The 57538-nt window shown below is 72.6% G+C and carries 50 protein-coding genes and 2 pseudogenes (1 of these 52 only partly in view); 31 read left to right on the forward strand and 21 right to left on the reverse strand.

Annotated elements, in window-relative coordinates; translation table 11 throughout:
* The 4 genes in view from HT134_RS20985 to HT134_RS21000 are tightly spaced (each overlapping or abutting the next) and all read left to right on the forward strand, a layout consistent with a single transcriptional unit that may run on beyond the window.
* Positions 1–230, forward strand: the 3' portion of a protein-coding gene (locus HT134_RS20985; protein ID WP_175602100.1) for a DUF742 domain-containing protein. The gene continues 121 nt to the left of window position 1, outside the view; only the last 230 of its 351 coding nucleotides appear in the window; the start codon falls outside the window, past its left edge; it ends in the stop codon at positions 228–230.
* Positions 211–789, forward strand: coding sequence for a GTP-binding protein (locus HT134_RS20990; protein ID WP_312888282.1), 579 nt, complete (start codon positions 211–213; stop codon positions 787–789). Before HT134_RS20985 ends, HT134_RS20990 begins: the two co-directional genes overlap by 20 nt.
* Positions 786–2111: a cytochrome P450 family protein gene (locus tag HT134_RS20995; protein ID WP_217708122.1), complete on the forward strand. Its 1326-nt coding sequence runs from the start codon at positions 786–788 to the stop codon at positions 2109–2111. The genes HT134_RS20990 and HT134_RS20995 overlap by 4 nt, the downstream gene beginning before the upstream one ends.
* The gene (locus HT134_RS21000; RefSeq protein WP_175602101.1) at positions 2015–3256 is read left to right on the forward strand and encodes a cytochrome P450 family protein; all 1242 of its coding nucleotides are present in this window, start codon (positions 2015–2017) and stop codon (positions 3254–3256) included. Before HT134_RS20995 ends, HT134_RS21000 begins: the two co-directional genes overlap by 97 nt.
* 11 nt (positions 3257–3267) lie before the next feature.
* Here HT134_RS21000 and HT134_RS21005 read toward each other — a convergent pair whose 3' ends face one another.
* The 6 genes and pseudogenes from HT134_RS21005 to HT134_RS48295 all read right to left on the reverse strand — a co-directional run.
* Positions 3268–3735 carry a hemerythrin domain-containing protein gene (locus tag HT134_RS21005; RefSeq protein WP_175602102.1) on the reverse strand — a complete coding sequence of 156 codons (468 nt, stop codon included), beginning with the start codon at positions 3733–3735 and terminating at the stop codon, positions 3268–3270.
* A gap of 21 nt (positions 3736–3756) precedes the next feature.
* Positions 3757–4335, reverse strand: a complete 579-nt coding sequence (locus HT134_RS21010) for a PadR family transcriptional regulator (RefSeq protein ID WP_175602103.1) — start codon at positions 4333–4335, stop codon at positions 3757–3759.
* 314 nt (positions 4336–4649) lie between these two features.
* A complete protein-coding gene (locus HT134_RS21015; protein WP_175602104.1) occupies positions 4650–5744 on the reverse strand; it encodes a Vgb family protein in 1095 nt (364 codons plus the stop codon).
* Positions 5735–6532 carry an ATP-binding cassette domain-containing protein gene (locus tag HT134_RS48285; protein ID WP_446685761.1) on the reverse strand — a complete coding sequence of 266 codons (798 nt, stop codon included), beginning with the start codon at positions 6530–6532 and terminating at the stop codon, positions 5735–5737. Before HT134_RS48285 ends, HT134_RS21015 begins: the two co-directional genes overlap by 10 nt.
* A 297-nt stretch (positions 6533–6829) precedes the next feature.
* Positions 6830–6934: pseudogene (locus tag HT134_RS48290) on the reverse strand (ATP-binding cassette domain-containing protein); the annotation flags it as partial.
* A 141-nt stretch (positions 6935–7075) separates the two neighbouring features.
* Positions 7076–7465 (reverse strand): annotated as a pseudogene (locus tag HT134_RS48295) (ATP-binding cassette domain-containing protein); the annotation flags it as partial.
* Positions 7466–7604: 139 nt separating this feature from the next.
* Between HT134_RS48295 and HT134_RS21025 the strand changes: the two are divergent.
* Positions 7605–8186, forward strand: a complete 582-nt coding sequence (locus HT134_RS21025) for a TetR/AcrR family transcriptional regulator (protein WP_312888283.1) — start codon at positions 7605–7607, stop codon at positions 8184–8186.
* A 55-nt stretch (positions 8187–8241) separates the two neighbouring features.
* On the opposite strand, the gene HT134_RS21030 is transcribed toward HT134_RS21025, so the two are convergent.
* Complete coding sequence (locus HT134_RS21030) at positions 8242–9948, reverse strand: serine/threonine-protein kinase (RefSeq protein WP_312888284.1); 1707 nt, start codon at positions 9946–9948, stop codon at positions 8242–8244.
* A gap of 210 nt (positions 9949–10158) precedes the next feature.
* On the opposite strand from HT134_RS21030, the gene HT134_RS21035 reads away from it, so the two are divergent.
* Both HT134_RS21035 and HT134_RS21040 read left to right on the forward strand, forming a co-directional pair.
* A complete protein-coding gene (locus HT134_RS21035) occupies positions 10159–10425 on the forward strand; it encodes a DUF6504 family protein (RefSeq protein WP_175602106.1) in 267 nt (88 codons plus the stop codon).
* A complete protein-coding gene (locus tag HT134_RS21040) occupies positions 10425–14228 on the forward strand; it encodes a DNA polymerase III subunit alpha (protein WP_175602250.1) in 3804 nt (1267 codons plus the stop codon). Before HT134_RS21035 ends, HT134_RS21040 begins: the two co-directional genes overlap by 1 nt.
* A gap of 9 nt (positions 14229–14237) precedes the next feature.
* Here HT134_RS21040 and HT134_RS21045 read toward each other — a convergent pair whose 3' ends face one another.
* Together HT134_RS21045 and HT134_RS21050 are read right to left on the reverse strand one after the other, a co-directional pair.
* A complete protein-coding gene (locus HT134_RS21045; RefSeq protein WP_175602107.1) occupies positions 14238–14948 on the reverse strand; it encodes a DUF4328 domain-containing protein in 711 nt (236 codons plus the stop codon).
* A gap of 46 nt (positions 14949–14994) precedes the next feature.
* Complete coding sequence (locus HT134_RS21050) at positions 14995–15642, reverse strand: response regulator (protein WP_175602108.1); 648 nt, start codon at positions 15640–15642, stop codon at positions 14995–14997.
* Positions 15643–15733: 91 nt separating this feature from the next.
* Between HT134_RS21050 and HT134_RS21055 the strand changes: the two genes are divergently transcribed.
* The gene (locus HT134_RS21055; protein WP_175602109.1) at positions 15734–16411 is read left to right on the forward strand and encodes an ABC transporter ATP-binding protein; all 678 of its coding nucleotides are present in this window, start codon (positions 15734–15736) and stop codon (positions 16409–16411) included.
* On the forward strand, positions 16408–18405 hold the full coding sequence (locus HT134_RS21060) for an FtsX-like permease family protein (RefSeq protein ID WP_175602110.1): 1998 nt from the start codon (positions 16408–16410) through the stop codon (positions 18403–18405). The genes HT134_RS21055 and HT134_RS21060 overlap by 4 nt, the downstream gene beginning before the upstream one ends.
* 18 nt (positions 18406–18423) lie before the next feature.
* On the opposite strand, the gene HT134_RS21065 is transcribed toward HT134_RS21060, so the two are convergent.
* On the reverse strand, positions 18424–19425 hold the full coding sequence (locus HT134_RS21065; protein WP_175602111.1) for an LLM class F420-dependent oxidoreductase: 1002 nt from the start codon (positions 19423–19425) through the stop codon (positions 18424–18426).
* Between the two features lie 91 nt (positions 19426–19516).
* Between HT134_RS21065 and HT134_RS21070 the strand changes: the two genes are divergently transcribed.
* Complete coding sequence (locus HT134_RS21070) at positions 19517–20953, forward strand: sulfatase family protein (protein WP_217708126.1); 1437 nt, start codon at positions 19517–19519, stop codon at positions 20951–20953.
* 16 nt (positions 20954–20969) lie between these two features.
* Here HT134_RS21070 and HT134_RS21075 read toward each other — a convergent pair whose 3' ends face one another.
* Positions 20970–21671: a FadR/GntR family transcriptional regulator gene (locus HT134_RS21075; RefSeq protein ID WP_175602113.1), complete on the reverse strand. Its 702-nt coding sequence runs from the start codon at positions 21669–21671 to the stop codon at positions 20970–20972.
* 89 nt (positions 21672–21760) lie between these two features.
* On the opposite strand from HT134_RS21075, the gene HT134_RS21080 reads away from it, so the two are divergent.
* From HT134_RS21080 to HT134_RS21090, 3 genes are read left to right on the forward strand one after another with little or no spacing between them, the layout of a single operon-like run.
* Positions 21761–22498, forward strand: a complete 738-nt coding sequence (locus HT134_RS21080) for a (Fe-S)-binding protein (RefSeq protein WP_175602114.1) — start codon at positions 21761–21763, stop codon at positions 22496–22498.
* Positions 22495–23880 (forward strand): lactate utilization protein B, encoded by a 1386-nt coding sequence (locus HT134_RS21085; RefSeq protein ID WP_175602115.1) that lies wholly within the window; start codon positions 22495–22497, stop codon positions 23878–23880. The genes HT134_RS21080 and HT134_RS21085 overlap by 4 nt, the downstream gene beginning before the upstream one ends.
* Complete coding sequence (locus tag HT134_RS21090) at positions 23877–24467, forward strand: LutC/YkgG family protein (RefSeq protein WP_175602116.1); 591 nt, start codon at positions 23877–23879, stop codon at positions 24465–24467. Before HT134_RS21085 ends, HT134_RS21090 begins: the two co-directional genes overlap by 4 nt.
* Before the next feature lie 48 nt (positions 24468–24515).
* On the opposite strand, the gene HT134_RS21095 is transcribed toward HT134_RS21090, so the two are convergent.
* Positions 24516–25532, reverse strand: a complete 1017-nt coding sequence (locus HT134_RS21095) for a baeRF2 domain-containing protein (RefSeq protein WP_175602117.1) — start codon at positions 25530–25532, stop codon at positions 24516–24518.
* 3 nt (positions 25533–25535) lie between these two features.
* Positions 25536–25943 (reverse strand): DUF2795 domain-containing protein, encoded by a 408-nt coding sequence (locus HT134_RS21100; RefSeq protein ID WP_175602118.1) that lies wholly within the window; start codon positions 25941–25943, stop codon positions 25536–25538.
* A gap of 87 nt (positions 25944–26030) precedes the next feature.
* Here HT134_RS21100 and HT134_RS21105 point away from each other — a divergent pair, with 87 nt between their 5' ends.
* From HT134_RS21105 to cobA, 5 genes are all read left to right on the forward strand, one after another.
* Positions 26031–27128 carry a GNAT family N-acetyltransferase gene (locus HT134_RS21105; protein ID WP_175602119.1) on the forward strand — a complete coding sequence of 366 codons (1098 nt, stop codon included), beginning with the start codon at positions 26031–26033 and terminating at the stop codon, positions 27126–27128.
* 57 nt (positions 27129–27185) lie between these two features.
* Positions 27186–28361, forward strand: a complete 1176-nt coding sequence (locus HT134_RS21110) for a bifunctional cobalt-precorrin-7 (C(5))-methyltransferase/cobalt-precorrin-6B (C(15))-methyltransferase (RefSeq protein WP_175602120.1) — start codon at positions 27186–27188, stop codon at positions 28359–28361.
* 66 nt (positions 28362–28427) lie between these two features.
* Positions 28428–29270, forward strand: a complete 843-nt coding sequence (locus HT134_RS21115; RefSeq protein WP_175602121.1) for a sirohydrochlorin chelatase — start codon at positions 28428–28430, stop codon at positions 29268–29270.
* Positions 29271–29306: 36 nt separating this feature from the next.
* On the forward strand, positions 29307–30377 hold the full coding sequence (gene cobT, locus HT134_RS21120) for a nicotinate-nucleotide--dimethylbenzimidazole phosphoribosyltransferase (protein ID WP_175602122.1): 1071 nt from the start codon (positions 29307–29309) through the stop codon (positions 30375–30377).
* 134 nt (positions 30378–30511) lie between these two features.
* Positions 30512–31744 carry a uroporphyrinogen-III C-methyltransferase gene (gene cobA, locus HT134_RS21125; protein ID WP_175602123.1) on the forward strand — a complete coding sequence of 411 codons (1233 nt, stop codon included), beginning with the start codon at positions 30512–30514 and terminating at the stop codon, positions 31742–31744.
* On the opposite strand, the gene HT134_RS48330 is transcribed toward cobA, so the two are convergent.
* Positions 31695–32279 carry a hypothetical protein gene (locus tag HT134_RS48330; protein ID WP_512698716.1) on the reverse strand — a complete coding sequence of 195 codons (585 nt, stop codon included), beginning with the start codon at positions 32277–32279 and terminating at the stop codon, positions 31695–31697. The genes cobA and HT134_RS48330 overlap by 50 nt on opposite strands.
* 175 nt (positions 32280–32454) lie before the next feature.
* On the opposite strand from HT134_RS48330, the gene HT134_RS21135 reads away from it, so the two are divergent.
* The 4 genes from HT134_RS21135 (at position 32455) to HT134_RS44765 (ending at position 40184) form a co-directional block, all read left to right on the forward strand.
* On the forward strand, positions 32455–33900 hold the full coding sequence (locus tag HT134_RS21135; protein WP_512698717.1) for an AAA family ATPase: 1446 nt from the start codon (positions 32455–32457) through the stop codon (positions 33898–33900).
* Positions 33901–34097: 197 nt separating this feature from the next.
* Entirely contained in the window at positions 34098–35711 is a 1614-nt protein-coding gene (locus HT134_RS21140; RefSeq protein ID WP_246364724.1) for a GTP-binding protein, read from the forward strand.
* A 238-nt stretch (positions 35712–35949) separates the two neighbouring features.
* Positions 35950–36762 carry a single-stranded DNA-binding protein gene (locus HT134_RS21145; RefSeq protein ID WP_175602125.1) on the forward strand — a complete coding sequence of 271 codons (813 nt, stop codon included), beginning with the start codon at positions 35950–35952 and terminating at the stop codon, positions 36760–36762.
* A 632-nt stretch (positions 36763–37394) separates the two neighbouring features.
* The gene (locus HT134_RS44765) at positions 37395–40184 is read left to right on the forward strand and encodes a diguanylate cyclase (protein ID WP_312888285.1); all 2790 of its coding nucleotides are present in this window, start codon (positions 37395–37397) and stop codon (positions 40182–40184) included.
* A 263-nt stretch (positions 40185–40447) separates the two neighbouring features.
* On the opposite strand, the gene HT134_RS21155 is transcribed toward HT134_RS44765, so the two are convergent.
* Positions 40448–41125 (reverse strand): ABC transporter ATP-binding protein, encoded by a 678-nt coding sequence (locus HT134_RS21155; protein ID WP_175602126.1) that lies wholly within the window; start codon positions 41123–41125, stop codon positions 40448–40450.
* Positions 41126–41393: 268 nt separating this feature from the next.
* Complete coding sequence (locus HT134_RS21160) at positions 41394–42455, reverse strand: ABC transporter permease (protein WP_175602252.1); 1062 nt, start codon at positions 42453–42455, stop codon at positions 41394–41396.
* A 163-nt stretch (positions 42456–42618) separates the two neighbouring features.
* Between HT134_RS21160 and HT134_RS21165 the strand changes: the two genes are divergently transcribed.
* Complete coding sequence (locus HT134_RS21165; protein WP_175602127.1) at positions 42619–43821, forward strand: sensor histidine kinase; 1203 nt, start codon at positions 42619–42621, stop codon at positions 43819–43821.
* Positions 43818–44441, forward strand: coding sequence for a response regulator transcription factor (locus HT134_RS21170; RefSeq protein WP_175602128.1), 624 nt, complete (start codon positions 43818–43820; stop codon positions 44439–44441). The genes HT134_RS21165 and HT134_RS21170 overlap by 4 nt, the downstream gene beginning before the upstream one ends.
* Before the next feature lie 221 nt (positions 44442–44662).
* Here the strand turns inward: HT134_RS21170 and HT134_RS21175 are convergent, their stop codons facing one another.
* Positions 44663–45562, reverse strand: coding sequence for an NAD(P)H-binding protein (locus HT134_RS21175; RefSeq protein ID WP_175602129.1), 900 nt, complete (start codon positions 45560–45562; stop codon positions 44663–44665).
* 82 nt (positions 45563–45644) lie between these two features.
* Between HT134_RS21175 and HT134_RS21180 the strand changes: the two genes are divergently transcribed.
* The 4 genes from HT134_RS21180 (at position 45645) to HT134_RS21195 (ending at position 49777) form a co-directional block, all read left to right on the forward strand.
* Positions 45645–46052 (forward strand): winged helix-turn-helix transcriptional regulator, encoded by a 408-nt coding sequence (locus HT134_RS21180; protein WP_175602130.1) that lies wholly within the window; start codon positions 45645–45647, stop codon positions 46050–46052.
* A gap of 111 nt (positions 46053–46163) precedes the next feature.
* On the forward strand, positions 46164–47828 hold the full coding sequence (gene ettA / locus HT134_RS21185; protein WP_175602131.1) for an energy-dependent translational throttle protein EttA: 1665 nt from the start codon (positions 46164–46166) through the stop codon (positions 47826–47828).
* Between the two features lie 348 nt (positions 47829–48176).
* Positions 48177–48560, forward strand: coding sequence for an acyl-CoA thioesterase (locus HT134_RS21190; RefSeq protein ID WP_246364905.1), 384 nt, complete (start codon positions 48177–48179; stop codon positions 48558–48560).
* 50 nt (positions 48561–48610) lie between these two features.
* A complete protein-coding gene (locus tag HT134_RS21195) occupies positions 48611–49777 on the forward strand; it encodes an MFS transporter (protein WP_175602133.1) in 1167 nt (388 codons plus the stop codon).
* On the opposite strand, the gene HT134_RS21200 is transcribed toward HT134_RS21195, so the two are convergent.
* The 4 genes from HT134_RS21200 to HT134_RS21215 form a co-directional block, all read right to left on the reverse strand.
* On the reverse strand, positions 49770–51359 hold the full coding sequence (locus tag HT134_RS21200; protein ID WP_175602134.1) for a glycoside hydrolase family 13 protein: 1590 nt from the start codon (positions 51357–51359) through the stop codon (positions 49770–49772). The genes HT134_RS21195 and HT134_RS21200 overlap by 8 nt on opposite strands.
* A gap of 16 nt (positions 51360–51375) precedes the next feature.
* Positions 51376–51756, reverse strand: a complete 381-nt coding sequence (locus HT134_RS21205; protein WP_175593370.1) for a globin — start codon at positions 51754–51756, stop codon at positions 51376–51378.
* A 9-nt stretch (positions 51757–51765) separates the two neighbouring features.
* On the reverse strand, positions 51766–52716 hold the full coding sequence (locus HT134_RS21210; RefSeq protein WP_312888286.1) for a mechanosensitive ion channel family protein: 951 nt from the start codon (positions 52714–52716) through the stop codon (positions 51766–51768).
* Between the two features lie 451 nt (positions 52717–53167).
* Positions 53168–53452, reverse strand: coding sequence for a hypothetical protein (locus tag HT134_RS21215; RefSeq protein WP_175602135.1), 285 nt, complete (start codon positions 53450–53452; stop codon positions 53168–53170).
* Positions 53453–53724: 272 nt separating this feature from the next.
* Between HT134_RS21215 and HT134_RS21220 the strand changes: the two genes are divergently transcribed.
* The 3 genes from HT134_RS21220 (at position 53725) to HT134_RS21230 (ending at position 57345) form a co-directional block, all read left to right on the forward strand.
* Positions 53725–55287 carry an NsdA family TPR-like regulatory protein gene (locus tag HT134_RS21220; protein WP_175602136.1) on the forward strand — a complete coding sequence of 521 codons (1563 nt, stop codon included), beginning with the start codon at positions 53725–53727 and terminating at the stop codon, positions 55285–55287.
* Positions 55284–55772 (forward strand): GNAT family N-acetyltransferase, encoded by a 489-nt coding sequence (locus HT134_RS21225; protein WP_175602137.1) that lies wholly within the window; start codon positions 55284–55286, stop codon positions 55770–55772. Before HT134_RS21220 ends, HT134_RS21225 begins: the two co-directional genes overlap by 4 nt.
* A 274-nt stretch (positions 55773–56046) precedes the next feature.
* On the forward strand, positions 56047–57345 hold the full coding sequence (locus HT134_RS21230; protein WP_175602138.1) for a DMT family transporter: 1299 nt from the start codon (positions 56047–56049) through the stop codon (positions 57343–57345).
* Positions 57346–57538 lie beyond the last annotated feature (193 nt).

Consider the following 57538-nt stretch of genomic DNA (forward strand, 5'->3'; position numbering starts at 1 on the left):
TCGCCGACGGGCTGGACCCGCCCGCCTCCCACCTGCTGACCCTGCTGGCGGACGGGCCGCTGTCGGTGTACGAGTGCGCCGCGCACCTCGGCCTGCCGTACTGCGTGGTGCGGCTGCTGGTCGCCGGGCTGGCGGCCGGCGGAACCCTCCTCACCCGCGACCCGCCTCCCGCGGACCTGCCCGACCTGGAGATCTTGGAGTTGGTGATCAGTGGCCTTCGCGCGCTCTGACGGCCGCATCAGCGCCGACCACGTACCGGTCAAGCTGGTCATCGCCGGCCCGTTCGGCGTGGGCAAGACGACCATCGTCAACGCCCTGTCCGAGATCGAGCCGCTCAACACCGAGGAGGTGCTGACGCAGGCCGGCACGCTGGTCGACGACCTCACCGGCGTGAACGAGAAGACCACCACCACGACCGCGATCGACTTCGGCCGCCTCACGCTGCCCGGCGTGGTGCTCTACCTGTTCGGGGCGCCCGGCCAGACCCGGTTCCAGGTGCTGTGGGACGAGCTGGTCCGCGGCGCCCTCGGCGTGCTGGTGCTGGCCGACACGCGCCGCATCGACGACAGCTTCGCCGTCCTCGACCTGGTGGAGAACGCCGGGATCCGGTACGCGGTGGCCGTCAACCACTTCCCCGACTCGCCCCAGTACCCGTCCGACGCCCTGCGCAAGGCGCTGGACCTGGACCCGCGCACGCCGTTGCTGGTGTGCGACGCACGCGACCCCGTGTCCGCCCGCGCGTCCCTGATCGCGCTGGTCGAGCACATCAGAGAACTGGTTCTGTCATGACGACGCGCTACATCCCCGACGCCGGCCGCCTGTACGGGCCCGACTTCGCCCGCGACCCGCAGGCCGTCTACGCGGAGCTGCGCCGGCGCTACGGCCCGGTCGCGCCCGTCGAGATCGCGCCCGGCATCGGGGCGCACCTCGTGCTCGGCTACCAGGCGGCCGTGGACGTGCTCACCAACGCGGGCGGGGCGTGGAGCAAGGACTCCCGCGACTGGATGGCCACCCTGCCCGAGACGCCCGAGGCGGCCGGCGCGGTCGGCATGCTCGGCTACCGGCCCAACGCGCTGTACTCCGACGGCGCCGAGCACGCCCGCTACCGCAAGGCGATCATCGACTGCTTCGGCATGGTCCAGCCGCACAAGCTGCGCCAGCTCGTGATCGAGGTGGCCGACTCGCTCATCGCCCGCTTCGCCGGGCGGGGCGAGGCCGACCTGGCCGGCGACTTCGCCCGGCCCATCCCGCTGAAGATCTTCAACCGGCTCTTCGGCCGTCCCGACTCCGACAGCGACGCCCTGATCAGCGCCCTGTCGGACCTGATGGAGGCCGACGGCGAGGCGGGCGCGCGCGGGCTGGACGCCTTCAGCCGCTACCTCGGCGAGCTGGTCGCGGCCAAGTACGCCGAGCGGGGCGACGACCTCACCTCCTGGCTGATCGACCATCCCGCCGGGCTGAGCCAGGAGGAGCTCATCTGGCAGCTCGTCCTGGTGGTGGCCGCCAGCTACGAGCCCACGGCCAGCCTCATCTCCAACGCCATCTCCCGCATGGTCAGCGACGACCGCTACTACTCCTCGCTCACCAACGGGGCCCTCAGCACGTACGACGCCCTGCTGGAGGCGCTGCGCGCCGAGCCGGCCATGGCCAACTACGGCCCCTACTTCGTGCGGCATCCCGTGCACTTCCACGGCACCTGGATCCGCCCGGCCGAGCTGGTCCTCGTCTCCTACGCCGGGGCCAACACCGAGCCGACGAACGTGCCCGAGGAGCTGCGCTCCGACGGCGGCGCCTACCTCGGGTTCGGCGCGGGCCCGCACCGCTGCCCCGCGAGCGACCCGGCCATGCTCATCGCGATGACCGCGATCGAACGCCTGACCTCTCACCTGTGCGACCTGGAGCTGACCGTGCCCCGCGAGGAGCTGTCCTGGCGGCCCGGCCCGTTCCACCGGTCGCTGGCGCACCTTCCGGTGCGCTTCACACCCATCCGTCCTGACCAGCCTGGAGAATCCCCTTGGGCAGCGCAGCCCCCGTCGTCCTCGATCCCTTCGGCCGAGACCTTCCCGGCGAGGTCCGCAGGTTACGTGACCTCGGCCCCCTGGTCCTCGTAGAGCTCCCCGGAGGCATCCCCGCCTGGGCCGTCACCCGCCACGACCTGCTCAAGGACCTGATCCTCAACCCCCTGGTCAGCAAGGACAAGCGGCACTGGCGGCTGCTGCCCCGGGCCGCCGCCGAACCCGCCTGGACCTGGATCATGACCTGGATCGGCGTGTCCAACATGCTGAGCGCCTACGGCGAGGAGCACCGGCGGCTGCGCAAGCTCATCGCCCCCAGCTTCACCGCGCGCCGCACCAAGGCGATGCAGCCGATCGTCGAGGGGATCGTCGCCGAACTCCTGGACGCCATGGCCGCCCTGCCGCCGGGCCAGGCCGTGGACCTGCGCGCCGCGTACGCCCACCCGCTGCCGATGCGGGTGATCTGCGAGCTGTTCGGCGTCCCCGCGCACATGCGGGAGGAGATGGCCTCCATGATGGAGGCCATCATGGACACCACCGCCACCCCGGAGCAGGCGGCGGCCACGGCGGTCCGGATCGGCACGGTGCTGCCCGCCCTGGTGGCCTACAAGCGCGAGCACCCCGGTGACGACCTCACCACCGAACTGATCAACGTCCGCGACAACAGCGCCGCCGGCGTCGGCGGCGGCGCGTCGCTGAGCGACGACGAGCTGCGGGACACCTTGCTGCTGCTCATCGCCGCCGGGCACGAGACCACGGTCAACCTGATCGGCAACGCGGTGCACGCCCTGCTCACCCACCCCGACCAGCTCCGGCGGACGCTGGCGGGGGAGATCGGCTGGGAGGCGGTGATCGAGGAGACCCTGCGCTGGGCCCCGTCCATCGCCAACCTGCCGCTGCGCTTCGCCATCGAGGCCATCGACGTGGCCGGCGCGCGGATCGAGGCGGGCGACGCGATCATCACCACCTACCTCGCCGCCGGGCACGACCCCGACCAGCACGGACCGGACGCCGCCCGCTTCGACGCCACCCAGCGCCGGGACGAGCACCTCGCGTTCGGGATCGGCGTGCACCGCTGCATCGGCGCCCCGCTGGCCCGCCAGGAGGCGCTGGCGGCGCTGCCCGCGCTGTTCGCCCGCTTCCCCGACCTGCGTCTGGCGGTGGAGGAGGACCGGCTCGCGCACGTGCCGTCCTTCATCGCCCACGGCTGGAACGAGCTCCCCGTCCACCTGCACCGCTGACCCTTCGCCGGTCAGGCGTCGCCGAACATCTGCTGTTTGCCGCTCTCCGGAGCGTCGAGCGCGTGAAGCGCCCGGGTCAGCGAGCCTTCCTCGTAGGCGAAATGGGCCTTCATCACGGCCTTGATGTTGTTGATCTGCAGGAAGAGCTCCTGCGGTGATGTCTCCGGGGAGTCCAGGCTCCGCTGGAAGTCGGCGAGAAGCCGTGCCAGGACCTGGTGCTCGCGAGTCAGACGCGTGATCGCGGGCTCCAGGTCCGGCATCCGCTCCAGCAGGGCCGGGAAGAGGACGGCGTCCTCGCTGCGGTGATGGCTTCCGAGAGCGGAGCAGAAGGTGTAGCAGAAGTCGCGCAGCTCGGGCTTGAGGGCCTGGGCGCGGTTGCCGGAGCGGATCGCCCTGCGGGCGTCCTCCAGCGCCCTCTCCAGGCGGTGATGGACGTTCTGCAGTTCGAGGTGCCAGGCGAAGACGCGGTTGCGCAGCATGACGGGCCCTTCCTTTCGGCTTCATGTCGTCGGATCATGCGAGCCCCGGCGGGACCTCTCCTCGGCGACCAGCTCGGGGAGACGCGACGCCAGCTCGCGATGCCAGGTGACCTCCGCGCGCAGGCGGGCGACGCGGTGCCGCATCGCGAGGGACTCCGCCAGGGTCAGATGGCGGGCGATCGACCGCGCGTGCGCCTCGTAGTCGGTGAGCATCGCCTCCAGCGACGCGATCCGGGCCTCGATGACGGGAGGCAGGTCGTCGAGATGGTCGGGGTCGAGCCGGGTGAGGACGAGGTCGAACGGGTCAGGCTTCAGGACGATCTCGCGCAACCCGCTCAGCCGGAGCGACGACAGCGTCCGCGAACCGGCGTCGGTGATCCGCCACACCTGGCGCTGCGGATAGGAGCCGACCCGCTCCGTCCGGACCTCCCCGATCAGCCCTTCCGCGGCGAGCCGCTTGATGGCGCCGTAGAGCCCGCCGATGGTGATGTCGGTCCAGAGGTCGAGATGCTCCTCCTCGGCGAGGAGCCGTAGCTGGTGGCCGTGCATCGGGCCGCGCTCGGACAACGCGCCGAGGATGAAGACACGTATCGACGACACGAGACTAGTCTTGCGAGAGTACCGCTCACGATCAAGAGCGCCAGCGTGATCAGTCCGGCTCCAGGACCGGCCTGGCTCCAGGACCGGCCTGGCTTCAGGACCGGCCTGGCTTCAGGACCGGCCTGGCTCCAGGACCGGCCCGGCTTCAGGATCGGCCCGGCCTCCCACCCCGTGATGCCGTCTCGTCGCACCGCCGTCCCGGCCACCGCGTCGCCGCCATCCGCACCCGAGCCGACGCCGCCCGCCCGATCACGCCGCACCAGAGGCTGGTCACGGGCCGGACGGCGTCGGCTGTCGCGCCGCGCCCGGAGGTGTCAGGAGATCTCGACCCGGGCGAGGGCGCCCGCTTCGAGAGCGACCCAGATGGCGCCGTCGGGCCCGACCGTCAGGCCGTGCGGCTCGGCGCGGGCGGTACCGGCGTCCGGCCCGGCCCCCGCCTGCCCCGCCTGCCCGCCCGTTCCCTCCGAGGACGTGGTGGAGGACCCGGAGGGGGCGGACGACTCCGAGGAACTGGAGGACTCCAAGGACGCGGAGGACACCGACGACGCGGAGGCGTCCGAGGATGTGGAGGACTCGGAAGAGTGGGAGGGGGCGGAGGACGAGGACACGGAAGAGTCGGAGGACGCGGAGGACGGTGACGGGGACGGGGACGGCAGGTCGTGCTCGTCCACCTTGCCCTCCAGCGTGATGCGGCCGAGGCGGTCGGCGGCCCACTCGGTGAACCACAGTGCCCCGTCCGGCCCCGAGACGATGGCGTGCGGACGGCAGGCGCGGTCGGGCAGCGGGAACTCCGTGACCTCGCCCGCCACGGTGATGCGCCCGATCTGCCCGGCGCCGATCTCCACGAACCACAGCGCCCCGTCGGGCCCCGCCGTGATGCCCACGGGCGCGGCCCCGGGCGTGGGCAGCCGGTGGATCGTCATCTCCCCGTCGAGCGCGACCCGGCCGATGGCGTCGCCCTGGTTGAGGGTGAACCACATGGCGTCGTCCGGCCCGGCGGTGAGGGCCGAGGGCATGCCGCCCTTCAGCGGCACCTCGAAGTCGGTCACCGTGCCGTCACCGGCGATCCGCCCGACGCGGTCGGCCTGCAACTGGGTGAACCACATGGCTCCGTCCGGCCCGGCCGCGATGCCGTACGGCGCGCCGACCGCGAAGGACGTCACCTCGCCCGTCTCCGTGATGCGGCTGACCCGGCCGCCCTGGAACTCGGTGAACCACATCGCCCCGTCGGCGCCCGGTGTGATCACGGTCGGTCCGCCGTCGGCCGGGTCGAGCCGGTGGACGACCGGTTCCTCGCCGGGCACGAGCCTGCCGACCATCCCCTGATGGACCAGCGTGAACCACAGCGCCCCGTCCGGGCCGGTCGCGACGCCGTAGGGGGCGCCCTGCGGGATCATGGTCAGTGACATACGCGTCCTCCTGAGACTTCCAGCCGCGTCCCCCGGAATCGCCGCCGGAGGGCGCGGTCGTGCGTGACCACCACGAGGGTGCCCGTGAAGTGGTCGAGTGCCTGCTCCAGCGCCTCGGCGAGGTCCGGGGACAGGTGGTTGGTCGGCTCGTCCAGCAGCAGCACGTCGTGCTCCTCGGCGAGCAGCCGGGCCAGCGCCAGTCTGCGCCGCTGGCCCACGGACAGCTCGCCCACCCTGAGGTCGAGCGCCCCGGCCCGGAACAGGCCGGTGGCGAGCAGCGCGGCCCGCCGCTCGTCGGGATGGCCGTGGCCGTACGCCTCCAGCACCGGCAGGGACGGGTCGAAGCACGTCTCCTGGGCGAGGTGGCCCACCCGGCCACGGGCCCGCTCGGCGACGGCCCGCAGCAGCGTGGACTTGCCCGCGCCGTTGTGCCCGTGCACGAGCAGGCGGTCGCCGGACCGGATGACCAGCGACTCCACGCACAGCCGGTCGGCGACGCGGACGTCACGCAACTCGGCCACCACCGCACGGGTACGCGCGTGGGCGGCGGACGGGGGACGGGGGTTGTGCGGGTCGGCGGCGTCCGGGGGAGTGGTCTCCGAACTCGTCGCGGCCTCGGGGGAGGAGGCGGTGAAGGCACCGTGGAAGCGGAGCGGGTCGGGGGGCCGGGGGACCGGGTCGGCCTCCAGACGGCGCAGGCGTTCCTGGGCGTTGCGGACACGGCTGGCGATCGAGCTCTGGACGCGGCCGGCGTTGCGGTCGTAGGCCATCTTGTTGTTGTCGCGCATGGCGCGGCCGACGGCCACGCGGTGGGCGGTCGTCGCGGCGTGCTCGCGCACCTGACGGACCTCCTCGCGCCAGGCGGTGTACGCCTGCTCCCAGCGGGCCCGGGCCGCCGCCTTGGCGGTCAGGAAGCCGGTGTAGCCCCCGCCGAAGCGGGTGACGTCGCCGCCCTCCACCTCGATCACGGCGGTGACCACCCGGTCGAGGAAGATCCGGTCGTGCGACACGACCACGACCGTGCCCGGGTAGCCGGTCAGCCGCTCCTCCAGCCAGCCGAGCGCGGACTCGTCGAGATGGTTGGTCGGCTCGTCCAGCAGCAGCGTCGCCGGGGCGGCGGCCAGCACGCACGCCAGGCCGAGCCGCGCCTGCTCGCCGCCCGACAGGCTCCCCAGGGTGCGGTCACGACCGCCAGGAGTGGCGGAACGTCCCTCCCCGCCGCGCGTCGTGGGCTCCTCCCCGCAGGGTCCTGAAGGCTCGTCCTGGCCGGGTGTCGCGGTCGCCGGCACGAGAGTCGCTGAGCGTGGAGAAGGGGCGGAGCTCGTGGCGAGGTGGGGCAGGCCGAGGGCGTGCAGGGACCTGTCGACCCGGGCGTCGGCCTCGTAGCCGCCCCGCGTCTCGAACGCCGTGAGCAGCTCGCCGTACTCCTCCAGCAGGGTGTCCTGCCCGGTGGCGGGGTCGGCGGCGAGGGCGGCCTCGATCTCGCGCAGGCGGCGCTCCATCGCTCGGAGCCCGGCCAGCGCGGCGTCGATCGCCTGCTGGACCGTGAGGTGCGGCGGCAGGCCGAGCGTCTGGCCGAGGTGGCCGATCTCGCCCGTCGCGACGACCTCGCCGGAGTCGGGCCGCTCGGCGCCGGCCAGGAGCCGGAGCAGCGTGGACTTGCCCGAGCCGTTCTCGCCCACGATGCCCAGGCGCTCGCCCGGCCGGACGGACAGGGACACGCCGGACAGAACCCTGCGGTGGCCGTAGGACTTGGTGATGTCTCGAAGCAGGATGGTCAGGATGGAGCTCCAATCGCAACGGGTGTAGCTTTAGTGTGGCAGGTGTGAGGATCTAACGCAACTGGAGTTGTCTTTGGAAGTGACCAAGCGACCCGGCGGACGCAGCGCACGGGTCCGTGACGCGGTGCGGCAGGCCACGCTCGCGGAGCTGGCCGAGCACGGGTTCCGCGGCCTGACCGTGGAGAACGTGGCGGAGCGGTCGGGCGTCCACAAGACGACCGTCTACCGGCGATGGGGCAACGTCGAAGGGCTCATCGCCGACGCGCTGGAGCTGGCCGCCCACGAGCCGTGGCCGGTCCCCGACACGGGCACGGTCGAGGGCGACCTGCGCGGGGTCGTGGAGCTGGTGCGCAGCGGGTTCGAGGACCCGGAGCTGGGGCCCGTCTCGTCGGCGTTCGTGGCGGCGGCCATGCAGAGCCCGGAGGCCGCCCGGGCGCTGCACGCGTTCTTCGAGGCGCGTCACGACCAGTCGGCCCAGGTCGTACGGCGGGGCGTGGAGCGTGGGGAGCTGCCCGTCACGGTCGACGCCCGCGAGGTGGTGCGGGTCGCGGTCGCGCCCGTCTACTACCGGCTGTTCGTCGCCCACGAGCCGGTGAGCCGGGAGGACGCCGGTCGGGCCGCCGACGCCGCCCTCGCCGCCGCCCGCGCCGGAGTCCTGTAGGCGGCCCTTCCACGGGACGCCGCGCCCGAGCCCGGTGACGGAGTCGCGGGCGGGTTCAGGTCTGCTTCGGGCCGCGCAGTTCGAAGTCGTCGAACGACATCCTCAGCACCGAGTCGTCCCCCTTGGGGGTGCGGGCGAACAGCCCCACGTACCCGTTGCCGAGCCCGCTCGGGTCGTCCACCTGCTGGACCTGCTCGCCGTTCACCCACATCGTGAGCCGGACGCCGGTCCCGTGCTGCTCGCACGACGCCTCGATGCGGACCCGGCCCGGCTCGCCGTCGACCTTGACCGGCTGCGCCAGCGTGCCGCCCGAGCCGTCCAGGACGCGCCGGATGCGGGCCTGGCCCTTGGTGTCCAGGCCGAACTCGTACGACGTCGAGTCGTCGGCCGAACGGCAGTACACCCCGTACTCGCCGCCGCCCACGACCTGCCGGACCTGCGCGGTGACGCCGACCACCACGCTCATGGGCATCATCGGCGTCGGCGTGCTCGACGGCAGGGGCGGGCCCGTGGGCGAGGCGATGAGGTACGACGTGGGCGCCTTGATGCGGCGCTCCTCGTAGGTGTCCTCCACGTCGATCCCGAACGTGCCGTCGCTCCGGTAGCCGTAGGACGCGGTGTCGTCGGGGTCGTAGGTGCCGCCCCAGCCGCCGGAGGTCTGGGTGAAGTCCTCCTGGAGCAGCACCGGGCCCTCGGGCGGGCTGCCGGGCGTGAGCAGCACCCAGCCGCCGATCCCCGCGCCGGCGAGGACGACCGTGGCGGCGGCGATCCCGGCCACCAGCCGGCCCCTCGCCGGCCTGCGTCCCCCCGGCGAAGAACCGCCGCCCCCGAAGGAGGTCCCGGGAGCGCCGTACGAGGCTCCGGAGCCGGCATGCGAAAGGCCGCCGGGCACTCCCGGATGGGTGAACGGCGTCGTCCCCGGCTGCTGCCAGCTCAGCTGCACCGTCCGGGCCGTCTGCTCCGGCGCCGCCGAGCGGCCCACCAGGTGGTCGAGGAGCTGCTGGGCCGTCGGCCGGGCCGCCGGGTCCTTGCGCAGGGCCGCGGCCACCAGCTCGCGCAGCCCGGGATCCACCTGGCTCAGGTCGGGCTCGGTGTTGAGCACCTGGTAGACGATCGCCGGCAGCGTCTCGCCGCCGAACGGGGCCCGGCCGCTGGCCGCGTACGCCACCAGGCAGCCCCACGAGAACACGTCGCACGCGGCGGACACCGGGTCGCCCCGCAGCACCTCGGGCGCCATGTAGCGCGGCGTGCCGACGATCTCGCCGGTGCCCGTGACCCCGCCGAGCGTGTCGAGAGCCCGCGCGATGCCGAAGTCGATCACCCGGGGGCCGACGGGCGACAGCAGCACGTTGGACGGCTTGAGGTCGCGGTGGACCACCCCGGCCCCGTGGATGGCGGTGAGCGCGGTGGCCACGCTCACGGCCAGCGCGTCGAGGCTGGACCCGCGCAGCGGCCCCGACTGCTCGACGGCCTGCTCCAGGTTGGGCCCGGGCACGTACTCGGTGACGACGTAGAGGAGCTGGCCGTCGAGGTCGGCCTCCAGCACCGCGGCGGTGCAGAACCTGCGCACCCGCCTGGCGGCGTCCGCCTCCCGGCGGAAACGCATGCGGAACTGGTCGTGCTGGCTGAACTCCGGGTTGATCACCTTGATGGCGACGCGCTGCCCCGCGGTGTCCTCGGCGAGGTGCACCGTGCCCATCCCGCCCCTGCCCAGCACGCTCAGCAACCTGTAGCGCCCGATGTGGGAGGTTTCACCGCTCACGGCGGGTTAGCTTACCGATATCGGCCTCGTCCGGGCGGGCCGACACGGGCTCCCCGCGACATGGGCTCCCCGGCCGGCTCACCCGCACCGGCCGGGCAGGCGTGAGCGACTTGCGCTCGACGCCGCAAAGAACATATGTTCGATATGTAAGAACACCCGCCTTCCCCCGGGTGGCTGGACACAGTCGACGAAGCCGCGGGGAGAGGCGTCTTGAGCAGACTCTATGGCGATCCGATCGAGGTCTGGACGCGCGACGGCGAGCCCAGCCAGTTCGTCTGGCGCGACCGGCTCTACCTCGTGCGCCGCGTCCTCGACCACTGGGTGGTGGCGCGGGAGTGGTGGAAGATCCGGGAGGGCGATCCCGGTGAGCGTCAGTTCTGGCGGGTCGAGGCCAGTCCGGGGCGCGAGGCCGGCTCGTACGAGCTGAGGTTCGACACCGCCAGCGGCGGATGGCTGCTCATGAGGGCGTGGGACTGATGGCCGCGCCGTTCCCGCACCTCAACGTGGCCTCCGCCTACTCGATGCGGTACGGCACCGCGTTCCCGCGCGAGCTGGCGCGGCGGGCGGCCGACGACGGCATGGACATCCTCGCGCTGACCGACCGCGACGGTCTGTATGGCGCGGTCAAGCACGCGCAGGCGTGCGCGGACGCGGGGATCGGGCCCGTCTTCGGCGTCAGCCTCGCCCTCGCCGAGCCCGACGGCACACTCGACGGCCTCGGGTACGGCAGTTCGCTCGACGGCGCCCTCGGCGGTGCCCTCGGCGGTGCCCTCGACGGCGCTCCCGGCGGTGCTCCCGGCGGCGCGTTCGACGGCCTCGGACATCCCGGGGCCCCGGGCGAGAGCCGCAAACGGCACCGCCCCCGCACGGGGGCCGACGCCGAGGACCGGATCACCGTGCTGGCCCGTTCGAACGGCTGGTCGCGCCTCGCCCGGCTGGTCACCGAAGCCCACTACGCGGGCGAGCGCGGCGAGCCGCGCGTGACCCGCGAGATGGTGGCCGCGTGGGCCGGCCCGGGCGACACCCCCGACGACGCTCTCGTGGTGCTGCTCGGCCCACGGTCCGACGTGGGCCGGGCGATGGCCGCGCGCCACGACGACCGGGCCCGGGCGCTGCTCGCCCTGTGGCGCTCCATGGTGCCCGGGGTGGTGGTCGAGCTGGTCGACCAGTACGGCTTCCGCGACGCGATCACGGCCGTCCACATGCTGGCTCTGGCCGAGTCCGCCGGGGTGCCCGCCGTGCTCACCAACGCCGTCAGGTACCTCGACCCGGACGACCACCAGGTGGGCGACGTGCTCGACGCGGCCCGCCAGCTCGTCCCCCTGCACCCGCGCCATCTGGAACGCACCACCTCCCACGCCTACCTCAAGGGCTCCAAGGACATGGCCCGGGTGGCCGCCAAGATCTGCGGCTCCGACGCGCGCCGGGCCGCCGACCTGCTGCGCGCCACCCGCAGGGTCGCGGAACAGTGCGTGATGGACCCGGGCGAGCTGCTCGCGCTGCGCGGCGACCCGCCCGCCCTGCACCTGCCCGAGATCGGCGCCGACCCGGTGCCGCTGCTGCGCCGGCGGGTGGAGGACGGGATGGCCGGGCGCGGCCTGGCCCGTTCGCGCGAGGCGCGGGAGCGGCTGCGGGACGAGATGGACATCATCGAGCGCAAGCGCCTGTCCGGCTACTTCATCGCCGTGTCCGACATCACGAGCATGATCCGGCGCATGGGCGTCCGGTGCGCCATCCGCGGCTCCGGCGCGGGCAGCCTGGTCAACTACCTCATCGGCATCGGCGAGGTGAACCCCCTGGACCACGGCCTGCTCATGGAGCGCTTCCTGTCGGAGGGCCGCGTCGGGCTGCCCGACATCGACGTCGACGTGGAGTCCGCCCGCCGGCTCGACTGCTACCAGGCCATCTTCGACAGGTACGGCGAGGCGCGCGTGGCCTGCGTGTCCATGATGGAGACCTACCGGGCCCGCAGCGCGATCCGCGACGTGGCGGGCGCGATGGGCCTGCCCCCGTACGAGATCGACGCGATCGCCAAGGCGTTCCCGCACATCCGGGCCAAGCAGATCACCGCGTCGCTGAGCGACCTGCCCGAGCTGCGCGACAGCAGGCTGGCGGAGGCGGGGCTGGACCGGGTGTTCAGGCTGGCCGAGAAGCTCGACGGGCTGCCCCGGCACATCGCGCTCCACCCGTGCGGGGTGCTCATCGGCAACGCCGGGCTGCGCGACCGCACACCGGTGGAGCGCAGCCTGCTGGGCTTCCCGATGTCGCAGTTCGACAAGGAGGACGTGGAGGAGGCGGGGCTGCTCAAGCTGGACGTGCTGGGCGTGCGCATGCAGTCGGCGATGGCGTACGCGCTGGGCGAGATCGAGCGCGTCGACGGCGTCAGGGTCCGGCTGGACGAGCAGAGCGCCCCCGAGGAGGCCCAGGAGGACGCGGGGGACGCACAGGTGCGGTACGTGCCGCACGACGACCAGGACACCTACGACATGATCTGCGCCGCCCGCACCCTGGGCTGCTTCCAGATCGAGTCGCCCGGCCAGCGCGAGCTGGTCGCCAAGCTGGAGCCGCGCGCGATGCACGACCTGATCGTGGACATCTCGCTGTTCCGGCCCGGACCGGTGAACTCCGACATGGTCACCCCGTACCTGGAGGCCAGGCACGGGTGGCGGGCGGCGTACTACCCGCACGAGCGGCTGCGCGAGCCGCTGAAGGAGACGCACGGCGTCGTGGTCTTCCACGAGCAGGTGCTCAGGGTCATCGCGGCGATGACGGGCCGCGACCTGTCGTTCGCCGAGATGCTGCGGCGCTCGCTGGGCACGCCCGAGGGGCGGGAGCTGGTCCGCAAGACGTTCGTGCCGCTGGCCAGGGCGAACGGGTTCGACGACGCGACCGTGGAGCGGGCCTGGCAGGTGCTCGACGCGTTCGGCGGGTTCGGGTTCTGCAAGGCGCACGCGGCGGCGTTCGCGCTGCCCACCTACCAGTCGGCCTGGCTCAAGCGGCACCACGCGGCGGCGTTCTTCGCGGGGGTGCTCACGCACGAGCCCGGCATGTACCCGCAGCGGGTCATCATCGACGAGGCCCGGCAGTGCGGGGTCGCCATCCTGCCGCTCGACGTCAACAGGTCGGGCCGCGACTGGCAGGTGGAGCGCCTCGGGCCGCGCCCGCCGCTGCGGCTCCAGGTCCGGGCCGACGCCCTGGGGGAGGGGGACGAGCCCCGGCGCGTCCCCTTCAAGGCCGAGGAGCTGGGCAAGGGGTACGCGCTGCGGGTGCCGTTCTCGGCGGTCAAGGGGGTGAGCGAGGCGGAGGTGGACCGCATGGTCGCGGGCCGGCCGTACACGTCGCTGGCGGACTTCTGGGACCGCGCCCGGCCGTCGCGGCCGATCATGGAGCGGATCGTGCAGGTGGGCGGGATGGACGCGCTGCACGGCCTGAGCCCGGGCGGCCCGGGCGAGCGCTGGCGGCCCGGCCGCCTGACCCGCCGCGACCTCGTCGCCCAGGTGGGCGCCCTCGAACGCGCCTCCGCCGCCTCCGGCGTGGGACACGCCACGGCCGGCCGCTCCCGCCGCTACGCCCCGGCCGGGCCCGCCCCGTCGGGCGGCGGGCGCGAGGGGGAGGCGGCAGCCGTGCAGCTCCCGCTGGGGTTCGGCGAGCACGTGCCGCCGGGCGAGCTGCCCGAGATGACCGAGGCCGAGATGGTGGAGGCCGAGCTGGAGATCCTCGGGATCGACGTCTCGCGCCACGTGATCAGCTTCCACGACGAGCTGCTCGACGCGCTCGGCGTGGTGCGCTCCAAGGACCTGCTGCGCCAGCGCAACGGCGCCGAGGTGCTGGTCGCGGGGGTCAAGGTGGCCACGCAGACGCCGGCGGTGCGCTCGGGGCAGCGGGTCATCTTCGCCACGCTCGACGACTCGACGGGTCCGGTCGACCTGACGTTCTTCGAGTCGGTGCAGGGCAGGTGCGCGGCGACGGTGTTCGGGTCGTGGCTGATGGTGGCCAAGGGCGTGGTCCGCCGCACGGGCACGCGGGCGGTCTCGCTGCGCGCGGTGGACTGCTGGAGCCTGGCCGACCTCGACCGGGTGTGGCGTGCGGAGGGGATCGAGGCGGTCCGGGCGCTGATGGCCCGCGAGACGCAGCCGCGGGGCGGCGTGGGCGGTCGGCCGATCGAGTACGCCAACGGCTTCCGGCTCTCGCCGTACTCCGATCTCGGCCCGGCGGTCACGTCGCCGCCGCGCCTGCTGTGGCACGCGAGCCCCGGCAGCTCCGGTCCCACGGCGGCGTGAGAACCGCGGTCAGCTCGCCTGGCCGAGCGGCGCCGACTCCGGCGGCGCCGCCGGCCGGCGCAGGCGCAGCAGCGTGGGAACGGCCACCCCGCGCGCCGCGCACTGCACGGCCGTGATCTCCCGGACGGTCGCCGCGCACAGCAGCGCCGCCGCCGACAGCGCCACCAGCTCCGGAACGCCGACCCCGGTCAGCCCGTCGGCCGACGTCTCCAGCGGCAGCCGGACGGTCACCAGCGCCAGCGTGGTCAGCCAGCTCGCCCACCACGCCGCCAGAAGCGCGAGCCAGCGCCGCCGGCGGCCGTCCGGCGGCAGGGAGCCCCGCCACAGGGCGTCCACCAGCAGGACCGGCGCCACGAGGTTGACGCCGGGGATGAGCCAGGCGGCGGCCACCGGCCCGGCGGGGGCGTGCCGGTCGCCGACGTGCCGGGCGCGGATCAGCCAGGTGGTGTACGCGGCGGCGCAGGCGATCGTGGCGACGCCGAGCAGCAGGATGAGGACGGCGAAGAGCGTGACCGCGCCCACGACGGCCTCGGCCTCGGCGCCGCGGGGACGCCCGTCGAAGGCCGCGAGCTGGGCGGCGAGGCTGCGCCCGCGGACCAGCTCGAACGTCACCAGCGCGCCCAGGCAGAGGACCTGCGCGGCGAGCGACGCGTAGACGGCGGAAGCGGCTCTCGTGGGCGGTGCCTGGGCGTAGCGCACGTTGTTCTCCCCCCGGGCCATGCGCTGAGGTTCTCATTCACTTCTATCCCGCTGAGCTCGCTGTTAATCAGCGCACCACGCCGGATTCCCACGCCCAAGCTGCGATTTCCACCCGATTCCGGACACCGAGTTTGGCCTGGATGCTGCCGAGATGCGTCTTGACCGTGGACAGCGAGACGAACAGCTCGGCGGCCACCTCCTGGTTGGTGCGGCCCCGGGCCACCAGCCGCACCACGTCGAGCTCCCGTTCGGTCAGCGGCTCGTCGGGGGCGGGGGCGCCCCGCTCGGGCCGGGACAGGTGCCGCAGCAGCCGCACGGTCACCGACGGCGACACCAGCGCCTCCCCGTCGGCCGCCGCCCGGACCGCCTCGATGAGCAGCGTCGGGCCGCTGTCCTTGAGCAGGAAGCCGGTGGCTCCCGCCCGCAGCGCCCCGTAGACGTACTCGTCCAGGTCGAAGGTGGTGACGATGACCACCCGCATCGGGTTGTCCACGCCCGGCCCGGCCAGGGCGCGGGTGACCTCCAGCCCGTCCAGCTTCGGCATCCGGATGTCGAGCAGGCACACGTCCGGCCGGAGCCGCCTGGCCTCGGAGACGGCCTCGGCGCCGTCGGCGACGGCCGCCACGACCTCCATGTCCGGCTGGGCGTCCAGGATCATCTGGAAGCCGGTGCGCACCAGTTGCTGGTCGTCTGCGATGAGAACCCGAATAGTCACGGCGAACACTCTAGGATCGGCCGTTCGGCCGAGGCACAACCGGACGCACGGCCGATCCGCCGGCAGGGGTCGCGCCGGAAGACTCTCCGGCATGAACGACGTGCTCGCTGGACGAGCCCTGACCAAGAGGTTCGGGCAGACGGTCGCCCTGGCGGGCGTGGACATGGCGGTGCGGCCGGGCGAGGCCGTGGCCATCATGGGGCCGAGCGGCTCCGGGAAGTCCACGCTGCTCCACTGCCTGGCCGGCATCATGAGACCCGACTCGGGCGAGGTGCGCCTGGAGGGCACCCGCATCGACGACATGGGCGAGCGCAGGCGCAGCGCCCTGCGCCGCACCCGTTTCGGCTTCGTCTTCCAGTTCGGCCAGCTGCTGCCGGAACTGCCCGCCGACGAGAACGTGGCGCTCCCGCTCATGCTGGGCGGCGTGACCCGCGCCGAGGCGGTGCGGCGGGGCCGGGAGTGGTTCGCCCCGCTCGGCCTGGGCGGCATGGAGGCGCGGCGGCCCGGTGAGCTGTCCGGCGGGCAGGCGCAGCGGGTGGCCATCGCCCGCGCCCTGGTGACCAAGCCGGCGGTGGTCTTCGCCGACGAGCCGACCGGCGCCCTCGACCAGACGACCGGCCACGACACGATGCGGCTGCTGGTCGAGGCCACCAAGCACAACGGCGCCTCGCTCATCGTGGTCACCCACGACCCGGGCGTGGCCGGCTGGTGCGACCGCACGGTCGAGGTCCGGGACGGCGTGCTGCTCGCCGCGGGGGCGCGCGCATGAACGTGGGCCTGACCTGGAGGCTGCTCAAGGGCGGCGGGCGCAGGGGCATGCTCGGCACCTGGCTCACCCTGGGCGCCGTCGCGGTGTCCACGGCGCTGCTGCTGTTCGCGGTCGCGGTGGACTTCGCCTTCGCGGCCCGCGCCGACCGGGGCGCCTGGCGCAACCCGGTCGCGGCCGGCTCGCGCCCGGCTGTCGCGATCGAGGCGAGCCGGCACGACTACGTGCGCGGCAGGGAGATCACGGTGGTGGACCTGGCCGCCCTGCCGGGCAGGAGCCCCGAGCCGCCGCCCGGCCTGCCGCGCTTCCCGGCGCCCGGCGAGGTGTGGCTCTCGCCCGCCCTCGCCGGACTGGCCGACCGGCTGCCCGCGGCCGAGCTGGCCGCCCGCTACCCGAAGCGGGCCGGCGTGCTCGGCGACGAGGGGCTGGTCCACCCGGACGAGCTGATCGTGGTGGCCGGCCGCGCGCCGGACGCGCCCGAGCTGACGGCCGCGCGCAGCTCCGACTGGATCGTCGGCTCGCAACCGGTCAAGGTCGCCTCGCTGGCGGGGGAGCCGACGGAGGACGCCGAGGGGTACCAGGTGCTCGGGCTCATCGCCAGCGTGCTCATGGTGGTGCCGCTGCTGGTGTTCGGCGGGGCCGCCGCCCGGCTCACGGTGGCCCGGCGGGACCAGCGGCTGGCCGCGCTGCGGCTGGTCGGCGCGACGCCCGGCCAGGTGGTGGCCATGACGGTGGCGGAGGCGGTCATCGTCGCGTTCGCGGGCGCGCTGGCGGGGGCCGTGGCGTACGCGCTGGCCGTGCCGCTGCTGACGCGCGTGCGGATCGACGGCGGTCCGTGGTTCGTCGCCGACCTGTGGCCGCACCCCCTGGTGATGGCGGGCACCGTGGTCGCGGTGCCGCTGCTGACCGGCCTGTCGGCCGTGGCGGGGCTGCGCCGGGTCGTGGTCAGCCCGCTGGGCGTGGCCAAGCGGGAGACGCCTCCCGGCATGCGGTGGGTGCGGCTGCTCGCGCTGGTCGCGGTGCTCGTCGCCGTCCCGGTGGTCTCCCGCGGCGACAGCGTCGGCCTGATCGCGGTGGTGATCGGGCTGGCGTTCCTCTCGATCAACCTGGTGGGTCCGTGGGTCGTGGGCCTGATCGGCCGGATCACCGCCGCCTCGGCCCGCCGCCCGGCCCGGCTGCTGGCCGGGCGGCGGCTGGTCGACGACCCGCGCTCGGCCTGGCGCACGGTGAGCGGCGTGGCCCTGACCGGCTTCGTCGCGGGCTTCCTCGGGCTGCTCAGCCCCGGGACCCTGGCCGGGACGCAGGACACCGGCCACCTGCGGGTGAGCGCGCCCGCCGGGCAGGCCGCGACCGTGGCGCAGGAGGCGCGGGACCGGCTGAAGCGGGCCGGCGTGGGCGCCGCGGTGACGACGCGCAAGGACGTCGTCGTGATCGCCCTGAAGGACGCCACCCCGATCACCGACGAGGACGCGCGCCGCAGAGCGCTGGACGGCGCTCCCGCGCAGGCGGCCCCCGCGGCGCTCGACCGGGCGCGGACCGCGCTCACGGGCCTCGTGCCCGGCCGCACGCCGACGACCCAGGCCGACGACGAGTACTTCGGGGGCCAGATCCTCGGCGACATCGCCGTGGGGACGGTCGTGGTGCTGTCGGTGTCGTTCCTGGTGGCGATCGCCAGCGCGGGGATCACGGCCGCCTCGTCCGTGCTGGACCGGCGGCAGACGTACGCGCTGCTGCGCCTGGCCGGCACGCCGCTGGAGGTGCTGGACCGGGCCCGCCGCGCCGAGACGCTGATCCCGCTGGCGGTCATGGGCGGCGGGGCCATCCTGGTGGGCGCCTTCTGCGGCGTCCCGTTCATGATCACCGATCCGAACCTGACGGGGCTGGTCACGCTGATCGTGTGCGTCGCCGCCGGCTTCGCCGGGGTCGTGGGCGCGGGGGCGCTCAGCAGGCCGCTGCTGCGCTCGGTGACCGCCGACCCGGCGCCCCGCCCCGACTGACCGGCCGCGCGGGCCGGCTCAGCCCAGCACCAGGTCGCGGATCACGGCCAGCTGCTCCTCGTCGCGCGGCCCCATGACGAGCAGCGAGGTCACGGGGGAGGCCCGCCAGAGTTCGAGGCGCTCCTTGATGCGCTCCGGCGGGCCCACCAGCGCGATGCCGTCGGCCAGCTCGTCGGGGATCGCCTGGAACGCCTCGTCCTTCCGCCCGGCCAGGTACAGCGCCTGGATCCGCTCGGCCGCCTCGGCGTACCCCATCCGGCCCATGATGTCGGCGTGGAAGTTGCGGTGCCGCGCGCCCATGCCGCCGATGTAGAGCGTCAGCATCAGCTTCACGCCGTCGAGCGCGGCCCGCACGTCGTCGGAGATGACCACCATGACCATCGCCGCGATGTCGAAGTCCGGGCCGCGGGCCGCGAGCGCGTCGCCGTACATCTCCTCGATCTTGGAGGGGAACGTGAACAGCGGCAGCCAGCCCTGCGCGATCTCGGTCGCCAGGGCGACGTTCTTCGGGCCCTCGGCGCCGAGGTAGACGGGGATGTCCGGGCGCAGCGGATGCGTGATGAGCTTGAGCGGCTTGCCGAGCCCGCCCGGCAGGGGCAGCGGGTAGTGCGGTCCGTCCGAGGTCACCGGCTCCTCGCGCCGCCACACCTTGCGCATGATCTCCACGTACTCGCGGGTGCGCGCCAGCGGCCGGGCGAACGGCCGGCCGTACCAGCCCTCGACGACCTGCGGCCCCGAGGCGCCGACGCCGAGCAGGAGCCGGCCGCCCGTGAGGTGGTCGAGCGTCATGGCGGTCATCGCGGTGGTGACCGGAGGGCGGGCCGAGAGCTGGGCGACCGACGTGCCGAGCTTGATGCGGGACGTGCGGGCGCCGTACCACGCCAGCGGCGTGAAGGCGTCGCTGCCGTACGCCTCGGCGGTCCACACCGAGTCGTAGCCGAGCCGTTCGGCGGCCAGCACGAGGTCCGTCGCGTCGTTGGGGTGGCGCTGCCAGTAGCCGAGGTTGAGGCCGAGTCTCATGACACCTCCAGAATTTAGTTCTATTACGGCCATGGCGACCCCGCGTGTCAATGCATGATCTTCCGGGGAGGTCTGAGCTGTGCTCAAGGGTTTGCGTCACATAGTCTCCGCCCTGGTCGTGCTCGCCGCCGGGGCCGTCCCCACGGCCGTCCCGCGCACCGCCTGCGCCCAGGGGCCGGCGGCGAAGCCGAACATCGTCATGGTGCTCGCCGACGACCTGGAGACCGGCACCCTGCCGTACTTCCCCAACATCACCCGCCTGGTGCGCGAGGGCGCGTCCTTCGACCGGTTCTTCGTGACCAACTCGTGGTGCTGCCCGTCGCGCTCGTCGATCCTGCGCTCGCAGTACGTGCACAGCCACGGCGTGTGGACCAACACGCCGCCCGAGGGCGGTTTCGACAAGTACCACACCAGCGGTTTGGAACGTTCCGACCTGGGGTTGTGGATGCAGCAGGCCGGGTACCGCACGGGACTCATGGGCAAGTACCTCAACCACTATCCCGGCCGCAGCGCCGAGGAGTCGTTCGTGCCGCCCGGCTGGAACGAGTGGGACGTGCCCGTCCGCCGCCTGTACGAGGAGTACGGTTACCGGCTCAACGAGAACGGCGCCACCGTCGACTACGGCTGGGCCGAGGACGACTACCTCTCCGACGTGCTCGCCCGCAAGGCCGGCAGCTTCGTCGCCGCCTCCGACCAGCCGTTCTTCCTCTACCTCGCGCCGATCGGGCCACACAACCCGGACAACCCGGCCGTCCGCCACGCCGACGCCTTCATCGGCGCGCAGGCGCCGCGCACGCCCTCGTTCGACCAGCCGGACGTCAGCCGCGAGCCCGCCTGGCTGCGCGCGCGCCCGAGGCTGTCCGAGGACGTCATCGACCGGATCGACGAGCGCTACCAGGCGCGCATGCGGGCCATGCTGGGCGTGGACGACCTCGTCGGCTCGCTCGTCGAGTCGCTGCGCGCCGCGGGCAAGCTGGAGAACACCTACATCATCTTCACCAGCGACAACGGCTTCCATCTCGGCACCCATCGCCTCAAGCAGGGCAAGACCACGCCGTTCGAGGAGGCCATCCGGGTGCCGCTCGTGGTGCGGGGGCCGGGCGTGCCGGCGGGTTCGGTGATCCACGAGATGGCGCAGACCGTGGACCTCGGCCCCACCTTCGGCGAGCTGGGCGGGGCCACGCTGCCGTCCTTCGCCGAGGGGCGGTCGCTGGTGCCGCTGCTGCGCGGGCAGCACCCGTCGCCGTGGCGCAAGAACGCGCTGGTCGAGTTCTCCAGGCCCACCGACAGGTCCTCGGCCGCCCAGACGCCCGTGCCCAACTACCAGGCGCTGCGCACCGAGAACTACACGTACGTCAAGTACGCGACGGGGGAGACCCAGCTCTACGACCTCACCAAGGACCCGTACGAGCTGACCAACCTGGCCGCCGGCGCGGATCCGGAGCTGGTGCGCAACCTCCAGGACCGGCTCCAGGCGATGGTCTCCTGCTCAGGGGCGAGCTGCCGGGAGGCCGACGTGCGGGAGTGACCCGCCGGGCGGGCCGTCACTCGCCGCAGAGGTCGGGGTAGGCGCGCGCCAGGTGGTCCGTCACCGCCTCCGTGGCCTGGTCGGGGTCGCCCTCCAGGACGGCGCGCAGGATGCGGCGGTGGTCGGTCTGCAGCCCCGACGTGTCGCCCAGCCGTACGACGGCCTCCACCGCGTACCGGCGCAGCGAGTCGCGCAGCGAGCGCATGAACGCGGCGATCAGCCGGTTGCCCGACGCCTCGGCCAGCGCGCAGTGGAAGGCCGTGTCGTGCTCCACGAACTCCTCCGGCGAGGCCGCCCGGTCCATCCCCGCGATCGCCTCGGCCAGCACCGAGACGTCGGGCCCGGTCAGGGCCGCCCGCGCCGCCGCCCAGCGCTCGATCATCAGCCGCGTGTCGATCACCTCGCGCGGCTCCAGCGAGGCCAGGCCGAGATGCAGCCGCAGCAGGTCGGTCAGCGCCGCGTCCGGCTTGGAGACGAGCACCGCGCCCGCGTCCGGGCCCCGGCCGACCTGCGAGGACACCACGCCGAGCGTCTCCAGCACGCGCATCGCCTCGCGCACCGACGACCGGCTGACGCCGAGCTGCTCGGCGAGCTGCCGCTCGGCGGGCAGCCGGTCGCCCGCCGTCAGGCCGTCCTCGGCGATGCGCCGCTCGACCTGCGCGAGGACGTCCTCGAACGTGCGGGTCTTCCTGACGGGCTGCCAGCCGGTGCCGGTCAACGCTTCCCCCTGATGCTATGGTCTGACCATACTGTGGTCTGACCATACCTCGGATCCGCGGCGGGATCGGGTCCATCGGAAGGAGAGCGGTGCGAGTCGCCCTGTTCATCACGTGCGTGAACGACACGCTCTTCCCCGGCACCGGCAAGGCCGTCGTGTCGCTCCTGCGCAGGCTGGGCTGCGAGGTCGACTTCCCCGCCGCCCAGACGTGCTGCGGCCAGATGCACGTCAACACGGGCTATCGCGAGGAGGGCGTGCGCCTCGCCCGCCACTTCACCGAGGTGTTCGCCGGGTACGACGCCGTCGTCGCGCCGTCCGGCTCCTGCGCCGCGATGGTGCGCGAGCAGTACCCCAAGCTCGTCAAGCCGGGCAGCAGGGGCGCGGCGGCCGTCGCCGCGGTCGCGCCCAAGGTCCACGAGCTGACCGAGTTCCTGCTCGACGTGCTGAAGGTCGAAGACGTCGGCGCGTACTTCCCGCACCGGGTGACCTACCACCCGACGTGCCACTCGCTGCGCGGCCTGCGCCTCGGCGACCGCCCGGCGCGGCTGCTGCGCAACGTCCGGGGCCTCGACCTGGTCCCGTTGCCCGGGGCGGAGGAGTGCTGCGGGTTCGGCGGCACGTTCGCGGTCAAGAACCCGGCCGTCTCCTCGGCGATGGGCGCCGACAAGGTGCGCGGCGTCCTCGACACGGGCGCCGAGGTGCTCTGCGCGGCCGACAACTCCTGCCTCATGCACATCGGCGGCATGCTGGGCCGCCAGCGGACCGGCGTCCGGGTCATGCACCTGGCCGAGATCCTCGCCTCCACCGAAGAGGTCAAAGCATCATGAGCGCCACCTTCCTCGGCATGCCAGGAAATTTCCCGAAGAACTCCGCGCGAGCCGTGCAGGACTCGCAGCTCCGCTACAACCTCCGCAAGGCCACGCACACCATCCGCGGCAAGCGCGCGAGCGTCGTCGGCGAGCTGCCCGACTGGCAGGAGCTGCGCGCGGCCGGCAAGGCGATCAAGGACGAGACCCTGCGCCACCTCGACCGCTACCTCGTGCAGCTGGAGGAGACCGTCACCGCGGCCGGCGGCCACGTCCACTGGGCCAGGGACGCCGCCGAGGCCAACCGCATCGTCGCCGGCCTGGTCAAGGCCACCGGCGAGCGCGAGGTGGTCAAGGTCAAGTCCATGGCCACCCAGGAGATCGGGCTCAACGAGGCGCTGGCCGCCGAGGGGATCACCGCGTACGAGACCGACCTCGCCGAGCTCATCGTCCAGCTCGGCGACGACTTCCCCAGCCACATCCTGGTCCCCGCCATCCACCGCAACCGCGCCGAGATCCGCGAGATCTTCCTCGACCGGATGGACGACGCGCCGCCCGGCCTGACCGACGAGCCCGCCGCCCTGGCCGAGGCCGCCCGCGTGCACCTGCGTGAACGGTTCCTGCGCAGCAAGGTCGCCGTCTCGGGCGCCAACTTCATGGTCGCCGAGACCGGCACCCTCGTCGTGCTGGAGTCCGAGGGCAACGGCCGCATGTGCCTCACCCTGCCCGAGACGCTGATCAGCGTGGTCGGCATCGAGAAGGTGCTGCCCACCTGGCGCGACCTGGAGGTGTTCCTCCAGCTCCTGCCGCGCAGCTCCACCGGCGAGCGCATGAACCCGTACACGAGCACGTGGACCGGCTCCGCCGAGGGCCAGGACTTCCACCTCGTGCTCCTCGACAACGGCCGCACCGACGTCCTGGCCGACGAGGTGGGCCGCCAGGCGCTGCGCTGCATCCGCTGCTCGGCCTGCCTCAACGTCTGCCCGGTCTACGAGCGGGCGGGCGGCCACGCGTACGGCTCGGTCTACCCCGGCCCCATCGGCGCCATCCTCACCCCGCAGCTTCGCGGCATGGGCTCGGAGCTCGACGCGTCGCTGCCGTACGCCTCCAGCCTGTGCGGCGCCTGCTACGACGTGTGCCCGGTCGCCATCGACATCCCCGAGGTGCTCGTGGACCTGCGCGCCAAGGCCCCGCACGGAGCGGCCGAGCGGGCGGGCATGCGCGTGGCCGGCTGGGTGCTCAACGACCAGGCCCGGCTGGCGGCGGCGCAGCGGGCGGCCGGCCGGCTGCGCCGGCTGGTGCCGCGGCGGCTGCCGGGCCCCCTGTCGGCCTGGACCGACACCCGGGACCTGCCCGGCATCCCGGAGGAATCCTTCAGAGACTGGTGGGAGCGAGAAGGGTGAGCAGGAGCGCGCGCGAGGACATCCTCGCCCGGATCAGGCGGGCCGTGGACGGCGCCCCGGAGGTGGAGATCCCCCGGCGCTACCGCGTGACGGCCGAGGCGGACGACCTGGTGGGGCTGTTCGCCGAGCGGGTCGGCGACTACCGCGCCATCGTCCACGTCGTCCCGGAGGCCGAGGTCCCGGCGCGGATCGCCGCGATCGTCGGGGGGCGGCGCATGGTCGTCCCGGACGGGCTCCCCGCCGGGTGGACGCCCCCGGACGCGCCAGGCGCGGGCCCGGCCGACCCGTACACCGCGGACGGCGTCGTCACCGGATGCGCCGTCGCGATCGCCGAGACCGGCACGATCGTCCTGGACACGGGGCCCGGTCAGGGCAGCCGGGCCCAGACGCTGGTGCCCGACTACCACCTGTGCGTGGTGCGGGCGGACCAGATCGTGGCCGGGGTGCCCGAGGCGGTGTCCCGGCTGGACCCGGCCCGCCCGCTCACCTGGATCAGCGGGCCCTCCGCGACGAGCGACATCGAGCTCAACCGCGTGGAGGGCGTCCACGGCCCCAGGACGCTGGAGGTCCTGATCGCCACCCCGTGAGCAGGGGCGCGACCAGGAGCGGATGACGGCCGCCGGTGATGACGGCCGCTAGTAGCGGATGACGGCCGCGACCTCCGACACCTTGTCGGTGAACCACAGCTCCGCGTCCGTCATCGCCGCGGCCCTGGCCAGCGCCGAGTCGGCGCGCTCGCGCACCGGCTCCTCGACGCCCCACAGGCGCAGCTCGCCCGCGTCGGTGGAGACCTGCGTGCCTCCCTCGCCGATCCACACCTCATCGGGCAGCTCGCCCGGTGACAGCACGGCGTGCACGCGCCCCTCGCGCAGCGCCTGGAAGACCTGGGCCTTTCCCGTCGGCCCGGACGCCTCGCGGTGCCGGTCGAGCAGCTCGGCGCGCCGTTCCTCCAGCCACGCGTCGAGCGCCTCCTCCACGTCGCGCTCGAACGTCCCGTGATCGGAACGGCTGCCGTGCTCGACCATGACGACCCGGTCCGACGTCTTCGTGCCGAGGTGGTCGGTGAGCATCGCCCGCGACCTCGGTTCGCCGGCCACGAGGACGAGCTCCGCGCCGATCCGGCGCACCTGCTCGTCCACCTCCCTCGCCACGGCCGCGGCGTTCTTCTCCCAGGTGTCCTCCACCGCGCTCTCGTAGCGCCGCTGCGACCAGCCGCCCTGCGCGGTCTTCTGCAGCGGCCAGTCCTGCGCCTCCACGACCGCCGTGCGCGGCGAGCCGCCGCCGAACACCGTGACCTCGGCGCCCGCGTGGTCCACGATGACCCGCAGGTGCGGCACGTTCTCGCCCCGCGCCATGAGCAGCGGCGTCACGCGCGGCAGCGGCGACCAGACCGCGAGCTCGCTCGGCGGCGGCTCGGCCAGCGGCTCGGCGAGGACGACGTCGCCGTGCGTGGCGAACACCGCCTCTCCCGCCCCCGGCCGCCGCGCGTAGCTCTCCAGGACCTTGACCGTGTCCGGGTCCGCCGCCGTGCCGAGCCGGTCGCGTACGGCGTGCCAGCGGGACTCACGGTCCCGCTCGGTCAGCGCGCCCGTGTAGACCGACGCGTACGGCCCCCGGCGCTCGTACAGCGGCCGGATGAAGTCGAGCCGCACGGTTCACCACCTCCGCCTCTCCTTGCCCAGCCCCAGCGCGTCGGCCACCTGGGCGACGTTGTCGAACCCGCGGTCCGGCAGCGAGCGCACCATCTCGACGACGTGGTCGGGCGCGTGCGCGTCCTCGGCGTGCCGCACCAGCTCGCCCTTGGAGGAGGGGAAGTGGGTGTCGCTGAGCCATCGGGCCAGGTCGCTGCGGGCCTCCACGCCCTCCTGGCTGATGCCCTCGGGGGTGCCGGGCTCGTGTCCGGGCGCGTATCGCGCGTGCTCCTCCTCACCGGGGGCGGGTGTGGGTTCGGGCTCCTTCCACTCCTCCGCGTGGGTCGGGCCGCCGCCGCGTACCATCCCCTCGGTCTCGTGCTTCTGCTGCTCGTCGACGCGACGGGTGTGCTTGGCGCTTCCTCGATCCATGGTTCTCACTCCTCTCCCTGGCGCCCCTACCCCCGCTTTCATGGGCAAACATCGCGAACGACATCGCGGATGTGTACGCTGCCGGTCGTGTTCGATGCCGACGTGAAGGTCGTCACACCCCGGCTCACGCTGCGCCCCTTCGGCCCGGCCGACGCCGCGCGCGTCAGGTCGATCGTGGAGTCCGGAGCCCGGTTCCTGCCGCCGGGAGCGCCGGCGCACGTCGCCGGCGTCCCCCGCTGGCTGGAGACCGGCGTGCACGAGCTGCGGGACTCCGGCCAGGGCGTCCACCTCGCGATGACCGACGCCGAGGGGCGCATCGTGGGCGCCATCGGCCTGTTCAAGACCTCCTGGGGCGCGGGCACCACCGAGATCGGCTACGGCGTCCACCCGCTGCACCGCAACCGCGGCTTCGCCACCGAGGCCGTACGCGGGCTGACCGAGTGGGTGTTCGCGACCACCGACCTGCGCCGCGTGGACCTCACGGCCAACCTCGACAACCTCGCCTCGCTGCGCGTCGCCCAGAAGGCCGGCTTCACCTGGGAGGGCGTGCTGCGCGAGGCCAGCCTGGAGGACGACGGCCCGCACGACCTCGTCGTCTTCGGCCTGCTCCGCGAGGACGACCGCGCCCCCGCCGAGATCATGCCCGCCGCCGAGCTGCGCACCGAACGCCTGCTGCTGCGCCCCCTGTCGGAGGAGGACGTGCCCGGGCTGACCGCCACCGGCGCCGACACCCTCACCCAGGCCATGACCGGCGTGCCCCGCGGGTACACCGAGGCCGACGCCCGGGCCTTCGTCGCCCTCACGGAGCGCAGGCGCATCAGGGGGGAGGGCGTCGCCTGGGCCGCCGCCGAGGCGGACGGCGGCCGGTTCGCCGTGAGCGTGGACCTGCGGGACCTCGACTGGCGCAACGGCTCGGCCGAGGTCGGCTACATGACCGCGCCGTGGGCGCGCGGCAACGGGTACGCGGGGGAGGCGGTGCTCGGCATCGCCCGGTGGCTGTTCGAGGCGCAGGGCTTCCAGCGGCTCGTGCTCCGCGCGGCCCTCTCCAACCCCGCCTCGCTGAGAGTGGCCGAGAAGGCGGGCTTCGTGCGCGAGGGCGTCGCCCGCGCGGTGCTGCGCGGGGAGGACCTCGTCGTCCACAGCCTGGTCCCGTCCGACCTGCCCCGGCCTCCCGGTCGCGGCTGACCCCTGGTGAATCGGCCGGGAAGCCGTCACCCTTGGTGGTGAGGACGGTGAGGCGGCATGATCACGGTGGTCGGGTGGGACGGATCGGAGCTGTCGGCCAAGGCCGCCGACCGCCTCGACGCGGCGGCGCTGATCGTGGGCCCTCCGTCCCTGGCCGGCCGGCTTGGGCCGGCCGCGCCGCTCGTGCCCGACGACGCGCTCCTGGAGACCCTCGACCGGCACATCGGCGAGGGCGGGGGCCCGGCCGTCGTCGTCACCGAGGGCGACCCCGGCTTCTTCGGCGTCGTCCGCGCCCTGCGGCGCCACGGCCTGGAGCCGGAGGTGCTGCCCGCGACCTCGCTCGTCACCCGCGCCTTCGCCTGCGCCGGCCTCAACTGGGAGGACGCCCTCGTCGTCGCCCCGGCCGGACCGCGCCAGCTCGACCGGGTCGTCAACGCCTGCCGCGCCCACCCCAAGGTGGCCGTCCTCGTCACCCCCGGCGTCGGCCCCGGCGAGATCGCCCGCGAGCTGGCCCCCACCACGCCGCGCGCCCTGCTGGTCTGCGAGGACCTCGGCGGCCCCGACCAGCGCGTCACCCACAGCCGCATGGGCGAGGCCACCACCCGTCCGTGGAAGGACCCCGAGGTGGTGCTGGTCATCGACCCGCTGCACCGGGCCGGGCCGCCCGGCTGGGTGGCGGGCGCGCAGCCCGGCCCGGCCGAGTGGGCGCTGCCGCTCGGCGGCCCGCTCCCGCCGGAGGTCAAGGCGTACATCCTGGCCAAGCTGGGACCCCGGCTCGGCGACCTGGTGTGGGACGTCGGCGCCGGCTCCGGCGAGATCGCGGTCGAGTGCGCCCGGCTCGGCGCGGCCGTCATGGCCGTCGAGCGCGACGAGGAGTCCTGCGCCCGGCTGCGCTCCACCGTGCTGGCCCACGGCGTCAAGGTCGCGCTCACCCGCGGCCAGGCGCCTCCCGCGCTGGAGCCGCTGCCCGACCCCGACGCCGTGTTCGTCGGAGGGGGCGGCATCGACGTGATCGTCGCCTGCGCCGCGCGCCGCCCCCGCTCGCTCGTGTGCGCCGTCAGGACCCTGGAACGCGTGCCCGCCGTCCTCGACCGGCTGCGCGAGCACGGCTACCGCGCCGAGGGCACGCAGATCCTGGCCTCCAGGTTCACCGTCCAGCCCGACGGCTCCCACGGTCTGGCCGCCACCGACCCGGTCTTCGTCGTCCACGCGGTGCCCGCGCACCCCGCGTGACCTGTCGCTCACGGGCGCGCATCGGTTATCCTCGCGTGTCTTTGTCTACCTCCGGAGAATCCCTCGATGAAGCCGCCGCTCCTGCTGATCGGGCAGGGCTCGAACGATGACGCCGACTCAGCGGAGTTCGGCAGGTTCGTCCACCGGCTCCGCTGCCGGCTGGACCAGCGTGCCGCCGACGTCTCCGGCGGTTACCTGGAGCGGGCCACGCCGCGGTTGAGCGAGTCCGTCGCCTCCCTGGTCGCCCGCGGACACCACCGCCTGGTCGCGCTGCCGCTGAGCCTCAGCCGCGTGGGCGAGGAATGGCCCGCCGCGCTGGAGGCCGAGGCGCGCCGCCACCCCACGCTGATGTACGACTACGGCCGTCCCCTCGGCCCCGACCCCCGCGTGCTCGCGCTGCTGGCCGAGCGGCTCAAGGACGCCGCCACCGAGATGCCGCGGCTGCGGCCCCTGGAGGCCGTGGGCGGCAGGTACCGCCAGCTGCGCGCCGTCGACACGCCCCCCGACTACCAGCCCGGCCACGTCGAGCCGGGTGAGACCGCGGTCGTGCTGGTCGGCGAGGGCTCGACCGACCCGGCCGCCAACGCCGAGGTCCACCGTGTGTCCCGGCTGTTCTGGGAGACCCACGCCTACGACTTCATGACCGTCGAGACCGCGTTCGTCTCCGTCACGCCGCCCGGGGTGCCGGGCGGCCTGGAGCGCTGCCGCCGCCTCGGCGCCAAGCGGGTCATCGTGGTGCCCTACCTGCTGTTCGCGGGCGGGGTGCTGGAGCGGGTCTGGGCGCAGGCGCTCGCCTACGGCGCCGGCCACCCCGACCTCGACATCCGCTGCGCCGAGGTGATCGGCGACTGCGACACCCTGGCCGACGTGGTCATCGACCGTTACGAGGAAGCACTCCAACTCGCCTGATCCCCCCGATCCCCTGATCCCCCACGGAGGTTCGCCGTGCTCGCAGAGACGCTCGCCGCGATCCGTCCCGCCGATCCACGGGCGCTCGCCGAGGCCCGCGCCCATCAGGACCGGCTCACCAAGCCCAAGGGCTCGCTCGGGGCGCTGGAGGAGGTCGCCGTACGCCTCGCCGGGGCGGCCGGCGTCTGCCCGCCGCCCATGCCCGAGCCGGCGGTCCTGGCCATCTTCGCGGCCGACCACGGCGTCCACGCCAGCGGCGTCACGCCGTGGCCGCAGGAGGTGACAGTCCAGATGGTCGCCAACTTCCTGTCCGGCGGCGGCGTGGCCAACGCCTTCGCCGCCCAGGCGGGCGTCTCGGTGACCGTGGTGGACGTCGGCGTCGCGGCCGACCTGCCCGACGCGCCCGCGCTGGTCAAGCGGAAGATCGCGTACGGCACCGCCGACCTGTCCAAGGGCCCGGCGATGACCGTCGACCAGGCGGCGCGCGCCATCGAGGCGGGCATCGAGGTGGCCCGCGACCTGGTCGCCCAGGGCGCCCGCTGCCTGATCACCGGCGACATGGGCATCGCCAACACCACGGCCTCGGCCGCGCTCGTCGCCGCCTTCACCGGGGCCGACCCCGCCGAGGTCACGGGGCGCGGCACCGGCGTGGACGACGCCACGTACGAGCGGAAGGTCGGCGTCGTCCGTGAGGCCCTGCGCGTCAACGGCGTCACCCGGGCCGGCTCCGAGGCGAGCGACGCGCTGCGCGTGCTCGCCGCCGTCGGCGGCTTCGAGCACGCGGCGATCGCCGGCTACATCCTCGGCGGCGCCGCAGCCCGCGTGCCGGTGATCCTCGACGGCGTCATCGCCGGCGCCGCCGCCCTCGCCGCCGCGGCCCTCGACCCGGCCGCCGTCGACCACTGCCTGGCCGGCCACCGCTCGGCCGAACCCGGGCACACCGTCGCGCTGACCGCCCTCGGGCTGCACCCCCTCGTCGACCTGGAGCTCCGGCTCGGCGAGGGGACCGGCGGCCTGCTCGCCCACCCCCTCGTCTGCGCGGCCGTCCGCGTCATGCACGAGGTGGCCACGTTCGACTCGGCGGGAGTGACCGAGAAACCCGTGTGACAGGTGACGTCGTGTGATGGCGGCTGATGACACGGGTTGACGCGGGTTGACACAGCCGAAACACCGGGCGGGCCCGGACCCGGTAGGTTTACCTCCTGACACAGCCCAACCTTCGCGAACGGGAGAATCCCACCATGGGCCCCTACCTCCTCGGCCTGCGGCTTTCCGGTCGCCGGGTCCTCGTCGTGGGAGGAGGCCACGTCGCCCAACGCAGGGTCCCCGCCCTGCTGGAGGCGGGCGCGGTGGTCACCTTGGTGTCGCCCGGTGTCACCCCCGCCCTCGACGACCTCATCGCCGCCGGCCGCGTCACCTGGCACGCCCGGCCGTACGAGGTGGGCGACTGCGACGGCGCCTGGCTCGTCCAGGCCTGCACCGACGACCGGGCCGTCAACACGGCCGTCGCCGCCGAGGCCGAGGCCAAGCACATCTGGTGCGTGCGCGCCGACGACAAGGACGCCTCCGCCGCCTGGACCCCCGCCTCCGGGCGCGTCGACGAGATCAGCGTGGCGGTCACCGCGGGCGGCGACCCGCGCCGGGCCGCCGGCATCAGGGACGCCGTGGTCGGAGCCCTGCGCGACGGCACCGTGGACGCGCGCCGCAGCAGGACCAAGCCGGTGGGCGTCGCCCTCGTCGGCGGCGGGCCCGGCGACCCCGGGCTCATCACCGTGCGCGGCCGCCAGCTCCTCGCCCAGGCCGACGTCGTGGTCGCCGACCGCCTCGCTCCGCGCGCCCTGCTCGACGAGCTCGCGCCCGACGTCGAGCTCATCGACGCCGCCAAGGTCCCGTACGGCAGGTCGCTGGCCCAGGACAAGATCAACGAGATCCTCGTGGACCGGGCCCGGCAGGGCAGGTTCGTGGTGCGGCTCAAGGGCGGCGACCCGTTCGTGTTCGGCCGCGGCGGCGAGGAGATGATCGCCTGCGCCCGGGCCGGGATCCCCGTACTGGTCGTGCCGGGCATCACCAGCGCCGTCGCCGTGCCCTCCGCCGCCGGGGTTCCCGTCACCCACCGGGGCGTCAGCCAGGAGTTCCACGTGGTGTCCGTGCACGTGGCGCCCGACGACCCCGCCTCCACCGTCGACTGGCCCGCCATGGCCCGCTCACAGGGCACGCTGGTCCTGCTGATGGCCGTCGAACGGCTCGCCAAGGTGGCCGAGGCGCTCCTGCGGGACGGACGCTCACCGGAGACTCCCGTAATGGTGGTGCAGGACGGTACCCTTCCGACCCAGCGGACGGTTGTCGCTCCCCTCTCCACCGTGGCCGACCGCGTGTCCGCGGCCGGGATACGGCCGCCCGCCATCGTCGTCGTCGGTGATGTCGTCAGGGTCGGCCAGGAGGTCGAGATGGTTCGAGCGGAGCGCTTGCCGTGAGCACGGCCATGGATGACGGGCGCCCGGAGTCGCCGGGCGAGCAGACGTTGAGCTTCCGCGCCTTCGTGGACGAGGACGCCGCCGGGCCGGAGGCGGGGCATCCTGGCTCGGAGCCGCCGGCGGAGGCCGTACCGGAGCCTGAGCCGGAGCCTGAGCCGGAACTCGGCCCGGACCCGGAGCCGGACCCTGAGTCCGCACCCTCGCCCGGGCCTGTCGCCGAGGAAGCCGACGAGGCGGACGAGCCCGCTGAGCCGGAGGAGTCTCCTGAACCGGAGCCCGAGGCGTCCTCCGAGCCAGAACCGGAACCCGAGCCGGACCCCGCACCCGACCCCGAGCCGGACCCCGCATTCGAGCCTGAGCCGGAACCCGAACCTGAGCCCGAGCCTGAGCCTGAGCCGGAACCCGAAGCCGCGCCCGAGCCCGCGCCCGAGCCCGAGCCGGAACCCGAAGCCGCGCCCGAGCCGGCGTCAGTCAACGGCGTGCGCGCCGAGGTGGCCACCCGCGCCGAGGTGCACGTACTCCCCCCTGAGACCATCGCCGCCCTCACCTCCGCCCTCGACACCCTCCGCCTCAGCGTCGCCGACCTCCGCTTCGGCCTGGACCTGCCCGGCGCCGACGAGGCCCGGCAGGCGCGCGCCGACCTCCTGACCCAGCTCCAGGACTACGTGCTGCCCCGGGTGCGCACCAGCACCGCGCCCGCCCTCATCGTGGTGGCCGGCTCGACCGGCGCGGGCAAGTCCACGCTGGTCAACTCCCTGGCCGAGAAGAACGTCTCCCGCACCGGCGTCCGCCGTCCCACCACCGGCGTGCCCGTCCTGGCCTGCCACCCGGACGACCAGCGCTGGTTCGCCGAGGGAGAGCTGCTCGGCGGCCTGCGGCGCATCGACAAGCCGACGCCCGACGCCGGTCCCGACAGCCTCGTCGTCGTGCCCACCGAGAAGCTGCCCCAGGGTGTGGCGCTGCTCGACACCCCCGACATCGACTCGGTCGTCGAGAAGCACCACGAGATCGCGCAGCGCATGCTCGACGCCGCCGACCTGTGGGTCTTCGTCACCACCGCCGCCCGCTACGCCGACGCGCCCGCCTGGAACCTCCTGCGCATGGCGAAGGAGCGCGGCGCCCGCCTGGCCATCGTCCTGTCGCGGGTCCAGCCGAAGGCGCGCGAGGTGGTGCTCAAGCACTTCGCCCGCATGCTCACCGAGTACGGCCTGGGGGAGATCGACCGGTTCGTCATCGGCGAGTCCAAGGTGGTCGACGGCCGGCTGCCCGACAGCGAGGTGACCGACCTGCGCCTGTGGCTGGCGGAGCTGTCGGTCGACGAGGAGCGGCGCGCGAAGGCCGTGCGGGAGACCCTGGACGGCGTGCTGAACAGCTTCCGCACCCGCGTGCCCGCCCTCGCCAAGCACATGGAGACCCAGGTCGCGTTCCGGACCGAGCTGCGTTCGGACGTGGACGCCGCGTACCGCAACGCGCTGGCCGACATCGACCGCGCCTTCCGCGGCGGCTCGCTCATCCACGGTGAGGTGCTCGCGCGATGGCAGGACTTCGCGGGCTCGGGCGACCTCATGCGCACGCTCCAGCTGCGCCGGCGCGGCCGGGCCGCCCGGCAGGCTCCCGAACGGGTGCTGGCGTTCCGTGCCGCGCTGCGCTCCGGCCTGGAGTCGGTGATCGTCGCCGCGGCCACGCGCGCCGCCGACGAGGTGGCGGCGCGGTGGCGCCACCGCTCGCCGCTCGGCGCGAAGCTGGTCGCGGACCTCGACCGGCCCTCCGACGATCTCGTACGGCACGCCGCCCGCGCCATCGCCGCCTGGCAGGACCACGTCACCGAGCTGGTGCGTACGGACGGGGTGGCCAAGCGCTCGGTGTCCAAGCTGGTGTCGTTCGACGCCGACTCGCTGGCGTTGATCTTCATGGTGGCGATGTTCAGCGGTGTGACCACCGGGGTCGCGCACCGGCTGGTCAACGCGCTGCTGGGCGCCGAGTCGCTGCGCGGCATCGGCGCCAAGGCGCTCAGCGACCTGCGCGCCCGCATCGGGATGTTGTTCGACGAGGAGTCCATGCGGTACGTGCAGGCGCTCGACTCGGCCGGGATCCCGGACGAGTCCATCGCGACGCGCCTCTACCAGGCCACGTACAACCTGGAGGTGGCGCGATGACCGACGCGCCGGCCCCCGCCACGCCTCTGGGGGTGAGCCGATGACGACCGCGCCGACCTCCACGAGGCCCCTGGGCGTGACCTGATGAACGACACCCCGACGCCCTCGGCGTGACCCGATGAACACCACCCCGACGACCCCCGGGACGACCCGATGAGCACGATGACGACGACCCCCGGCGTGACCCGATGAGCACCATGACCACCAGGCCCGGCCTCGCGCCGCGGCTCACCGCGCTCACCAAGCTCGTTGAGCTGGGCCCGGGGCGCCTGGAGCCCAAGCTGCTGGCCGAGGCGAGCACGCTGCTCAAGCGCGCCGGCGAGCGGCTCAAGCTGTCCTCGGAGCACACCGTGGTCGCGCTGGCGGGCGGAACGGGCAGCGGCAAGTCGTCGTTGTTCAACGCCGTCTCCGGGCTGGAGCTGTCGCCCACGGGCGTGCGCCGCCCCACCACGGCCCGTACCCACGCCTGCGTGTGGGGCCTGGAGGGAGCGGGGCCGCTGCTCGACTGGCTGCAGATCCAGGAGCGGCACCGGTTCACCCGCGCCAGCGCGCTCGACCGGGGCGAGAGCCAGCTCCACGGGCTGATCCTGCTCGACCTGCCCGACCACGACTCGATCAGGGCGCTCACCGACAACGAGGCGGACCGCCTCATCGGCCTGGCCGACCTGGTGGTGTGGGTGCTCGACCCGCAGAAGTACGCCGACGCCTCCACCCACCGCCGTTACGTCACGGAGCTCGCCGGGCACGACGCGGTGACGGTGTTCGCGCTCAACCAGGCCGACAAGCTGAGCGCCGAGGAGCTCGCCGAACTCGTCATCGACCTCAACGACCTGCTGCGCCGCGAAGGCGTCGAGCACCCGACGGTCGTCCCCACCTCGGCGACCACGGGACGCGGCATCGACAGCCTGAAGAGCGTCGTCGCGGCGGCGGTCTCGCGGCGCCGGGCGGCCATCCAGAAGATGGAGGCGGACCTGCACCGGCTCGAACAGCGGGTGGCCAAGTCCATGCCGGTGGGGGAGGCGCTGTCCGCGCCCTCGACGGTGGACGACGCCCGGCGGCTCGGGCTGACCGACGCGCTGTGCGACGCCGTGGGCGTCCCGGCGGTGGGCGAGGCCATGGAGAACGTCTACGCCGAGCGTTCCATGCAGTGGGTCGGCTGGCCGTACCCGCGCTGGATCTCCAAGCTGCGCCCCGACCCCGTCAAGACGCTGCGCCTGCAGGACGTCGGCGACGAGATCCGCGGCATCACCACGGGCACGGTCAGCGCGCAGACGGCGGAGGTCGTCAACGCGGTGCAGGCGCTGGCCGACGGGCTGTCGGCCGACATGCACCCGGTGTGGAGGACGTCCCTGCAGCACGCGGCGCGCTCGCACCTCAAGCAGCTCCCGCAGACGCTCACGCAGGAGCTGTCGGAGGTGGCGCCCCGGCTCGACCACGTGCCCGGCTGGTGGTGGCTGCTGAAGATCTGGCAGTACCTGCTCGTGGCGGCGTTCCTGCTGGGACTGGGCTGGCTCGTGACCGGGCTGCTGTTCGCCGGCGAGTCGCCGCTGGGATTCCAGCTCCTGGGCGACACGGCGGCGCTCCCGTGGGTGGGGTTGATGATGGCCTCCGTGCTCGGCCTGGGGGTGCTGTCGGGGATCGCCGCGCGCAACTTCGTGGAGCTGGGGGCGTCGAAGGAGCGCGAACGGCTGGAGCGGGAGATGCGGCGGCGCGTCGCGGCGGTGGCCGAGTCGTCGGTGGTGGAGCCGGTCGAACGCGAACTCGGCCGCCACCACGCCTTCTACACGGCCATGCGCGCCCTCGCGGGCTAGTCGGACGACGAGCCTGGCGGGCTAGCCGGACGATCCTCGCGGGCTAGCCGGACGATCCTCGTGGGCGGCCGGACCACGTCGTGCCGCCGCCTGCTCCCGCGGCGGGGTTGTCCACAACCCGTCCCACCTCCAAGCCCCCATCCACAGAACGTCGCTCGAATCCCCGGAGCCACCCCCCGCTCCGGCACCGTGATCCCAGACCGCGGGCACCCCGCCCGCAGGCATGGGAGGCAAACGGATGAACGACATCTACATCACGCTCACCGGCAACGTCGCAGCAGAGCCCCGCCAGTACACCTTCGAGGACGGTGCCAGGGTGACCTCGCTCCGGGTCCTCACCTCGCACCGCTACTTCGACAGGAAGACCGGCCAGTGGACCGACGGTGAGAGGGTCTGCTTCGCGGTGCGCTGCTGGCGCTCCCTCGGCGACAACGTGGCGCGGTCGATCAGGATGGGCCATCCCGTGGTGGTGTCCGGCAAGCTTCGCATCCGCGAGTTCGGCCCGGAAGGCGACCGCCGGTTCATGCCCGAGATCGAGGCCAGCGCGGTGGGTCACGACCTGCGCTGGGGCGCCGGCACGTTCGTCAAGCCGGAGCGGACCGGCGGCCCGGCCACGGTGAGCAAGGAGATGCGCGACCGCCTGGACGCCGAGACCGAGGACTGGGCCATGGGCGGAACCACCCACCTGCCCGCGAGCAGGAGCGCGATGGCAAGCGACGGAGCGGCCATGGCGGCCACCGCGTCCACCACGGAAAACGCCGGGACCGCCATCGGTAACCGGACAACCCACCCCTTCCCGGAGCCCCCGGCCGACCCCCACCCGGAGACCGAGACGCCAACGAACGACAACGGCCCGGCGGCCGCGCAGAACGGCGAAACCCCTGCCATACCGAACGGCGAAGAGCGAGCGCCCACCGCCGCCGCCCCGGCTCCCGGCAAGCCCCCCGCCAGGCCTGCCCGCGCGAAGGGCCGCCCCTCCCGCGCGGACAACGACAACGAGCCCGAGCCGGAAGACGCGGAGTGGCCCACGAGGGAGCCCATAGCCGCCTGACCTGAAAGGCTCCCAGCCGACCCGATGTCACCGACGAACGCCCGGCCATCGGGTCGGCCATGGGCGGACCGGAAAGAAGACAGGGCTCCAGAGGCTGAATCGAGGAGAAGACCGGAGACCTAAGAGGCGGCGGAGAGCCGCAGCGAATACCAAGCCGCCGAACGAACAGGCGAATCAACGGACCACAGAGGAGAAGTTCAGGGGCACGAATTCAGGGGGGGTCGACTCATGGGCGGCGGAGACCCATGTAACGGGGACCCATGTACCGGAGACCCACACACCGGGGGACCCATGCACCGGGGACCTACGCAGTGGTGACGTGACGTACACACCGGGACCCCACACACTGCTCAAGTCCAGGTCACACCTCGCACCACGGCTGCTCCTTTCCCGTGTTTCCCCGCTCGGGACGTGAGCGGAATCTCCCTTAGGAACCACGATGACCCAGGTGGTCCCGGTGCCCAACGTAGCGGTTCCGATCGCACAACGCACACTCCGCAACTATTGTGTTACATATCGTTAGTCAGGGAGGAGACGTGATGGCGGCCCCTCGTCACACCCCGATCACGCCTCGCGACGGAGTGTCCACCCTGGTCGGCCGCTGGCCCCTCCTCGGGCAACGGCGTCCGCTCGTGGTCTATCTCGTCGGGATCGTGACTCTCGATCTCGTCGCGATCGTCCTGTTGGCGGTGTCCACCCCGCTCCGCTGGCCGGACATCATGGCGTTCGTCGCGCTCATGGCATGCGGTGCGGCGTGCATCGAGGCGACCAGACGTCTCGGCATGCCCGCCGGCGTCTCCCGCGACCTGCTCTCGGCGTGGTGGCTGCCGGTGGCACTGCTGCTGCCGTCCTTGTACGCCCTGCTCGCGCCGATCGTGTTGCAGATCCTCCTGCAATGGCGGGTGAGGGCGACGGTGCTGCATCGCCGGGTGTTCAGCTCGGCCGCCATCGGGCTCGCGGGCTGCGCCGCCTCGATGACCTTCCACCGGCTGGTGCCCGATCCAGCGGCGCTGACCCGCGGCGCCATCGAGCCGATCGGCTGGGCGGTGGCAGCCGCCGTGGTGTTCGCCCTGCTCAACACGTCACTCATCGCCCTGGCCGCGCACATGGCCGATCCGGAGGTGCCGTGGCGCTCGGTCCTGTGGGACAAGGAGAGCGCCCTGCTCGACGTGGTGGAACTGTGTCTGGGCGTCAGCGTGGCCATCTCGGCCGGACTCAATCTCGTCCTGCTGATCCTCGCGCTGCCGCCCGTCGTGCTGCTGCAACGCAGCCTCCTGCATGCCCAGCTCCAGGCGGCCGCCCGCACCGACCCCAAGACCGGCCTGCTGAACGCGGCGGCGTGGCAGCGTGAGGCCGACACCGAGATCGTCCGCGCCCGGCGCACCGGCGAGACGCTGGCGCTCCTCATCGTCGACATCGACCACTTCAAACGGGTCAACGACCGTCACGGCCACCTCGTCGGCGACCAGGTGCTGGCCGGAGTGGCGGCCACGCTGCGCAGCCAGCTGCGCGAGTACGACGTGGTAGGCCGCTTCGGCGGGGAGGAGTTCGTGGTCCTCCTGCCGGGGGCCGACGTCCACGAGGGGCGCCAGGTCGCCGAACGCCTCCGCAACCGGATCAGCCACATGGCGGTCGCCGCCGACGACGACGCCATGATCACCGTGACGATCTCGGTAGGCGTCGCGATCATGAGCCTGCACGGCGACGATCTCATAGAGCTCCTGGCCGCCGCCGACCTGGCCCTCTACCGAGCCAAAGAACTGGGCCGCGACCGCATCTGCCTCCCCGTCATCCAGCCCACCCACCTCGCCGACCCCCAGACGGCCGCGATCCCCGTCCCCTCATTCCCCGAAGACCCACACCCTGAAGGCTCAACCCCGGAAGACCCACACCTCGAGTCTCCACACCCCGAAGGCTCGCGCGCGGAGGGCGCCCACTCGGACGGCTCGCGCAAGGAAGGGGCGCGCGCGGAGCGAGAGCGCTCGGAAGGCTCGCGCTCGGAAGGGCCGCGCGCGGAGGGAGAGCACTCGGAGAGCTCGCGTTCGGCAGAATCATGCTCGGAAGGGCCACGCCTCGAAGGCTCGGGTCCGGAGGGGGCGCGCTCGGAGGACTCGACCTCGGAGGAGGCGCGCTTCGGGAGATCGGCCTCGGAAAGCCCGCGCCCTGAAGAGTCAGGCCCTGCAGAGTCAGGGCCTGCCGAGTCGCGCTCGGAAGGGTCGCGTCTGGGAGATTCACGCGTGGAGGAGGTGCGCTCCGAGGGCTCGGGTTCGGACGGTGCGCGCTTGGAGAGGCCACGCCTTGAGGATTGGGGCTCGGAGGGGGCTCGCTCGAAAGGCTCACGCCCTGACGAGTCACGCTTGGAAGGGTCACGCCTCCAAGACTCATCCCCGTCGCCAGACCGCCCACCGCACCCGGACCTGTATTCAATGCCGGATCCCTCGTCCGCCCCGCACTCTTACGTGACGCGGGACTGCCCCTCAGACCCGGCCACCGATCCAGGGCCGGACTGCGCGCTGGTGACCGATGCCTATCCAGGGGCGGACTGTTCACTGATCACTGATGCCTATCCGGGGTCGGAACCTTCGCTGCCCCTGGAGGCTTCTGCCGGGCCGGATCGTTCGCCGGCCACGGACGCTTATCCGGGGTCGGGTTGTTCACCGATCGCGGAGCTTCACTCGACGTCGGAGCGTTCACTGGAGTCAGTGTTCGGCTCATCTTCGGACGGTGGCTCACCTGTCCCAGACCCTCATCCATGGGCCGACCCTTCACCAGAACCGGAGCCACGCTCGGCGCCGGACCGTCCACCGATCCCGGGCTCGTCGCACATCCCAAAGCCCCCAGCCACCCCCGATCACTCCCTGACGGAAGACTCCCCGCTCGCAGGGTCCTCGGTCTTTTCGATCATCCAGGGGTCGCCTCCAGCCCCAGAGCCGTGGACCCCCACTGAGCCGCCGCAGACGGACGAACCTCAGCCGACACCTCCACAGCTCTCAGACCACCCTCCACATACGGGAGCGACCCCCGACGCCGGCCATCCGGCCACACCCGAATGCTCCGATCTCCGCGACAGGCCAGCGCCAGTCGATCAGCCGCCGACGACGCAGATTTCGTTCTCATCTGCTGAGCCTCCACAAGCCGCCGACCCGCCAGAAGCCATCGATCAAGCTTCTGTCGACGGCCCACTGCCGCTCATTGAGCGTCCACATATTGATGAGCAGCCTCAGAGTGACGAAGCGCCACGGGTGGTCGAATCCCCAAGTGCTGTCGTCGTCCGACAGGCACCGGATCGCGGCTTCGCGCAGCACGACGCCGACCCGCATCTCGCCTCCGATCCGTCGCTGCCGGACACAGCCTCCGCGCCCACCAGTGATCGGCCCACCGGGAGCGACAAGACGGGCGCCGGCGACGAGCCGGTCACATGAGGTCAAGTGATTAGAAGAGGCCACCGATCGCAAGGCGCTCCTCGATCGCGGCGGCTCGGCGATCGCAAGAGGCTCCGGACCCCAAGAGACTCTGCGATCGCAAGAGGCTCCGGGTCCTAAGAGACTCTGCGATCGCAAGAGGCGACGGAATCTCGCAAGATCAGCTGGCTGGCACCCGTGGTGAGCACGCGTGGTGAACCGAGCTGGTCGTCAGGCGTGGTCAACGGCGTTGCCGTCACGCATGGTCAGCACCGAGCTGGCCGTCACGCATGGTCAGTATCGAGCTGGCCGTCACGCATGGTCAGTACCGTGTCCACAGCCGACAGACTGGCCAGGTCGTGCGTGACCATCACCGTGGCCAGGTCGTTGCGCCTGGTCAGCTCGGCCAGGAGGGAAACGACCCGCTCGCCGCGCTCATGGTCGAGCGCGCTGGTGGGTTCGTCGACGAGCAGCACCTCAGGCTCGTTCATCAGGGCGCGGGCGATGTTGACCCGCTGCCTCTCACCGCCCGACATCTGGTGCGGCCGCTTGTGCTCCTTGCCGCCCAGGTCCACGGACAGCAGCAGCTCACGGGCCCGGGCAGCCGCCGCGCGGAGTGAGCCGCCGGCCAGGTGCGCCACAACCAGCAGCTGGTCGAGGGCGGTGAGCGAAGGCAGCAGGTTCGCCTGCTGGAACACGATCCCGACGTGGTCGCGGCGAACGCGGGTCCTGGCCGCCTGGCCCATGGCCGACACCTCTTGTCCGGCCACGGACACGGTGCCGGAGGTGGGAGTGATCAGGGTGGCGGCCACAGCCAGCAGACTGGACTTGCCCGAGCCTGACGGCCCCACGACGGCGGTGAACTCCCCAGGAGCGACCGCCAGGTCGACGTGGTCGAGCGCGGTCAGCGTCCGGTCGCCATCGGGGTAGGTCAGGACGATGTCGGTGAGCTTCAGTGTCATCGGGATGCTCCGGGGGTGGTGCACGGGTCGAGGGAGTCCGCGGGATTCCATGTCATGGGGACTCCTGGGGTGGTCAGCGAGGTCAACGAGTCGGTGGGGTTGGGTGTCATTGCGCTGTTCTGGGGGCGTTGAGCGGGCCGAAGAGTTCGGTGGGGTTCGTCGGCGTCATCGGGAAGTCTCCTGGCCGGCCTGGGCGGACGAGGGGCCGGCGGGGTTGGGTGTCATTGGGGTGGTCTGGGTGGGCCGGGGGAGACGGCGGAGGTGAGGGTCACCGGGATGCTCCGAGGGCGGTCAGGGGGTCGACGGAGGTGATCTTGCGGATGGCCAGTGCCGCCCCGAGGGCGCCGAGCGCGACCATGACCGCGACGGGCAGGACCGTGGTGGCCACCGACAGCACGAACGGGACCGTGCCCTTCGCCACCGCTCCGAGCGCCGCTCCCAGCGCGCCGCCGATGCCGGCCCCCAGGAGAAGGACGATGACGGCCTGGGCCAGCGCGTCGAGCAGCAGGTAGCCGGTGCTCGCGCCGAGCGCCTTGAGCACGGCGACGTCGGCGCGCCGCTGGATCGTCCAGACGGTGAAGAACGCGCCGATGACCAGCGCGGAGATCGCGAACAGGAACCCGCGCATGAGCTGGAGCGAGCCGTTCTCCGAGGTGAACGAGCCGATGGCGGCGGGCGCGTCGGACAGGGGGACGGTCATGGTGCCCAGCCGCTTGTCGGCCCCCGCCAGGTCGGGCGTGCCGTCGGTGCGCAGGGCCAGGACGGTCGCCACGGTGTCGGCGCCGCTCTGGCGGCCCAGCCATTCCCAGTCGTCGATGCTGATCCAGGCGACGGGGGTGTGGCTGTAGGAGGCGGCGCCGCCGGTACCGGCGACGGTGAGGTCCCGGCCGGCGAGCTGCACCTTGTCGCCGACGGCGAGGCCGCTGTCGGCGGCGAGTGCGCTCGACAGCACGATCTTGCCTGTGCCGACCGACGGCGGGGACAGCTCGCCGCCGGGCTGGACGCCGAAGACGGCCGCCGCGGCGCCGGAGTCGCCGTAGCTGAGCCGTCCCATGGAGACGCCGAGCCGCTCGGCGGTGACGCCGCCCACCTTGCGCCATTCCTGCCAGGTCCGGTCGGTGATGCGGCTGTCGGAGAAGGCGGGCTTGTCGCCGCCGGCGAAGACGACGTGGTCGGCGGGCAGGTTCTCCACCGCCGAGATGTTCTCCTGGGCCAGCCCGGCGGTGAGGCCGGACAGCATGGTCACCAGCAGCGTGATGAGGAAGACGACCCCGCCCATGAGGGCGAAGCGCCCCTTGGCGAAGCGCAGGTCTCTGAGCGCCACGAACACGGCGCAGCCCCCCGTTGTGTATGGGTTGGACACGGACCAATCCAGGCTGGGGCAGCCGGTCGGGCCTGTGCGTCGCTCCTTCGGCCCGGCTGGAATACACCTTTTGTACGATGTGGCGCACGACGGGCCTCGCCTAAGCTGAGCAGGACATGCTGAGCGAGAGATGATGGACTTTCCGTTCCCGCCCGCCCTCCGGCTCCTGAGATGGGCCATCCACGGCACGTTCGCGATCCTCCTGGTGATCGCGGTCGCCGGAGTCGCACGAGAGGGACGCGGCGTCCTGGCGGTGGGCGGCGTGCTGCTGCTCGTCCTCTACGCGGCCGGGATCGTCGTCGAGGGGCGGCTGCCGCACTTCGGCGGGCGCACGCACCTGCTGCTCGGCCGGATCTGGCTGGTGACGGTCACCCTCGGCTGGGCGGCGCTGGTGCTGGCCGCGCCGCAGTTCGTCTGGCTGGCCTTCCCGCTGTTCTTCGCCTACCTCCACCTGCTGCCGCTGGCCGTCGCGCTGCCCGGGGTGGCCGTGCTGACGGTGGGAGCCATCGGGGCGGCCGGCTGGCACACCGGCACGATGACCGCGGCCCAGGTGATCGGGCCCACGATCGGCGCGGTCGTGGCCACGCTGATGGCGCTGGTCTACAAGGCCCTGTACGTCGAGAGCGAGCAGCGCCGGATCCTGATCGACGACCTGGTACGCACCCGCGGCAAGCTCGTCGAGGCCGAGAGCGACGCCGCCCGGCTGACCGAGCGCGAGCGCCTGGCCAGGGAGATCCATGACACGCTGGCGCAGGGCATGTCCAGCATCATCCTGCTCCTGCGCGCCGCCCGGCGCGACCTGACCGACCATCCGGACGAGGCCGCGCTGCGCATCGCCGAGGCCGAGCGGGCGGCGCAGGACAACCTGGAGGAGGCGCGCAACTTCGTCAGGGCGCTGGCCCCGCCCGCCCTGCAGCACTCCTCGCTGACCGCCGCGCTGCGCCGGATCAGCGAGGCTGCCGTCGCGGGCAGCGCCACACGGACGCGCTTCGAGGTGTCCGGCGTGCCGGTGCCCTTGCCCGCCGACTACGACCTGGTGCTGCTGCGGGTCGCCCAGGGCGCGCTGGGCAACGTCAGCCGACACTCCGGGGCCGCCAACGGCCGGGTGACCCTCACGTACCTGGACGACATGGTGGTGCTGGACGTCTACGACGACGGGCGCGGCTTCGACCCGGACCGGCCCAGGAACCCGAAGACCGGCACCGGGTACGGGCTGCGGGTCATGCGCGACCGGGTGACCGCCCTCGGCGGGACCCTCACCGTCGAGTCGGCCCCCGGCGAGGGAACCGCCGTCGCCGCCACGCTGCCGTTGCCCGCGAGGGAGGTACGGTGATCCGCGTCGTCCTGGTCGACGACCACCCCGTGGTGCGTTCGGGCATCCGCGCCATGCTCGCCGGGCAACCCGACGTCGAGCTGGTCGGCGAGGCGGCCACCGGAGAGGACGGCGTCGAGCTGGCCCGGCGGCTCGCCCCCGACGTGGTGCTGATGGACCTCCAGCTCGGCGCGGGCATCCACGGGAGCGAGGCGACCAGGCGGATCGTCGCCCTGGGCGGTCCACGCGTGCTGGTGCTCACCACCTTCGACACCGACGCCGACATCCTGGCCGCGATCGACGCGGGCGCGACCGGCTACCTCCTCAAGGACGCCCCCTCCGACGACCTCCACACCGCGATCCGCTCGGCCGCAGCCGGAAGCAGCGCGCTGGCGCCGAGCGTCGCCTCCCGTCTGCTGGGCAGGGTGCGCGCTCCCGACACGACTCTCACCCCGCGCGAGCTGGAGGTGCTCGGCCACGTCGCCGCCGGGCTGGGCAACCGGCAGATCAGCAGGGAGATGTTCCTGAGCGAGACCACCGTCAAGACCCACCTGGTGCACATCTACGCCAAGCTCGGCGTCGACTCGCGGACGGCGGCGGTCGCGGCGGCCATCAGGAAGGGCCTCATCCGTCCCTCCTGACCGACCACCTGCTCGTCTTCCGGGTCCTGCCCTTCCGGGACCCTCACCCTTCCAAGGCCCTCACCCTCCGGGACGGGTGCGCGGGCGCTATGCCGGGCCGTCCTGCGGCGGGCTCAGGTGAGGGCGGGCGACGGGTGCAGGTCTCCCGTCGGCGGCCTCCGCGCCGTTCGGGCTTTCGGCGGCCTTCGCGCCGTTCGGGCCCTCGGGCGCCTCGCCGCTGTTCAGGCCCGGCCGGCGACGGACGGGGAGCTCACCGGCACGGCCTCGACCACCACGTCCCGGACGGGGCGCGGCGCGGTGGGGAGGAGCGCGGTCAGGTCGGTGTCGCGGGCCTGGAGGAGTCCGGCGCCGGCGTTGGAGAACAGCGAGATCGTGTGGGCGACCTGATAGGGCTCCAGCCCGAGGCCGGTCAGCGCGGCGCGCGCCGCGGACAGGGACATCGGGTGGTAGTCGACCCGGCGGCCCAGCGCGTCGCCCAGCGCGTCGGCGAGGTCCTGGCCGCCGATCGTCTCCACGCCCTCCAGCTCGTACGTCCTGCCCGCGTGACGGCCGCGCCGGCCCTCGGCGAGGTCGCGCTGGATCTCCGCCGCCACCCGGACGGCGACGTCGGCCAGGTCCCGCCTGGCCACCACGGACACCCGTCCCGCGCCGAACGCGGCGGCGAAGACGCCGGTCTCGGCCGCCGACGCCGCCGCGGCGGCGGCCAGGCCGGCGGGCAGCTCGGCGTACAGGCCGTTGCGCAGGATCGTCACGTCGAACGAGGCATCGGCGAGGCGCGCTTCGGTCCAGCGGTGCGGCAGCGCGATCGTCATCAGGCTGCCCGAGCCCGCCAGGCTGGTGTAGACGACGTGCCGGACACCCGCGGCCTCGGCCGCGTCGACCACGGCGCCGTGGCGGGCGAGCACCACGTCGTCCTCGGCGTACCCGGCCGAGACGAACACCAGGACGTCCACGCCGCGGAAACCCTCGGCGAGTGACGCCGGGTCGTCGAAGTCGATCCGGCGGGCGGCCACCCCGTCACCCGAGCGGGTGCCGCCGACCACGTCGAGGCCCTCCTCGCCGGAGAGACCATGGAAGATCAGGCTGCCGAGCCCGCCGGAGATGCCGGTGACCAGAATCATTTGACGCTCCTTGACGTTGGTGCCGGAGAGAAACAGCACCGATCATCCGCGCCGGACCGCGGGGCCGTAAGGAGGCACTCTCGTGTCAGTGACGAACACCGCGGTAACCCCGCAGGTCAGCGGCCCCGCTCCGGCTGGGCCGTGCGGCGGGGACGACTGCGGGATCCGCGACGTGCTCGACCGGCTCGGCGACCGGTGGACCGTGCTGGTCCTGGTCGAGCTGTCGAAGGGCACCCGCCGCTTCCGGGAGCTGGAACGCGCGATCCCCGGCATCTCCCAGCGCATGCTCACGGTGACGACCAAACGCCTGTGCCGGGACGGGCTGGTCGAACGGACCGTCTATCCGACCATCCCGCCGCAGACCGAGTACCAGCTCACTCCGATGGGAGAGAGCCTGGCGACCATGGTGTCCGCCCTGGCCGACTGGTCCCGCGACCACAAGGACGCCATCACCGCCGCCCGCGGCCGCTGGGACGAACAGCAGAGGTAGGAGGAGCGGGGCCGGGCGTCGCGCGGCCGCCGGCGTCACATCCCCGTACCCTGGCCCGGGATCGGCGGGCGACCGGCGGAAGCCCGGTCAGGAGCCCCTAAGCTAGATGTCATGCCGGAGTACATCTACACGCTGCAGCGCGTGCGCAAGGCGCACGGCGACAAGGTTGTCCTGGACGACGTCACGCTGTCGTTCCTGCCTGGAGCCAAGATCGGTGTCCTTGGTCCCAACGGCACGGGCAAGTCGACGCTGCTCCGCATGATGGCCGGCCTGGAGCAGCCGTCCAACGGTGAGGCGCGGCTCATGCCGGGCTTCACGGTCGGCATGCTCCAGCAGGAGCCCCCGCTCAACGACGAGAAGACCGTCCTCGGCAACGTCCAGGAGGGCGTCGCCGAGACGATGGCCATGCTCGAGCGCTACAACGCGATCGCCGAGCAGATGGCCACCGACTACAGCGACGAGCTGCTGGAGGAGATGGGCAAGCTCCAGGAGCAGCTCGAGCACCGCAACGCGTGGGACCTCGACAGCCAGCTCGAGCAGGCGATGGACGCGCTGCGCTGCCCGCCGCCCGACGCCGACGTGACCAAGCTGTCCGGTGGTGAGCGCCGTCGCGTCGCGCTGTGCAAGCTCCTGCTGGAGGCGCCCGACCTGCTGCTGCTCGACGAGCCCACCAACCACCTCGACGCCGAGAGCGTGCAGTGGCTGGAGCAGCACCTGGAGAAGTACGCCGGCACCGTGCTGGCGGTCACCCACGACCGCTACTTCCTGGACAACGTGGCCACCTGGATCCTGGAGCTGGACCGCGGCCGCACCTACCCCTACGAGGGCAACTACTCCACCTACCTGGAGGCCAAGGCGCAGCGGCTCAAGGTCGAGGGTCAGAAGGACGCCAAGCGCAAGAAGCGCCTGGAGGACGAGCTGGAGTGGGTCCGCTCCAACCCGAAGGCCCGCCAGACCAAGTCCAAGGCCCGTCTCCAGCGCTACGAGGAGATGGCCGCCGAGGCCGACAAGTACCGCAAGCTCGACTTCGAGGAGATCCAGATCCCGCCGGGCCCGCGCCTGGGCACCACGGTGATCAAGGCCGACGACCTCACCAAGGGCTTCGGCGACCGGCTGCTCATGGAGAAGCTCTCCTTCGACCTGCCGCGCAACGGCATCGTCGGCGTCATCGGTCCCAACGGCGTCGGCAAGACCACGCTGTTCCGCATGATCACCGGCAGTGAGACGCCCGACAACGGCTCCATCGTCGTGGGCGACACCGTCAAGATCTCCTACGCCGACCAGTCGCGCGGTGGCATCGACCCCAGCAAGAACGTCTGGGAGGTCGTCTCCGACGGTCTCGACCACATCAAAGTCGGCAACGTCGAGATGCCCTCGCGCGCCTACATCGCCGCGTTCGGCTTCAAGGGCCCCGACCAGCAGAAGAAGGCCGGCGTCCTGTCGGGTGGCGAGCGCAACCGGCTCAACCTGGCGCTGACCCTCAAGCAGGGCGGCAACGTCCTGCTCCTCGACGAGCCCACCAACGACCTCGACACCGAGACCCTGTCGTCGCTGGAGAACGCGCTGCTCGACTTCCCGGGCTGCGCGGTCATCACCTCGCACGACCGGTGGTTCCTCGACCGCATCGCCACCCACATCCTGGCGTGGGAAGAGGGCTCCAACTGGTTCTGGTTCGAGGGCAACTTCGCCGACTACGAGAAGAACAAGATCGAGCGTCTGGGCGCCGACGCGGCCCGGCCGCACCGGGTGACCTACCGCAAGCTCCACCGCGACTGAGCGTCCCCGACGCGCCCGGTGAGCGTTTGAGCGCTCCCGCGGTCGGTGGTTCTCCGCGTACGACGTGAGAGCCGCGCCCGCCGTCATCTCCTCCATCACGCGGATGCCGATGGACGACGGCGGGCGCGGCTCTCGCGCGTTCACCGGGGCGCCGCTCCCGAGGCGTCGTTCCATGGCGGGCCGACGTCGTCCATGGTGGGCCGACGTCGTCCATGGGGCGTCGTCCATGGCGGGCCGGCGTCGTTCGTGGTGGGCCGAGGTGAGGAGGGCGGCGCCCCGGCGGGTACCGTGGCGGGCGTGGTGCAAGAATCCCTCGAAACCCTCGCCCAGCGGCACGTCTTCCCCCGGATGGTGCGCTTCGCGGACATCGACTCGCTCGGGCACGTGAACAACGTCCGGTTCTTCGACTACCTGGAGGACGCCCGGCTCGGCATGCTGCACATCGACCCGTACCGGGCGGGTGACGCGCCGTTCAAGGGCCTCGTCATCGCCCGGCACGAGATCGACTACCGCCGGCCGCTGTCGTTCCGGGCCGAGCCGGTACGGGTGGAGACGTGGGTGACGGAGATCAAGCCGGTGCGCTTCACCCTGGCCTACGAGATCCGCGACGACGACGAGGTGTTCGTGACGGCGACCTCGGTGGTCGTGGGCTACGACGTGGAAAGGGCCGCGCCGCGCAGGCTGTCGCCGCAGGAGGTCGCGTACCTCGAACGCTTCAAGATCACCACGTAGCGGTGGAAACCCGCGAGGGGAAGCGGAGTCAGGGCCGAAGGCGCTGGGTGATGCTGGCCCTGGGCGTCAACGCGCATGCGAGCGTCACCCTGGGCCTGTTCGGGCTCCCGCTGGTCATGCCGGACCTGCAGCGTTTCTTCGGCCTGTCGCTGCCGGTGGCGGGCATCGTGGCCAACGCCCCGGCGATCGGCGTGCTGTTCGCCCTCGTCCCCTGGGGCGTGCTCGCCGACCGGCACGGCGAGCGGCTGGTGCTCGGCGTGGGCGTGGGCCTGGCGGCGGTGCTCTTCGGGGCCGTGACGCTGGTCAGCGGCGTCTGGGCGGTCGTCGCCCTGCTGGCGCTGGCGGGGGCCGCGGGCTCGGCCGCGATGGTGGGCGGCGGCCGGATCGTGCTGCGCTGGTTCCGGCCGCCGGAGCGCGGCGTCGCGATGGGCCTGCGGCAGGTGTCGTACACGCTGGGCATGGCCGTGGCCGCGTTCGTGCTGCCGCCCGTGTCACGCGCCCACGGCATCCCGGGGGTGCTGGGCGTCTGCGCCGCCGTGAGCCTCGTCGCCGCCGTGCTGGCCGCCCTGTTCCTGGCCGAGCCGCCGCACGACGCCCCCGGTGCGGGGGCCGCGCCGGCCGGCTCGCCGTACCGGCAGCCGGCCCTGTGGCGGGTGCACGCGACCAGCGCGCTGCACGCGGTGCCGCAGATCGTGGTCAGCACGTACGGCGTCGCCTGCCTCGTCCACGTGTACGGCTGGGACGGGGTCCAGGCGGGCCAGCTGTTCGGCGTGGCGGCGGTCGGCGGCGCCGTGGTGCGCATCGCGGTGGGGCGCTGGTCCGACCGGACGGGCCTGCGGATGGCGCCGCTGCGGCTGCTGACGTTCGGCAGCCTGGCGGTGCTGACCCTGCTGCTCGTGGGCACCTTCACCGGGTCGTGGCCCGGGACGGTGATGCTGGCGCTGGCCGCGGTCATCACCGTGGCGGGCAACGGCCTGGCGTACCTGGCGGCCGGTGAGCTCGCCGGGCCCGGCGCGGCCGGGCGGGTGCTGGGCACCCACAACACCGTCCAGAACGTCGTCGCCCTCGCCGTGACCCCGCTGGCCGGGCTGCTGATCACGCACGAGGGCTACTGGGCGGGGTTCGCGGCGGGGCTGGTGTGCGCGCTCGTCTCCGTCCCGGTCATCCCGGTACGCGGCGAGCGCGGCGCGCACACCACGCCCGCCGGCGTCACCTGACGAGGCCGGACGGAGCCTGGAGCCAGACGGCCGTGTCCGGGGGCAGGAGGTCGCCGGCCGGCGGCCCGCCTGCGCCCGGCCCGCCTGCGCCCGGTCCGCCTGTCGCCCTTCCGTCCGCCAGCGGCCCGCTCGCCAGCAGGACGCGTTCGTGCGGCGGCAGCCGTACGGCATCGGTGCCGCAGTTGAGCGCGCACACCAGCGACCCGCGCCGGAAGACCAGCGCGTCCTCGTGCGAGTCCAGCCACTCGATCGCGTGCGGGACGTCCTCCACCACCTGCCGGCGGCAGGCCAGCGCCGCCCGGTAGAACTCCAGCGTCGAGGCCGGGTCGCCGGTCTGGGCCTCGACGCTCAGCGCGCCGAACTCCTCGGGCTGCGGCAGCCAGGGCCGGGTGTCGCCCGGCGAGAACCCGTACGACGGCCCCGACCTCTCCCACGGCAGCGGCACCCGGCAGCCGTCGCGGCCCGGCAGCTTGCCCTCCGACTGGAAGAAGACGGGGTCCTGCCGCGCCTCCGGGGGAAGATTCTTCACCTCGGGGAGTCCTAGTTCCTCCCCCTGGTAGAGGTATGCAGACCCGGGAAGCGCCAACATGGCGAGAAGTGCCGCTTTTGCCCGGGCGAGCCCGGTTCCCGGGTCGGCGGTCTCGTAGCGGGTGCGGTGCCGTACGACATCGTGGTTGGACAGCACCCACGTGGCGAACGGCACGGTCGCCAGCGTGTCGTCGATCACCTTGCGGAACGCCGTCGCCGACCACGGGGCCTGGAGCCAGGCGAAGTTGAAGCTCTGGTGCAGCTCGTCCGGCCGGACGTAACGGGCCAGATCCTCCGGGTCGTCCGTCCACACCTCGCCCACGGCCATGCGCTCGCCCGGGTAGGCGTCCAGCAGCTTGCGCCACGACCGGTAGACCTCGTGCACCTCGGGCTGCCCCCACACCGGTGAGCGCGCACCGAACGCCTGGTCGTCCACCGCCGGCAGGTCCGGCAGGTCCTCCGCCTTGTACAGGCCCATCGCCACGTCGATCCGGAACCCGTCGACGCCCCGCTCCAGCCAGAAGCGCAGGACGTCCAGGAACTCCTCGTGGACCTCCGGCTCCCGCCAGTTGAAGTCCGGCTGCTCCGGCGCGAACAGGTGGAGGTACCACTGCCCGTCGGCCACCTGCGTCCAGGCGGGCCCGCCGAACGTGGACTGCCAGTTGTTCGTCCGGTCACGGAAGATGTAGCGCTCGCGCCGTTCCCCGCGCAGCGCCGCCTGGAACCACGGGTGCTGGGAGGAGCTGTGGTTGGGCACGACGTCGACGAGTACCCGCAGCCCGAGCTCGTGCGCGTCGGACACCAGCGCCTCGAAGTCCGCCAGCGACCCGAACAGCGGATCCACGCCGCGGTAGTCGGCCACGTCGTAGCCGCCGTCGGCCATGGGGGAGGGGTAGAAGGGCGTCAGCCAGACGGCGTCGACGCCCAGGTCGCGGAGGTACGGCAGCCGCCGCCGGATGCCGGCCAGATCGCCGACGCCGTCACCCGAGGCGTCGGCGAAACTGCGTACATAGATTTCGTAAACGACCGCATCACGCCACCAGGGGATAGTCATGGGGCGGTCATGCCCGTTATGTGGGAGAGTTCACCAGGCTGTGCGCCGCGTACACCAGGTAGTCCCAGAGTCGCTTCTCCTGCTCCTCGGGCAGCTCCAGCGACTCCACGCCGTCACGCATGTGCTTCAGCCAGGCGTCGCGCTCGGCCTCGCCGATCACGAACGGCACGTGGCGCATGCGCAGCCGGGGGTGCCCGCGCTCCTGGCTGTAGGTGTTGGGCCCGCCCCAGTACTGGATCAGGAAACCCCGCAGCCGGTCCTCGGCACCGGTGAGGTCCTCCTCCGGGTAGAGGGGACGGAGCAGCGGGTCCTGGGCCACCCCCTCGTAGAAGCGGTGCACCAGCCGGCGGAAGGTCTCCTCGCCCCCGACGGCCTCGTAGAAGGAGGTCTCAGTCACGGTGCAAGCCTACGCGCCGGGCGCCAGTGCGATGCCTGCGGTGTCGAGCGCGCTCTTGACCTTCAGCCGCATCTCCCGCGCGACCTGCGCCTGCTTGGAGGGCAGCGTCTTGGCGGAGATGCGGAAGACGATCGTGCTGTCGGACAACTGCTCGACGCCGAACACGTCGGGCCGCTCCACGATCACCGTCTCGCGGAACTCGGGGTCGTCCCACATGTCCTTGGCGATCCCCTCCAGCACGTCGCGCACCGCGGTCACGTCGGTGGCGTAGCCGACCGGCACGTCCACGTAGGCCCGCGACCAGCCCTGCGACTCGTTGCCGACCCGGGTGATGGTGCCGTTGCGCACGTACCAGACCCGGCCGTCGGCGTCGCGCAGCCGCGTGATCCGCAGCGTGACCGCCTCCACCGTGCCGACGGCGGCGCCCGCGTCGATCACGTCGCCCACGCCGTACTGGTCCTCCAGCAGCATGAACATGCCCGCGATGAAGTCCTTGACCAGCTCCTGCGCGCCGAAGCCGATCGCCACGCCCAGGATGCCGACGCTGGTCAGCAGCGGGGCGATGGGGATGGTCAGCCGGTCGAGCACGGTGAGCACGGCGGTGCCGAGGATGACGATCGAGGCGATGTGCCGCAGCACCGAGCCCATGGTCTCGGCCCGCTGCTTGCGCCGCTCGTGCAGCAGCACGTCGATGCTCTCGGAGCCGGCGCCGTTGCGGCGGAAGCGGGTCATGATCGAGCCGCCGGTCGCGGCGCGGGTGACCACGCGGGTGATGACGCGGTGCGCGACCTTCCGGATGGCGAACGCGAGGATCAGGATCAGCACGATCGTGATCAGGGTCGCCACCAGCGGCGCCCACGTCGCTCCGTCGAACAGCCCGGCCAGCGTGGAGCAGAGCAGCGTGTCGCCCGCGCAGACGTTGGACATCTGCTGGCTCAGGCTGTCGAGGCTGGGGATCACGGACGAGGGAGTGGGTGATGGCGCCGGCGTCGCCAGGAACACTGGGAGGATCCCCCTTCGGGAAAGCGGGAAAGCGGTTCGGTCGGCGGATCTGGACCGATTCGATCCACAAGATACCGCCGACCGAACCGGCCGCCGTCACATCACGCCGGGGAAGACGGGGTCATCAGAGCCCGGGGCCGCGGAGGGCGGGGCCTGACGCTCCGGTGACGTGCGGCCCGGCAGGGGCGCGCACCCGGAAGCGCGTCCCATACCGTTTCTCCCGGGGCGTACACCCCGGGACCCTCCGGTGTGACCCGGAGGGCGCCTGTCGAACTGAATGGAACCAGCGGGACGGCCAGGGCCCCCGCGTACGGGAGGCCCTCCGCACCGGCCGCCCCGCCGGCTCCGCGAAGCCGCGGTGGGCGCGGTGAGCCGTGGTGGCTGCGCTCCACCCGGATCACCGCCTGCGTCATTCGCCCACCGCGGCGAGCACCCGGGCGACCTTCGTCGCCGCACCAGCCGGGTCCTCGGCCGTGTGCATCCGCTCTCCCCAGGACCAGCAGTACCACCAGTCCGGCAGATCGGAGACCGCTGTCGGCCGACAGGTGACGTTCTCCGTCAGGCTCGTCGCGTTCGGGTTGATCACCCGTACGAACAGCCTGCCGGTCTGGGTGCGGACCACGCGTGCGAGCAGACCGCGTGCGTCGAGCTCCGCTACCAGACGCTCCAGGTGCTCGAAGTCGTCGTCCCCCACCTTTCGTCCCTCCCTCGCTCGTAGCCGGTGCGCCAAAGATGACTCAACTGAGCGCGCTACGCAACGAGCACATCCCGATCACAGGGAGTGGCTATTCACCCGTGGGATGTAAGAAACAGTCCGCCGGAGGACGATCCTTAACCGTAAGCTTCAAGAGGACGTTTTCTTCCCGTCCACAATGGTCCATAGTCTAGGGTAGGCGCTCTGCAACCCAGAGACTACGCTCAGTGATCGGTCACGGATCGTACGGGACGTGTGTGAGAGGGGCCGGGATGTCCGGCAGGCAGCACAGGGAAACGGAGATGGCGCGGCGCATCCGGGCCAGGGGTCTCGCCGCCGGCCGAACGCCCGCCCAGATCGCCGAAGAGATACACGAGGCATGCTCGCCTCAGTTCGGCACGACGCGGATCAAGGGCCATCGCCTCTCCCACGGCATCGCCCTGGCCGACGTCATCGAGCAGGTGCGCGCCCTGTTCGAACGCGACGCCAAGGCGCCGCCCGGCATCGGCGAGACGCTGCTGTCGGCGTACGAGAGCGGCCTGAAACGCCCCGGACCCGAGTACCTCCACTACCTGTGCACCGTCTACCGCGTCGAGCCCGCGGCCCTCGGCTACGACGGCCCGTGCATCTGCGGCCACGGCCACCGGGGGCCCGTCGCGGCGGCCTTCGACGTCGCGGAGGGCGCGCCCCTCTCGGTCGACACCCGGGAGCCGCGCATCAGGCCGTCCGGTGACGAGGAGACGCCGCCCGACGGTCAGGAGGACGAGAACATCCTGCGCCACACCCTGCTGCAGCTCCTCGACAGCAAGTCCTCCTCCGTCAAGCTGGAGGGGCCGGCGCTCGGCGCCCTGGAGGGCATCAGGCGGCGCATGGACGAGACGCTGGTCTGCGCCACGGTCTCGCCGGCCATGCTCGACCAGTGGGAGGAGGTCACGCAGGCCTTCGGCCGGCAGTACACGACCACCGCCCCGCAACGGCTGCTGTGCGACGTGGCGCTGGAGCTGAGCGCCGTGCGCAACGCGCTCAACCGCCGCCAGCCGATCGACCTGCAGGAGCGGCTGTGCCGCATGGCCGCGCAGCTCGCCGGGCTCAGCGGCATGATCATGATCAACCTGGGCGACCACCGGCTGGCGCGCGCGTTCTTCCGCACCGGCCGCATCGCCGCCGACGAGACCGGCGACCGCGCGCTGCGCGCCTGGGTGACGGCCCGCGAGTCGCTGGTCCCGCTCTACTACGGCGACGCCCGCGAGGCGCTCAACCTGGCCAAGAAGAGCCGCGACCTGGCCGGCACCGTGCCGTGCGCCGCGCAGGCCATGGCGCCGGTCGTGGAGGCCCGCGCGCTGGCCATGCTGTCGGGCACCGACAGCAAGAAGGAGATCGTCGACCAGGCCAAGCGCGCGCTGGCCCGGGCCCGCAACGCCTTCAGCCACATCAAGGGCGACGAGCGCGAGGACATGGCTTTCGGCTACACCGAGCGCCAGCTCTACTTCTACCAGGGCGACGTGCTCACCAAGCTCGGGCAGACGCTGGAGGCCGAGGTGGTGCTGGAGCAGGCCCTGGACAAGTACCAGGACCACATCCTCGACCAGACGCTGATCAGGCTCGACCGGGCGCAGTGCCGCCTCATCGAGGGCGACGTCACCGAGGCGCTGCAGATCGGCACCGAGGCGCTGAGACTGGTCGGGCCCGAGTACCGCACCGAGTTCATCATGCGTCCCGCTCTCGCCTTCGAGCAGGCGGTCATGCAGCGCGACCGCAACCACCCGGGCCTGGCCGAGTACCGCGAGCAGCTGCACCAGGAGGCGCCCGCGAACGATCGAAAGGCCGGTGCATGAACCTGAAGATCCGCCGTTACCGCTGGTCCGACCTGGACACCATCCTGGCGCTGCACCAGATCTGCCTCGCCCAGGTCGGCCTGTTCCCCGGTGACGGGGTCTACTACGACGACGACTTCCCCCGCATCCAGGAGCTCTACCTGGTCTGCGGCGGCGACTTCCTCGTGGGCGAGGTGGACGGCCGGGTCGTCGCCATGGGAGGCCTGCGGCCCATCGACTGCGGCCTGGCCGAGATCTGCCGGCTGCGCGTCCATCCCGACCACCAGCGGCGCGGTCACGGCGCCGCGATGCTGACCGCCCTGGAGCAGCGGGCGGTCGCGTTGGGCTTCCACAGCGTCCGCGGCGACACCACGCTGCGCCAGGAGGCCGCCCTCGCGCTGTACGCGCGGCAGGGGTGGCGGGAGATCTCCCGCGCCCGCGTCGGCGACCTCATCGTGGTGTACGGCGAGAAGCGGCTCGTGCCCGCCGCCGTCCTCGACGCCTGACCCGCCGCCCCGATCTCTTCGTGCCACCGGCCGCCGCCGGACCGTGTCCGGCGGCGGCCGGTGGCATGTGGGGCGCCAGGGCAAGAGGTGACAAGAGAAATGTGCGATTCGATCACCTCTGCGGATATGGATGTACGAGCCCCCGAGTGAGCCTCTTCACTCTTGGTGGTAGAGGAGCATCACCGGCTGCTCGGAGTACATCCGCGGCTGCGTTTCGTAGTGAGATGCTTCCGCCATGGCAGTCGTGGCCGCTCCCCGACCCCTCCTGGGAGCCGTGCTTCTGTTGTTCGTCAGCGCCGCATGGGGGTCGGCGTTCCCGCTGATGAAGGATCTCATCGTCCGGTTACCGGTCGAGGACCTGCTGGCCGAGCGTTACGCCATCGCGGCGCTGACGCTCCTTCTCCTGCGTCCCGGCACGCTGCGGGGGCTTGCGTGGCGCACGTGGGGGCACGGGGTCGTCCTGGGGGTCATGTTCGGCGTCGGCCAGCTCGGGCAGGCCATCGCGCTGCACAGCCTGCCCTCGGCCGTGTCGGGCTTCGCCGTCGGGTGCAGCGTGATCTTCACGCCCATCCTGGCGCTCCTGCTGTTCAGGACGCACATGCCCGTCCGGGTGTGGGTGGGCGTCGCGCTGGCGGTGGCCGGCATGACGGTGTTCACGCTCCTGCGCGGCGTCGGGGAGGGGCCGATCTCGCTGCTCGCGCTCGGCGTCACGCTCGCCGCTGCGGCCCTGTACGCCGGGCACACGCTGCTGCTGGCCCGGCTCACCCGCACCCGCGAGGGCTTCAACGCCTACGCCCTGACCGTCATCCAGCTGGCCACCATCGGCCTCATGACGGGCGGCTACGCGGTCCGCGACGGGCTGAGCCTGCCGGCCGGTCCCTCCGACTGGGTCGCGCTGGGCCACCTGTCGGTGGTGTCGTGCGCGCTGGGGTTCCTGGCCCGCTCGTACGGCCAGACGCACGTGGCCGCCGTGCCGAGCGCGGTGCTCATGTCGTCGCAGCCGCTGTGGGTGGCGGGGATCGCGGTGATCTGGTTCCACGAGCCGGCGGACTGGAGCATGGCCCTCGGCGGCGGCCTCATGGGGGCGGCGATGCTGCTGGCCGTGCCGTCGCGCACGACCGAGTCCCCGCGCCCGGCGTCCGTCCAGCGGGTGGAGCCGCGGCCCGTGCTGGAGGAGGCGTCGCGCCGCAACCACCTGCTCGCCGTGTCACGCCAGGCGTCGATGCGGCTGGCCGACCTCAAGATCAAACGGGACGGCGGCCAGGCGAACGAGTCCGTCGAGGATCCCGTCGGGGCGGAGCAGCCGCAGGCGCCGTCCGTGTCGCCGGGAGTCGCTCCGGTGTGCGTCGACATCCAGGCGTGCCGGCTGCAGACGCATCAGATCAAGGGCAGCGGCCAGCCCAGCCTGGACCGGCTCATCCAGCGGGCGACGATCATCGTCCGGGCCAGGAACCTGCCCGGCCCCGGCTGTTGCCAGTCGGTCACGCTGTCCGGTCGCTGTCTGTGCTCACTGATCGAGGAGGCCGAGAAGAACGGGGAGGCAGCCCGGCCGTGCTGGTTTCGGCCCGGCTGAACGGCGGGAAATCGCTGAATAAACAGCGCATTAGCTATTACCCACTTACTTATATGTCCCAAACCTTGATAATCGCTGAACTGGCCGAATAATGGTGGATTAGTCCCAACGGAGGGGTAGGACACCATGAAGCGCATCGTCGTGCACAAGCCGGGCTCAGCGAAGCTCACGGGGACTGCGAGCGTCATCCACA

The organism is Nonomuraea rhodomycinica (assembly GCF_013363995.1).
GTDB lineage: Bacteria > Actinomycetota > Actinomycetes > Streptosporangiales > Streptosporangiaceae > Nonomuraea > Nonomuraea rhodomycinica.

Bases quoted from the DNA above. Each gene is read 5' to 3' on its own strand.
- HT134_RS20995 (WP_217708122.1), top strand. From the start codon at position 786: ATGACGACGCGCTACATCCCCGACGCCGGCCGCCTGTACGGGCCCGAC.
- HT134_RS21200 (WP_175602134.1), bottom strand. From the start codon at position 51,359: ATGACTATCCCCTGGTGGCGTGATGCGGTCGTTTACGAAATCTATGTA.
- HT134_RS21045 (WP_175602107.1), bottom strand. From the start codon at position 14,948: ATGGCCCGGGGGGAGAACAACGTGCGCTACGCCCAGGCACCGCCCACG.
- HT134_RS21065 (WP_175602111.1), bottom strand. From the start codon at position 19,425: ATGAGACTCGGCCTCAACCTCGGCTACTGGCAGCGCCACCCCAACGAC.
- HT134_RS21165 (WP_175602127.1), top strand. From the start codon at position 42,619: ATGATGGACTTTCCGTTCCCGCCCGCCCTCCGGCTCCTGAGATGGGCC.
- HT134_RS21175 (WP_175602129.1), bottom strand. From the start codon at position 45,562: ATGATTCTGGTCACCGGCATCTCCGGCGGGCTCGGCAGCCTGATCTTC.
- HT134_RS21195 (WP_175602133.1), top strand. From the start codon at position 48,611: ATGCTGGCCCTGGGCGTCAACGCGCATGCGAGCGTCACCCTGGGCCTG.
- HT134_RS48330 (WP_512698716.1), bottom strand. From the start codon at position 32,279: ATGGTCTCAGGGGGGAGTACGTGCACCTCGGCGCGGGTGGCCACCTCG.
- HT134_RS21040 (WP_175602250.1), top strand. From the start codon at position 10,425: ATGGCCGCGCCGTTCCCGCACCTCAACGTGGCCTCCGCCTACTCGATG.
- HT134_RS21225 (WP_175602137.1), top strand. From the start codon at position 55,284: ATGAACCTGAAGATCCGCCGTTACCGCTGGTCCGACCTGGACACCATC.
- HT134_RS21155 (WP_175602126.1), bottom strand. From the start codon at position 41,125: ATGACACTGAAGCTCACCGACATCGTCCTGACCTACCCCGATGGCGAC.
- HT134_RS21220 (WP_175602136.1), top strand. From the start codon at position 53,725: ATGTCCGGCAGGCAGCACAGGGAAACGGAGATGGCGCGGCGCATCCGG.
- HT134_RS21005 (WP_175602102.1), bottom strand. From the start codon at position 3,735: ATGCTGCGCAACCGCGTCTTCGCCTGGCACCTCGAACTGCAGAACGTC.
- HT134_RS21145 (WP_175602125.1), top strand. From the start codon at position 35,950: ATGAACGACATCTACATCACGCTCACCGGCAACGTCGCAGCAGAGCCC.
- HT134_RS21190 (WP_246364905.1), top strand. From the start codon at position 48,177: ATGGTGCGCTTCGCGGACATCGACTCGCTCGGGCACGTGAACAACGTC.
- HT134_RS21055 (WP_175602109.1), top strand. From the start codon at position 15,734: ATGAACGACGTGCTCGCTGGACGAGCCCTGACCAAGAGGTTCGGGCAG.
- HT134_RS21140 (WP_246364724.1), top strand. From the start codon at position 34,098: ATGACCACCAGGCCCGGCCTCGCGCCGCGGCTCACCGCGCTCACCAAG.
- ettA (WP_175602131.1), top strand. From the start codon at position 46,164: ATGCCGGAGTACATCTACACGCTGCAGCGCGTGCGCAAGGCGCACGGC.
- HT134_RS48285 (WP_446685761.1), bottom strand. From the start codon at position 6,532: ATGCGCGACAACAACAAGATGGCCTACGACCGCAACGCCGGCCGCGTC.
- cobA (WP_175602123.1), top strand. From the start codon at position 30,512: ATGGGCCCCTACCTCCTCGGCCTGCGGCTTTCCGGTCGCCGGGTCCTC.
- HT134_RS21110 (WP_175602120.1), top strand. From the start codon at position 27,186: ATGATCACGGTGGTCGGGTGGGACGGATCGGAGCTGTCGGCCAAGGCC.
- HT134_RS21060 (WP_175602110.1), top strand. From the start codon at position 16,408: ATGAACGTGGGCCTGACCTGGAGGCTGCTCAAGGGCGGCGGGCGCAGG.
- HT134_RS21015 (WP_175602104.1), bottom strand. From the start codon at position 5,744: ATGTCACTGACCATGATCCCGCAGGGCGCCCCCTACGGCGTCGCGACC.
- HT134_RS21085 (WP_175602115.1), top strand. From the start codon at position 22,495: ATGAGCGCCACCTTCCTCGGCATGCCAGGAAATTTCCCGAAGAACTCC.
- HT134_RS21100 (WP_175602118.1), bottom strand. From the start codon at position 25,943: ATGGATCGAGGAAGCGCCAAGCACACCCGTCGCGTCGACGAGCAGCAG.
- HT134_RS21115 (WP_175602121.1), top strand. From the start codon at position 28,428: ATGAAGCCGCCGCTCCTGCTGATCGGGCAGGGCTCGAACGATGACGCC.